The following is a 40,460-nucleotide window of genomic DNA, read 5'->3' on the forward strand; positions in this document are numbered from 1 at the left end:
GGCGAGCGTGCTGTGGGCCCTGCTGCGTGACGGACGGGTCTTCACCTCCGCCCCACCGGTCACCCAGACGGCTTGACTTCGTCATTGAGACTCCTAGGGTGGGGAACCGCTCTCCCCCCCTCGGGGACGCGGCCCGCCCGCCGCAGGTCACGGACTTGAGCGGGACCCGCGGCCCGGTCACCGACCTGCGGTCCGGTCAAAGCAGAAGCAGTACCGCCACACCCCACAGCACCGACAGGGCCACCAGCGGCGGCCCGACCGGCACGCCCTGCCGCCCCGTCGGCGCCTCCTCCAGCGGCCGCAGCTCCGGGCGGAGCAGCAGCGCCTGCAACTCCTCGACGGCGCGCCCCACATGCGGCTCGCGGCCCAGGCGGCGCTCCAGCCACGCCCAGCCGGTGGGGGAGAGCTCGACGGGGGAGTCCTTGGCCCGGCCGACGCGGATGCCGTCATCGGAGTGCCGCACGGACGTGATCACGTTCCACGGGACCCGCCGCACGCGCCACGCCCCGGTCACCCACAGCCCGTCACGGTCGGCGGTGATCCGCCAGGTGAGCGCCGTTGCCACGGCCGTCACCAGCCACGGCAGACCCACGGCCAGCCACAGCCAGGTCCATGACGGCCCCTCGTCGAGCATGACCCAGATGCCGCCGCCCTGCATCAGCAGCAGGCTGAGGCCCACCGCACGCGACAAGCCGTGCGCCGTCCACACTCGCGGGCCCGCCGTGGGCGTCATGCCGGCGGCGATCTCGTCGACGGACCGCCGCGGGTTCATCCGCTGACGGCGCCGCGTCCCGCGCTCCACCAACCGCGGGACGGCCGGCTTCACCGCGGTGACGCTGCACTCCACCGCCACCTCGGGGTCGTCCGCGTCGTCGCGCGCGACGAAGGCGACTTCGGCGCCGAGGTAGGGGACGCCGTACAGGACGGCCTCCCGCAGCGGCGGGGGAGGGTCCTCGCCCCGAAGAACCTCCGTGACCTTGCCGAGTTCGACGACGGCTGCGGGGCCGTCGTCCGCGTCAAGGCTGTCCTCGTCCCCGTCCCCGTCCTCGTCCTCGTCCTCGAAGGCGTACAGCGAGTGGAAGTGCAGGATCGGCCGGAGGCCCTCCGGGTCGTCGGCCGCGAACACCCAGGTGCGGACGTCGTCGTCGTGACCCTCGCGCACCAGCACGTGCAGCACCGGCAGCGGCCCGCGCCGCAGCCGCTGCGAACGGGTCCGCCCGTCCACGCCGTTCGCGAGGAACGCCAGCCCCGCGACGGAGCCGACCAGCACCAGCAGCTCCCAGCCGAAGGCGTCGTACGGCTCCGCGACCAGCGCCGCCCAGTCGCCGTCCACGACGATGTCGACCCGGCTGTCCACGGGGAAGTCCTCGGGGAAGGCCGTCTCGAAGCGGTAGGTACGCCCGTCGGCCTCCACCTTGAGGATGCCGATGCCGTCGTCGTCCTCTTTCAGGGCCGTGACCCGTCCGGACAGCTCTGTGGCGCCCGCGGCCCGCTCCTCGTACGCGTCGACGACCTGCTGGACCTGCCAGTAGCCGAACCCGGCGACGGCCAGCAGCAGCGCGGCCAGGCCGAAGGAGAGCCGGCCCCGGCGGAACGTCCGCGCGGCGGCGGGCAGCGGCTGTGCGACCGGCCCGGCCGCCTCCAGGGCCAGCGCCCGCTGCCGCACGGCGACGGCCAGCCGGTGGACGAGCCCGGCGGCGGTGAACCCGGCGGCCACGAGGAACGCGAGCGCGGACGGTTCGCTGAACGCCGCCGTGAAGCCGCCGTCCACGGCGAACCCCGCCAGCACGGCCCCGAGCCCCGCGAGCGCGAGCCGCGGCTGCCGCCACACCCAGTACAGGGTCAGCACCAGCACGACGGCCATCCCGAGGCCCAGCCAGTCGGTGCCGCACGGGTCGGCGGACGTACAGGGGACGACGGGAGCCGCCACCATGTCCCAGATCAGCGAGGCGACCAACGCCAGCAGCGCCCACAGAGGGTGTGCCCACCGGGCGGGCACGGCGGCGAGCCAGCGCCGGGCGTCGGGAGTCCGCCAGTCGGCGGTGCCGGGCGGTATGTGTTCGGCGGGCAACGGCACGGGAAGTCTGGTCACTTGCGCATTATGACTACGCGCGATGTCCGGACGATCAGGGCCTGTCCGGCGGCTCATGCGACCGTCTCGGGTTTGCGTCGTCGCCATGCGCATGGGGCGGGGAGATCTTGGTTGCACAGCCGAATTAAACGAGTTGTTCAAAATAATTGGTTGACATGCAACTGTTGGCGCCGCAGCTTTGTCCCATGCCGCCGACTCCCGAACAGCATCCCGCCCCCGACTCCAACTCCGCCCCCGACCCCTTCACGCCTCCGCGTCCGGAGCAGGCGCGGGCGCGGCGTGTCCACGCCTCCCTGTTCCGTATCGCCGAGCGGCACGCGGCCACCGACGAGCAGCGCCGCCGGCAGGTCCACCCCGCGGTCCTCGGCCCGCACGAGGCCGTCCGGCTGGTGGCGTTCCTGCTCAGCGGGGCCGCGCAGCGCGAGGGCGGCGAACCGGAGGTGGACCGGGACGACATCACCGCCGCGTTGAGTCTCGTCCCGCTGGTGCGCGGAGAGATGGACGAACTGGAGACCGGGCTCCTCCGGATGGCCCGCGGCCGCGGCATGACCTGGCAGGACATCGCCTTCGGCCTCGGCCTCGGCACCCCGCAGGCCGCCAGACAACGCTACGAACGCCTGTCCGACCGCACGGCGACCGTCGAGGAGGGCCCGGAGTAGGAGGGTCCGCCGTTCACCCCGGGGAGCCGGTCTCCCGGGTCCGCGGCCCGCACTTCGAGGAGTTCGATCGGGCGGTCGTCGTGGACTCAGCACCACTCCGATTCCGCGTGATCCCCGATGATCCCCACGTCGAGAACGCCCTTCTCCGGGCCCTCCACCGTGAGGTACGCGGTCGTCCCGTCCACCGCCTTGGTGAAACAGCCGGGCACGGGCTCACCGTCGGCCGTGGTGCGAGGTCGCCAACTGTCGGCCTGAGCGGCCTCCCGGTAGTGCCGCAAGGCCGTCTTCGGCGAACCGGCGTACTGGTGCTGCGTCCCCACGGTCACGAAGCGATCGTCGTCGTCGCACTCCTGGTAGCGGCTCGCCCGGTCGGCCCCTTCCGGCGCTGTACCCAGGACCGGCTCGCCGGCCATCGCTGCGGCGAGCCGGTCCTCTTCCTCACCACACCCGTAGGCGGTCAGGAAGTACACCGCAGGCAGCCCCACCAGCAGCAGTCCTGCAACGGCCACGACGGCAGTTGCAAGGGTTCCCGCCCCAATTCTCTTCATGACGACGGACGTTAGCGCATCCACCGCGAAGGCCTACCGCGCCATTCCCCCTGCCGTCGGGGGCTCCAGGCCGACCTGCCCGGAGCCCTCGACGGCAGTACGCGAAGGCCTTCAGGCGGCCGGGCGTGCTTCCCGCGGCCGCAGCGTGCGGGCTAGCCGGCCGAGCAGTACGGCGTTGAACAGTCCGGACAGGGCCGCACCGGCGGAGAAGAGCAACGGGCTCAGCCAGACGAGGGAGGAGGCCCACTCGGCGGGGGACGCCACCATGAGGGCGACGATGCTGAGCGGCGCCGTGGTCATGAGCGGCCAGATCCCGGCGAACCCCGGGTCCGGCAGCAGGTACGCGGCGACAAGGAAGAACCCCAGCGACGCCGCGACCACGGCGAGATACCCACGCGCGAGCCAGTTGTCCACCGCGGGCGCCAGCAGGGCCCGAGTCCTGTGTGAACGAGGGCTCGCGGGACGTGCCGTGTCCGTCGCTCCTCGTTCCGAGGAGCCCGGAACACGGGGGAGAGGCGCACGGGAGCCGGGCGAGACGGCATTCACGGATCTCGTGAGGAGGGCGCCGAGTACGGCGGCGTTCACGAAGGCGCACAGAAGGAGCCATGCGATCCAGAAACCGATGGCCGACACCTCGACCACCCCGCCACCGCCGGTGCCCGGACCGAAGGGCAGGACCATCGTCAGGAAGGAGAGAGGAGCCGTGAGCAGCAGAGGGCCCGGGGCGACGCCGCTCTCCGGGAAGAGGAACATGGCCACGACGGAGAGGGCGAAGACGGCCAGATAGCCCCTGGCGAGCCAGTTGCCCGTGGCGAGTGCGAGGAGCCGGTGCGGGAAGCTGCGCGGGCGGGAGTCGTTCGGCATCGCGGGTTCCTTGAGGTCGGTCCAAGAGTGTCGTTCTCAACGGTGGACCGGGAAGCCCGTGCGGGGATGAGTACACGTACTCATCCCCGCTGGGGAGTATCGGCGCCCCCTGACAGAGCGGCCTCTTCGTCCCGAAGTGACGTGTGGGCTGCTTGAATGCCCCCGTGACTGACTACGACGTGGTGCGCGTCTTCTGTGGCCCCCGGGGCGGGTACGGCAACGAACTCGGCGTCGTCCGTGAGGGTTCCTTCATGCCCGAGCGGAGCGAGCGGCAGCTGTTCGCGGAGAAGCTCGGCTTCAGCGAGACCGTGTTCGTCGACGACCCCGAGCGCGGGGTGATCGACATCTACACCCCCACCCTGCGCCTGCCCTTCGCCGGACACCCCTGCGTCGGCGCGGCCTGGCTGCTCGACGTCCCCGAGCTGGTCACGCCCGCCGGGACGGTGGGCGCCCGGCAGGACGGGGAGTTCTGCTGGATCGAGGCGCGCGCGGAGTGGGTGCCGCCGCGCACCCTGCGCCAGTACGCCACCGCCGCCGAGGTCGACGCCCTGGCCGTGCCGCCGAAGGGGGAGTGGGTCTACGCCTGGGCCTGGGAGGACGAGCCCGCCGGCCGGATCCGCGCCCGCGCCTTCCCCGGCCGCGACGACAACATCGACGAGGACGAGGCGACCGGCGCCGCCGCCCTGCTGCTCACCGACCAGTTGGGCCGCGCCCTCAATATCACCCAGGGCGCCGGCTCCCAGATCCTCACGGCTCCACAGCCGTACGGCTGGACCGAGATCGGCGGACGGGTGGTCCTGGAACGCTGACGTCAGCCCAGGTGCGTGAGGAAGGCACGCCAGGCGGCACGCCCGAACCCGATCACCGGCCCGGCCGGGTCCTTGCTGTCGCGGACAGGGGCGAGGGCGGGGACACCGTGGGCGAGTTCGAGGCAGTCACCCTGCCCACCGCTGTGGCTGCTCCTGCGCCATATCGCTGCGTCGGTGGCGAGCGTCGCGTGGTTCATGGCTTGTACTCCTTGGCGATGCGCTGGATCAGGGTGAGTGATTCCGACGGTGGCAATGCTGCCATTCTGGCGTCGTCGAACATCACTCGGTAACTGGCCACGGTCGCCTCCTGCTCCATCCAGATGTTGCCCGCCGGTGTCTCGGTGAGGACCAGATCGAGCGCGGCCATCTGAGGAAAGCTCAGCAGCACATAGGGGCCGAACATGCCTGCATGAGCACCACGCGAGTACGGGAGCACCTGGATGGTGATGTTGGGCTGCTGCGCCGTGGTCACCAAGTGTTCCAACTGCGTCCGCATCACGTCGGGGCCGCCGACCTCTTGGCGTAGAACGCCTTCTGCCAGCACTGCCCAGAAGTCGAAGCGGTTCTCGCCGCTGAGCCGTGCCTGCCGAGCGAGGCGTACCCGCACGAACTGATCGATGTCCTCAGGCGTCTGCCAGGCACGCGAAGCGACGGTCACCGCCCGCCCGTATGCCTCTGTCTGCAGTAGTCCGGGGATCAGTTGCGCTTGGTATGTACGAACACTTTCGCAGATGGCCTCCATCTCGATCTGATCGATGTAGGTGTCGCGTAGCACAGATGTGTACGGGTGCCACCAGCCTTCCCGGCGCCGCCGATTGGCCCTGCGAGCGAGGGCCGAGAGACGTTCCCGCGACTCGGGTTCGTCCACGCGGTACGCCTGCATGAGAGCGGTCAGGTCAGGCGCGCGAACGGGGACGTGACCGTTCTCGATGCGGCTGATCTTTCCCTTGGTGCAGTCGAGGGCTTCCGCCGCCTGCGCCATGGTGACGCCTGCGGCCTCGCGGAACTTCTTCAGCTCGTCACCGAGTTGGCGCCCCAACACAGTGGACGGTTTGACAGTAGGCATGGGCAACTCCCTATCAGAGGCTCACTCGGGAGGAGGGAAGCACAACTCGAAGGAGTGAAGCAGTCGACTTTGCGTCGTGCAATATTGCGCCAGTTCATATGCTGCGATTCGCTGCACGTCGAAACATCCCACGGTGGTTCTGGCGTGTCTCTGATCTCCTGCAACCGACCCCATGGGGGCGCCATGGCACACCGCTTCGGTACAGACGACATCACCTTCCGCCTCTCCCGCAGTCGCAGCAGCGTGCCCCGGGCGCGGGCGCTGCTGCATGCGGTGCTCGGGGGGTGGGGTGTCTCCCAAGAGGTGTTGGAAGACGCCGAGTTGGTGCTTTCCGAGCTGGTGACCAACGCGCTGCGCGTGCCGGTGCCGAGTGATCGGCAGATCGGGGTGCGGATCGCGCGCTCCGCTGCCGAGGGGTTACTGCGGCTGGAGGTGAGCGACGCCGGGGGCGGCCGGCCCGAGGTTCGGGAGCCCGGCGAGGACGAGACCGGCGGGCGGGGTCTGCTGCTCGTGGCGGCCCTCGCGCATCGCTGGGGTTGTGAGGAGCGCGCCGCCGGCATCGGGAAGACGGTGTTCGCGGAGCTGAAGGCCCCGGACATCGTGGCCGAGCCCCCGATGCGCGAGGTGGCGGCGGTGATGATCCGGACCGGGCAGACGGTGCGGGTGCGGGGCGAGTGGCGGACCGTGCTCGCCGTGCGGAGCGACCAGTACGCGGCCGGCGGTCCCGCCGTGGTGCTGGAACTGGACGACGGCCCGTCACTGCGGGTGCACGCGGCCGAACCGTTGACCCTACGGACGGGCGAGGGCTCCGGATAATGCGGCGCCATGCGCATGTGGCCGTGCGGAGAGGAGGTGGCAGGGTGATCACACGGATCGAGATCGACGGGTACAAGTCGTTCGACGACTTCGCCCTCGACCTGCCGCCGTTCACCGTCCTGGTGGGAGCCAACGCCTCGGGCAAGTCCAATCTGCTGGAGGCCGTGGACCTGCTGGGCCAGTTGATCCGGGAACCGACGAGTCAGACGATCGTCGACCACGCCCGCCGGGGAGGACCGAAAGAACTGTTCCGGCGTGGTCCGGACGGTGTCCCGGCCGGAGCCATGCGGATCGCGGCCCATGTGCTCGTGCACGGCTACGCCGGGTACTGCCACCTCAGGGTGGAAGCGCGGGTGACGTACGCGGACCCGCCGGATCCCCTGCGTGTCGACACCGAAGTCCTGAACGTCCACGATCACTACGCGGGTGACGCGGACTGGATCCCGCCCTCACCGAACCTGAGCCCTGGCGGAACCGGTCAGTTGCACTGCACGGAGGTTCCCGTGCAGGACGCCGCAGACCGCACAGAGCTGGCCGAGACCTCCGGGAACTGGCGGATCCTCGAACCCTCACCCAAGGCGATGCGCATCGTCTCCTCCACCTACGACACCGCGCCTCTCGCGGAGGACGGAAAGAATCTCGGTGCCGTTCTAGGGCGGATCGCCCGGGACCCCGAAGCCTGGTACGGCTTCCGTGCCGACGCCGTGGCGCTGCTCCCCGACCTCGTGGACATCACGGTGGCGGCCAACGCCGAGTGGGGCCAGTGGGACGTCTGGCTTCAGCACCGGCACGAGCACCGAGTGCCTCCTGGCGCGGCTTCGGCGGGCACCCTGCGCATTCTGGCTCTGCTCGCCGCCGCTCACGACCCCGCGTACGAAGGGCTCCTTCTGATCGAGGAACCCGAGAACGGTCTCCATCCCACCCGGGTTCCGCAACTGCTGTCCCGGCTGAAGGCCAGGACCAGCGATCCCTCGACGCTCACCTCCGGTGACGGAAGGCAGATCGTGATCACCACGTACTCACCGGTCGCGCTCGCCGCCGCTCTGGAGGACGCCCCGGACTCGGTGGTGTTCCTGGACACGGTCACCCGGTTCGGTGACGGACTCCCGCCGCGCCGGCTGACCAGGGCGCGGAAGGTGGCCGACAGCGGCGAGCGCGGGACGTTCGTCACTCCTCTCGAGGTACGGAAGTACCTCGACCCCACAGGGCGGTACGCGCGTGGGGCGTAGGTATCTCAGCCTTGCTCTCCTGACCGAGGGAGCGAGTGACCAGTGGTTCCTTGTTCCGCTCATCGACCGGCAGATCACCGAATTCGCCCTTGAAGCGCCCGTCGGCTTCGATTACTCGGGAGTGGACGTCGGAGAGTGTTTCACCGTGGCGCACCGAGACTTTGTGGTGCGTCAAGTGACCGACCTGCTCTGCTACTACGACATCGTGATGATTCACCACGACCACAATGAGCGGAGCAAGGTGGATGCCCTCCGTGACCGCTTCCCCGACGACGCGCACCGGATCGTGGCCCTGGTGCCCGTACGGGAGACCGAGGCGTGGATGCCGGCGGACCCCGCAGCGCTGAAAGAAGCGGCACCCATGCGTGACGCCGCGTGGGAGGTGTCGCCCGACGTGGAGAAGGCCGCCGACCCGAAGGCCGTGCTGAAGGTGGCTCTCGGCGGCCGACGCGACGCGGAGCGGGACTTCGGGCGGCTGGGGCAGACGGTCGCGCTCGATACCCTGTGCAAAGTTCCCGCGTACCGGACCTGGACCGCTGAGCTGCGCAGGGCCATGGAGCGATTGCGCTTCCTGTAACTCCAGCAGGGGTCATGCCGAAGGCGAAGGGAAGCGCGCCTGATGACCGGCCGCGCCGCCATATACAGGCGGCGCGGCCATCTCCGGTGGAGCAGTCGAGGCGCACGAGACATGCGCTCAGCCCATCTCCTCCAGGGTCCTGCCCTTGGTCTCCGGCACCCACTTGATGATGAACGGGACCGCCAGGGTGGCGAAGATCGCGTAGATCACGTATGCCCCGGACAGGTTCCACTCCGCCATGGTCGGGAACGTCGCGGTGACCAGCCAGTTGGCGATCCACTGCGCGCAGGCGGCGACGCCGAGCGCGGCCGCGCGGATACGGCTGGGGAACATCTCGCCGAGCAGCACCCAGACCGCCACGCCCAGCGACATGGCGAAGAAGAGGACGAAGGTGTGGGCGGCGATCAGCGCGACGGCGGCCTGGGTGTCGGGCAGCGAGATGTCGGCGCCCGTTCCGGTCTTGTGGGAGAAGGCCCAGGCGACGGCTGCGAGGGAGACCGCCATGCCGGCGGAACCGGTCACGGCCAGCGGCTTGCGGCCGACCCGGTCGATGAGCACCATCGCGATCACTGTGCCGACGATGTTGATGACCGACGTGGTGAACGAGTAGAAGAACGAGCTCGACGGGTCGATGCCCACCGACTGCCACAGCGAGGAGCTGTAGTAGAAGATCACGTTGATGCCGACGAACTGCTGGAAGACCGACAGTCCGATGCCGACCCAGACGATCGGCAGCAGGCCGAAGCGGCCGCGGAGGTCCCTGAACCGCGGTGCGTCGTCGCTGCGCATGGCCAGTTCGATCTCGGCCACCCGGGCATCGAGATCGCCCTGCTCCCCTTCGAGCCGGCGCAGCACGTCCTTGGCCTCGCCGGTCCTCCCGACCGAGATCAGGTAGCGCGGCGACTCCGGGATGCGCAGCGCCAGCACGCCGTAGACCACGGCGGGAACGGCCGCGATGCCGAGCATGACCTGCCACGCCTCCAGGCCGAGCAGGCTGCCGCGCTGATCCCCGTCCGCGAGGGTGAGCACCATCCAGTTGACCAGCTGGGAGACCGCGATGCCCAGCACGACGGCGGCCTGCTGGAAGGAGACGAGCCGGCCGCGGTACTCGGTGGGCGCGACCTCGGCGATGTACGTCGGGCCGATCACGGAGGCCATGCCGATGGCCGCGCCGCCCACGATGCGCCAGAAGGACAGGTCCCACGCAGTGAACGGAAGCATCGAGCCGATACTGCTGGCCAGGAAGAGCAGGGCGGCCAGCCGCATCACCCGGAGGCGGCCGACGCGGTCGGCGAGCCGTCCCGCGAGCATGGCGCCGCCGGCCGCGCCGAGCAGGGCGATGGCGATGACGGCGCCGAGCGTGGCGGCGCCGACGTCGAACCGTCCCCTGATGCCCTCGACGGCGCCGTTGATCACGGCGCTGTCGTAGCCGAAGAGGAAGCCGCCCATGGCGGCGGACGCCGCGATGAAGACGACGTGACGCAGCCGGTCCGGCCGGGCCGAGAGGCCTCCGGCGGCAGGCTGCTGTGCTGTGCTGGTCACCTGCGAACTCCTGTGATGTGTGTCGTTGCCGTCTGCCTCGGGCAGGGAGCAAGGACAGCGGGCGCCGAGGCAGGTGTACGCACACTGCGGAGGGCGGCGCCCGGTGAGGAAGAAGAGGGGGAGGGAGAGCCTGGTGCCCGGCTTTCGGGCAGGCTCTGCGGGACGCTGCCCGAGTCGGGGCGAGCAGGGCGAGCCGGTTCGGCGGGTTCCCGTTTCGGCTCGTGGGTAAGCCGGTCGGCTGGTCGACCGCGGGTGTGTGGTCGTGCCCGTGCCGTTCGGCGGGTGTGTGGTCGTGCCCGCGCCATTCGGGGGAGCGGGGTTGTCCGGTGGCTGCGTGAAGTTCTTCCACGCTGCCGTGAACGGACCGGCGCGGAGGTGGCACGCGGGCCGCGACGGCCGCCCCGGGGAGGGCACCCGGCCCCGGAGCCGTCCGGGTAAGGACTGCGCTGCAGGGCGCCGGGTGCCCTCCCCGTCCGTGTCACGCCGGAGCACGGCGGGTCATGCCGGGGCGCGGCGGCCGAGAGGTCTCGGCGCCGCCCGGTGCACGGGGGCGGGTCCGTCAGTCGTCGAGGCCCAGGCCGCGTCGGCCCGTCTCGTTCAGCCGGTCGACGTCGAAGCGGTCGGCCCAGGTGCGCTCGTAGTGCTCCTCGGGGAAGTCACTGGGGCTGGAGCCGGCCAGGAATGCCTCGCGGACCTTCGCCGAGTACTCCTCGTTGCGGGGGCACCAGGGAGCGGCGGGGATGTACATGACGTTGCCCCAGCCCTTCTGGTCGGTGATCGGCGCGACGCTGTGGATCATGTCGCAGTGCCACCAGACGGAGTCGCCCGCCCTGACGTCGGGGATGCCGGTGAGGGCTTCCATGAGGAGCGGGTGCCACTTCTCGTCGGCGGGGAAGACCTGATTGGTGGTCACGCCGCACATGTCGTCGTCCGCGACGTCCGAGAGCAGCGGCCGCAGCATGAGGTACGCCATGGCCTCGGGGATCGGGACGGTGTGCAGGACGCCCTGGTCGTGGTTCATGTCCGACAGGGCGGTCCAGCCCTGGAAGGTGCGGAACGCCGAGCACATGGTGGAGCCGGGGTACTGGGGTCCGGCCGTGCGGTGCGCGGCGTCCCAGGGGTCGTACTCCTCGACGCTGCCGTCGAACAGGTGGCGGAACGCCTGTTGGTAGGCCTGCGTCAGCCACAGGTCGAGGGTGCCGGGGTCGAGGTGGGTGCCGAGCCCGCCCGAGTCGGCGCCCGGGGGACGGCGGCGGATGCGGTCGGGGTACAGCGCGTCGCGGTCCGGGTCGAACCACTGCACGCCCTCGGACTCGTGCTTCCACAGGGAGTTCAGGAAGGACTGGACGTCGGCCATCCGGTCGCTCTGGCGGGCCTCCATCTGGGCCTGCGACCAGTAGATGGGGTAGATCTCCGGCTTGGAGCCGACGCTGCCGAAGAAGTCGTCGCCGGGGCCCCGGTAGTTCTCGAAGAACTCGTTGCGCTCCACGTAGTCCACGATCGAGGCGTCCCAGGCGAGGGCCTGGTCGCGTTCGAAGTGGCCGCGGACGATGAGGCAGCCGCGGCGGCGGAGCTTGTCGAGCTGTTCCGGGGTGACGGTGCCGTTCGCGATGTCCGCGTAGTCGATGACCGGCCACACGCTCTCGCCGCGCTCCTTGTCCGCCTGGATCTCGGCCAGGCGGGCGCGGACGCGTTCCTCGACGACGGCGAAGACCTCCTCGACGGTGCGTCCGGAGGACTCGATACGGGCGCGCAGCGCGGGCTTGATCTCGCGGATGGCGGCGGCGAGGTCGTCGGGGACGGTCTCCCAGTGCGGCAGGGCGGGGAGAGCGGGGAGGGCGGCCTGCTGGGTACCGGTTGCGAGCGTCATTGCTCGGGCTCCTTTGGTCAGGACTCCTTACTAGATAGTCAACGTAGCCGCGCGCCCACATTTGGGCAAGAGTCCTGACTAAAATCCTCGGCATGTCACTGGCCAAGCCGTCACTCGAAATGCTGCGCACGCTGACCGACGAGAACGTGCTGCGCGCACTGATGGAGGAAGGGCGCCTGACCCGCGCGGAGATCGCCGCCCGGACCGGGATCTCCAAACCGACGGTCTCCGACAGCGTGCGGCGGCTGAGCGAGGCGGGCCTGCTCGCCGACACGGGCGAACGCACCACCGGCCGCGGCCGGGTCGGCACCTACTACTCGCTGGCCGCGGACACCGGGGCGGCGCTGGTGGCGGGCATCAGCCCCGACGGCGTCGTCGCGGAGACGGTCGACGCCTTCGGCGCCGTCACCGCCCGTGCCGAAGTCGGCCTGGGCCGCGCCCCGGGCCCGGGGGGGGCCCCCCCCGCCCCGGCCCGCCCCGGGGGGCGGCGGCCGCCCCCCCGGGGGCGGCGGCCCGGGGGGGGGCCGGGGGGGCCGGGCCCGCCCCGGGGGCGCCCCCCCCCACCCCCGCCGGCGGCGGCGCGGAGCCGGCCCCCGCCTGCGGCGCCGCCCCCGCCCCCCCCCCGGGGGGCGGGGCCCCCCCCCCGGGCCCGCCCCCCCCCCCCCGGGGGGGGCCCCCCGGGGGCCCCCGCGTCCGGCCCCGGGTGCACGGCCGACTGCGTACGGCCGTGATCAGCGCGGCCGATCCGGTCGACCGCGCCACCGGACGCCTGGTGCATCTGCCGGACGCCCCTTTCCTGGTCGGGGACCTGGACCCGGCCGCGGTGCTGGCCGGCCCGGTGGAAGGGGCGGTGCTGGTCGACAACGACATCAACTGGGCCGCCCGCGCCGAGCGCGCCACCGGATGTGCCCTCGGCGTCGACGACTTCGTCTATGTCCATCTCGGCGAGGGACTGGGATGCGCGGTGGTCACCGATACGGAAGTCCGCCGCGGACACCATGGGCTGGCCGGCGAGATCGCCCACCTCTACACCGCGGGGCCCCGGGGCAGGGCGATGCCCTTCATCGAGGTCTTCGCCGAACTCGGCCTGCGCCGGGCCGAGTCCACCGCCATCGACGTCGACGCCCTGCGCGCGGCCGCCCTCGGCGACAGCGCGACGGCGCGGCGGACCCGCGGCACGCTGGCCCGCGCGGTGGGTGGAGTGCTGGCGGCGGCGGTCGCCCTGGCGGACCCCCGACTGATCGTCCTCGGCGGCCTCTGGGGCGCCGAGCCGGGCATCGCCGAGGTCATCCGCGAGCACTTCGCGGAGCTGCCCCGCAGCGTGCCGGTCGCGGCGGCCCAGGTCACCGAACCCGAACTCGCCGGGGCCCGCGCCCGCGCCGTGGAGGAACTGCGAACCACCATCATCACCACACCACGTCCGGAATCATCCGACTGACCCGAAATATTCGGACAGGTGGCGCCCATACGCGACGCCGGTAGGGGGCAGAGTCGTGGGTTTCTTCAAACGCGCCGGCTGTCGTCTGCTTTCCTCCGGTGGACGGCCGGGGCCCTGCCGAGGCCGTCGTTCGCGTCGCGGGGCAGGCCGATGGCGAGGAGCGCGACGTCGTCGTCGAGGTGCCCTGCGGTGTACCGGTACAGGTCGGCGAGCAGGGCGTCCAGCATGTGGTCCGGGTCCGGTGGGAGGGGTCGGGACAGCTGCGGGACGGGATCGTAGAAGACCCCGCGGTGGTCGCGGGCCTCGACGACGCCATCGGTGAACAGCACCAGGACCGCCCCCTCGGGCAGGACGTACTGGTCGACATGGATGTCCGGGAGGACGTTCGGGATGCCGAGGTCGGCCAGACCCAGCGGCAGTGAAGGCATGCCCGGCTCCAGCGGGCGGGTCCGGCCGCGGTGGACCAGCAACGGCGCCGGGTGTCCCCGATTGGCCATGCGCAGGGTGGAGCCGTCGGCGGACAACTCGGCGATGACGGCGGTGGCGAACATCTCGAGTCCTGTCCCGCCCTCGGCGGCGTTGGCCTCCTGTAGCCGATCCTCCAGCCAGCAGACCACGCCGTGCAGGTCCGGAGCGCGAAGGGCGGCCTCGTGGAAGGTGCCCAGCAGCGCGTTGACGGTTTGGACCGCGCCCAGGCCTTTGCCCCGGACATCGGCGATCATCAGCCGGATGCCATGGGGAGTCGGGTGGATCGCGTACAGGTCGCCCCCGATGGCGGCTTCCCGCGCGGCGGCCTCGTACCGGACGGCCACGGCCAGCGGCCCGATCCGTCCGGGCGGGGAGGGAAGCACCGCGCGCTGGACGGCCTCGGCGACCTCGCGGGCGTTCTTCAGCTGCCGCCGCTCACGGGCCAGCAGCCGGTTGACGACCGCGGCCAGGAGGGTCAGGGTGACGAAGGTGGAGAGCGGGACGACATCGTCGACGCCGAACGGCAGCCTGCCTCTCACCAGCGGCAGGAGTAGCGCGGCAAGGAACGCCGCCCCGCCGGTGGCGATCGTCCCGGCCAGGGAGAACCAGGGCGCGACCAGCACGGGGGCGGCCGCCAGCAGGGGGAACACCCTCATACCTCGTGGGCTGAGGAGGTCGAGGACGAACACGCCGAGGATCAGCGCGGCGGGCAGCCATCGAAGCCACTGCCTTTCGCGGGGCGGTAACGCCCGGGTGGGGCCCATTCTCCTGCGCTCCGGGGGTGTTCCTGGACAGAATCCGGGTTTCAGTCTCTGCCGCATCCCCGACCACGGCGACCGGAGCACCACGTGCGATGTGTCGGTGGAGTGGTCGGCAGTCGCTGGTGGCTGCTTTCCGCCGTTTTTTCGCTGGTCCCGGTAGGCGCGAGTGACTGTCCGTTGGTGACATGAGGGGGGCATGGGCCCCGGGGCTCACTGTCACGGCGCCGTATGTCCCGAAGCGGTTCACTGACGCGAGGTCGAGACATCACGGCCGTGCCCGGCGCGCCCGGTGGTGAACGCCTCCCGGCCGGCGCGGGAGGTGGACTTCGGGCGGCGAGATCGGCGCAGGAGCACCGCGCGTCGCTCTTCGGGCATCGGACCGGGCCGACCGGCCGAGCAACCCGCCGAGCGCTCACGGGCCGGGGTGCGTAACGGCGGCGGTCACCTACCGGCCGACAGTGCGAGCCCCCGGGCCTCGCAGGCCCGGGGCCGGAGGGGCGGGGGGCCGGGAGCGGTCGGAGGTCGTCAGTCGGCATCCTCCCGCTCGGAGGGCCGCCCGGTACTGCGATCCACCGACCCCCACCACTGTGATCGCAGCACTGACCCCGGAGGGAATGTCACGCCGACAGCGGGAACTCCTCGCCCAGGGCGCGGAAGACGTCGGTGTTCAGGGCGAAGGCCCGCTTGCACTCGGTGATGACGCGCTGCTTCTCCAGGTCGTCCGCCTGGATGTCGTCGAGCAGTTCGCGGTACTCGCGCTTGAAGGCGGCCGGGTTGGATATCCCCTCGAAGACGTAGAAGCGAACGCCGTCGCCCTTCTTCGGGAAGCCCCAGGTGCGCTCCGCCTTGTCGCGGATGATCTGGCCGCCGGAGAGGTCACCGAGGTAGCGGGTGTAGTGGTGGGCGATGTAGCCCGCGGGCCATGCGCTCGCGCAGTGCGCGACCCGCTCCGCGTACGCCTGTGTGGCGGGCAGTGCCGTCAGCGTCGCGCGCCACTCGAGGCCCCGCAGATGGGCCAGGTCCTGCTCCAGGGAGGGCAGGCGCAGCAGCTCCGGGAGGATGAAGGGGCCGGCCACCGGGTCCGATGCCAGCCGCGCCGCACTGGACTCCAGCGCCTCGTACACGAACCACAGCTGCTCGGTGTAGCGCGCGTACGCGTCCATGCCCAGGTGTCCGCCGAGCAGGTCACTCATGAACGTCGAGGTCTCCGCCTCCACGTGCTGCTCGTGGGAGGCGGTGCGGATGAGGGTCGAGAAGGAGTCCATGAGTCCAGATCTTCTATGGTTAGGCTTACCTAAGTCAAGAGGTTGCCGACAGTTCGTCGGTAACTCTTTACCCCGTTGCGGGACGACGAAAGCCCGCCCTCCGAAGAGGGCGGGCTTCGAGGTCAGGAGCCTGGGCCCTGGTTCCGGTCTCGGTTCCGGTTACGGCAGGGTCAGGATGTCCGCGCCGGTGTCCGTCACCACCAGGGTGTGCTCGAACTGGGCCGTCCGCCTGCGGTCCTTCGTCACGACCGTCCAGCCGTCGTCCCACATGTCGTACTCGTGCGTGCCCAGGGTCAGCATCGGCTCGATCGTGAACGTCATGCCCGGCTGGATGACCGTCGTCGCGTGCGGGCTGTCGTAGTGCGGGACGATCAGCCCGGAGTGGAACGAGGTGTTGATGCCGTGACCGGTGAAGTCCCGGACCACGCCGTAGCCGAAGCGCTTGGCGTACGACTCGATGACCCGGCCGATGATGTTGATCTGCCGGCCCGGCTTGACGGCCTTGATCGCCCGGTTCAGCGACTCCCGGGTCCGCTCCACCAGCAGCCGGCTCTCCTCGTCCACGTCACCCACCAGGTACGTGGCGTTGTTGTCGCCGTGCACCCCGCCGATGTACGCCGTCACGTCCAGGTTGACGATGTCGCCGTCGCGCAGCACCGTCGAGTCCGGGATGCCGTGGCAGATCACCTCGTTGACCGAGGCGCACAGCGACTTGGGGAAACCGCGGTAACCGAGCGTCGACGGGTACGCGCCGTGGTCGCACATGTACGCGTGCGCCACCCGGTCCAGCTCGTCGGTGGTCACGCCGGGCGCGATGAGCTTGGCGGCCTCCGCCATCGCGCGCGCCGCGATCCGCCCTGCGGTCCGCATCGCCTCCACGGTCTCGGGGGTCTGCACCTCCGGCCCGGTGTACGGCGTGGGAGCGGGTTTCCCGACATACTCGGGGCGGCGGATGTTTCCGGGCACGGGGCGGGTGGGAGAGAGCTCCCCTGGGATGAGCAGCGACTGGCCAGACATGGCGGCGAGTCTAATTCAGAGCCCGCGGGGCACCGTCTTCCGTGGCGAAAGGAGCCGGTCATGCCCCTGTTCAAGAAGCGGACGGTCGGAAAGCCGGGCGAGTGGTACTACTGCCTGGAACACCAGAAGGTCGAGGAGGGCCCGGACTGTCCCAACAAGGACCGCTTCGGGCCCTACGCGAGCCGCATCGAGGCCGAGCACGCCATGGCGACGGCACGTGAGCGCAACCTCCAGTGGGAGAACGACCCCAAGTGGCACGACGCCCCCGACGGCGAAGGTGACAGCGGCCGGGGCGGCGAGGGCTGAGCCCAGGTGCCGGGCGGGCCCGCTCCGGCTACCAGCGGGCCGGGGGCGGGGCCGTCAGGAGGTCGGCCAGGCGGGACATGCGGTCCCGGAAACGGCGGTGGCCCCGCGGTGACGGCAGGGCGTTCTCGCCGGCCGCCGCGCCGACCAGGTGCTGCACGGTGTCCAGGTCCAGCTCGGCGCCCGCCGGGACGGCCAGCGTCTCGTGGGCCAGGGCGGGCAACTGGCCGTCGCCGGGGCCGAGGGCCAGCAGGGTCGCGCCGGCCCGGCGGGCGTCGGACACCCGCTCCAGCAGTGGGGCCGTGGGCTCCCCGGGCGCCACCACCAGCAGCGTCTCGCCCCGCCGCGCCGCCTCCAGCCGGCCCAGCCCCACCGCCAGATGCGCGGGATCCGAGGGGTGCGCGTCGTGCCGTACGAGTGTCGGAGCCAGTTCCGGCGTGCCCGACCAGGCCGCCTCGTCCACCAGATGTGCCGCCAGGTGCCACGGCTCGTACTCCCGCGTGCCCACGAGCAGCAGCCCGCCCCCGTGCGACACCACCGACCCCCGCAGGGCCCCCGCGAACCGCCGGGTGGCCCCCAGCCACTCGGTCCCGGCGAGCACGTCCCGCAGCAGCGCTACCCGTACGGCGTCCATGAGGCCGCACCCTGCCCCAACCGGGACCCGGAGGCCGGGTGTTCGCCCCTGATTCACCCGACCGGGGGACGTGGGGCGGCGCAGTGACGGCGCTCACGTGGGCCCGCGTGAACCGCAAACGGTCATCCTGCGCCCGTAGAGTCGGGCCCATGACCTCCAGTACCCCCAGCGACAGCGCACAGCAGCCCGAGAAAACCTCCGCGCAGGCCGCCGAGGCCCCCGCCAAGGCGCCCGCCAAGGGCCCCTGGGACCTGCCCGACGTCTCCGGGCTCGTCGTCGGCGTGCTCGGCGGAACCGGGCCGCAGGGCAAGGGCCTCGCCTTCCGGCTCGCCAAGGCCGGCCAGAAGGTGATCATCGGTTCACGCGCCGCCGAACGCGCGCAGGCCGCCGCCGAGGAACTCGGCCACGGCGTCGAGGGCGCCGACAACGCCGAGACCGCCCGCCGCAGCGACATCGTGATCGTCGCCGTGCCCTGGGACGGCCACGGCAAGACGCTCGAGAGCCTGCGCGAGGAACTGGCCGGCAAGCTCGTCGTCGACTGCGTCAACCCGCTCGGCTTCGACAAGCAGGGCGCCTACGCGCTCAAGCCCGAGGAGGGCAGCGCCGCCCAGCAGGCCGCCGCCCTCCTCCCGGACTCCCGGGTCACCGCCGCCTTCCACCACCTGTCCGCGGTCCTGCTCCAGGACCCGGAGATCGACGAGATCGACACCGACGTGATGGTGCTCGGCGAGGTCCGCGCCGACGTGGAGATCGTGCAGGCCCTCGCCGGACGCATCCCCGGCATGCGCGGCATCTTCGCCGGGCGGCTGCGCAACGCCCACCAGGTGGAGTCCCTGGTCGCCAACCTGATCTCCGTCAACCGCCGCTACAAGGCACACGCCGGGCTCCGTGTGACGGACGTATGACCTCATGGGGGACACTGGTCGGCGAAGCAGTGTCCCCCGACAGGAGCCCAGCGCCATGCCCCGACTCGCTCTCTACGCCATCACCGTCTGCCTCCTCGCCCTCGCCGCGGCCGTCGTGTCCTTCGTCCAGGGCAGCTGGCTGGGCGTCGTCTGGATCCTGCTCGCGGGGCTGTCGTCCAACATGACCTGGTACTACGTGCGGCGGGGGAAGCTGGAGCGGGAGGCCGCCGAGGCGGCGCAGGGCACGGAGGCGGCGCAGGGCGACCGGTCCGTCACGGGCTGACCGGTCACGGGCCGACCGGTCACGCGCCGCGGCCGCTCGCCGGCCGGCTCCCTCACGCGGCGACCGAGCAGAACTCGCTCTCCCCCTGCCAGAAGCGGAACAGATCCAGGCCGCAGTACGTCTCCATCTCGTGGATGCCCAGGGCCGACAGGATCGAGTCGATCACTTCGAAGAACACGCCGTTCACCGCCGGCACCCACAGCAGCGCGAACACGAACAGCAGGCCGAACGGTGCGAACGGTTCCACCTGGCGCCGCAGGCTCCGCGACAGCCAGGGCTCGAGCACGCCGTAGCCGTCCAGGCCCGGCACCGGCAGGGAGTTCAGGATCGCGGCCGTCACCTGGAGCAGCGCCAGGAACGCCAGCGCGAACCGGAAGTCGGCCGGTACGCCGTCCAGCGCTCCCAGCCAGAACGGCGCCGTGCACACGAGCGCGAACAGGACGTTCGTCAGCGGGCCCGCCGCCGAGATCAGGCTGTGCCGCCAGCGCCCCCGGATCCGGTGCCGCTCGATGAACACCGCCCCGCCCGGCAGACCGATCCCACCCATGATCACGAACAGCACGGGGAGCACGATGCTGAGCAGGGCGTGGGTGTACTTCGCGGGATTCAGCGTGAGGTAGCCCTTCGCGCCGATCGAGATGTCGCCGCTGTGCAACGCGGTGCGGGCGTGCGCGTACTCGTGCAGGCACAGCGAGACGATCCAGGCGGCCGTCACGAACAGGAACACGGCGACGCCCGGTTGGTTCGCGAACCCGGTCCAGGTGGCCCATCCCGTGACCGCCGTGACGGCCAGGATGCCCAGGAACACCGGGCTGATCCTCCGGTCGCTGTGGCGGGTGGTGGCGGTGGTCATGAGGCTCCCTGGGCTGACTGTCGGACCACGGCCCGTCGGCACAAGGCCGTCGGGCGGACGGCGGGACGCGCGGTACGCGCGGGATGCCGCGCGCGGACTGCCCGACGGTACCGGGCGCACCCGGAAAACGTCTCGCGTCGGCCACCGGTTCCGGAGAGGGTGGGGACCTGAACGGGGCCGGCAGGGGAAGGACGTGAGGACGACCCGCCCACCCGCCCCCACCCTGTGACCGCCCCCGGCCCACCAGAGACAATGGACCCCGTGCGCTATCGCATCCTCGGTACCACCCAGGCACTCCGCCCCGACGGCACCGCTGTCCCGGTCGGCGGGGCACGGCTGCGTGCGCTGCTGACCGTGCTCGCGCTGCGGGCCGGCCGTACGGTGCCGGTACGTCTGCTCGTCGACGAGGTGTGGGACGGCGAACCGCCGGCCGACGCGACGGGGGCGCTGCAGGCGCTGGTGGGGCGGCTGCGCCGGGCGCTCGGCGCGGACGCGGTGGCCTCCGACGACGGTGGTTACCGCCTCACCGCCACGGCCGACGACATCGACCTGCACCGGTTCGAGCGGCTGGCCGGCGAGGGCCTGCGCGCGCTGTCCGACGGGAATCCGGCCAAGGCGGGCCTCGTCCTGGACGACGCCCTCGCCCTGTGGCGGGGCCCCGCCCTCGCCGATCTGCCCTATCGCACCGCCGAGGCGGCCCGGGCCGACGCCCGGCACCTGGACGCCCTGCGGGCCCGGCACGGCGCCGCCCTCGCCCTCGGCGAGGTCGAGCGGTCGCTGCCCGAGCTGACCGCCCTGTGCGACAGCCATCCGCTCGACGAACCCCTCCAGGTACTGCGGCTGCGCGCCCTGCGGGACGCCGGCCGCACCGCCGAGGCGCTGGCCGCCTACGAGGACGTACGCCGGCTGCTCGCCGACCGTCTCGGCTCCGACCCCGGCGCCGAACTGCGCTCCTTGTATGCGGAGTTGCTGGTACCCGAAGCGGCATCGCCGTCACGGTCCGGGAAGGCGGGGGTGCCCGGAGCGCGGAAGCCCACCGGCACCCCGCCCTCACCCCCGTCCTTGCCTTCGTCCCCGTCCCCGCCCGGCGGTCTGCGGGCCCGGCTGACCTCTTTCGTCGGCCGGGAGGCCGACCTCGAGGCCATCCGGGGCGACCTCGCCTCGGCCCGCCTGGTCACCCTGATCGGCCCCGGCGGCGCCGGGAAGACCCGGCTGTCCCAGGAGGCCGCCGAAGCCCTCCTGCGGGCGTCCGCCGCGCACCACGGCGACGGCGACGGCGACGGGGCGGCCCGGGACGGAGTCCGGGTCGCCGAACTCGCCCCGGTCGACGACCCCGCCGGTGTCCCCGAAGCGGTGGTCACCGCCGTCGGCGCCCGCGAGACCGTGTTGTACGGCGCCGGGGCCGAGGGCATGCGGGCCGCCACCGAACGCGGTGACGACCCCGTGGACCGTCTCGCCGAACACTGCGGGCGGCGGCGCATGCTGCTCGTCCTGGACAACTGTGAGCACGTCGTGGACGCCGCCGCCCGGCTGGTCGAGACGCTTCTCGAACGCTGCCCCGACCTCACCGTGCTCGCCACCAGCCGTGAACCCCTCGGTGTTCCGGGGGAGGTGCTGCGCCCGGTGGAACCGCTGCCGGAACCGGTCGCGCTGCGGCTGCTCGCCGACCGCGGGGCCGCCGCCCGCCCCGGCTTCCGCGTCGACGACGACCCGGAGGCGTGCGCGGAGATCTGCCGCCGGCTCGACGGGCTGCCCCTCGCCATCGAACTCGCCGCTGCCCGGTTGCGAATGCTGACTCCGCGTCAGATCGCCGACCGGCTCGACGACCGCTTCCGGCTGCTCACCTCCGGCAGCCGCACCGTCCGGCCCCGCCAGCAGACCCTGCGGGCCGTCGTCGACTGGTCCTGGGACCTGCTCGACGACGATGAACGGGACGTCCTGGGGCGGCTGTCCGTCTTCGCGGGCGGTTGCGGCCTCGCCGCCGCCGAGGCCGTGTGCGGGCCCGCCGTCCTGGACGCCCTCGGCTCACTCGTGGACAAATCCCTTGTGGTGGCAGCCCCTTCGGGTGACCGCGCCGGCGGCGACGAGATGCGCTACCGGCTGCTGGAGACGGTCGCCGAGTACGCCTCCGAACGGCTCGACGAGGCCGGACAGCGGACCGGCGCCGAACGCGCCCACCTCACCTACTACCGCGAACTCGCTCGCATCGCCGACCCGTTGCTGCGCGGCCCGGACCAACTGGCCGCCATCGAAAGGCTGGAGCGCGAGTACGAGAACCTGCGCACCGCGCTGCGCCACGCCATCGCCGCCCGCGACGAGCAGGAGGCGCTCTGCCTGACACTGTCGCTGAGCTGGTACTGGCAGATGCGCGACCAGCGGATCGAGGCCCGGAACTGGTGCCGTGAGGTGATGGCGCTGGGCCCGGACCCCTTCACCGAACCGGTACGCCCCGTCCCCTCCTTGTGGCAGCGCTGCATCGACGCCCCGCCGCCGATGAGCGACGAGATGCTCGCCGAAGCCCGACGCGGGGTGCACCTGTCCCACATGGCGTGCATGGACACGGAGCTGGAGGACTGGATGACCCCGCAGGCGCAGCACAGACTGCGGGTCATCGCCGCGACCTACGAGCCCGGTCAGCCGCAGACCTGCCGCCCGCCCGGCACGTTCTGGGCGTTCGCCCTGATGCTGACCGGCGAGATGAACACCCTGCGCGCGGTCGTCGACAACGCTGTCCGCACCTGTCGGCAGACACCCGGATTCGACTGGGAACTGGCCTCCAACCTGCAGATGAGAGCCAACTTCCGTGCCAACCGCAGCGACTGGGCGGGCGACGCGCTGCGCGACGCGGAAGAGGCCCTGGAGATCTACCGGCGTCTCGGCGACGCCTGGGGCGCCGCCGAGGCCCTGGCCGCGCGCGCCGAGGCACGCGAGCGCCGCGGTGAGTGCGCGCTCGCCGCCGCCGACTACGAGGCGGCGATCGAGCACGCCGAACGCCTCGGCGCCCGCGCCCAGACGGCCGTGCTCACCGCCCGGCTGGGCGGCGTACTACTGGAGGCCGGCGAGGAGGAGCGCGGCGAGCGGCTGCTGCGCGAGGTCATCGACCAGGGCGGCGGCAGGCACGAGCCTGCCCTGCCCGCCGCCCGGCTCTTCCTGTCCGGCTGGCTCGGTCTGACCGGGCGCACCGCCGAGGCCCGGGACCAACTGCGCGTGCTTCGCGAGGAGTTCCTCATCGCGCACTACGTCGTCTTCGACGCGTTCATCCTCGGTGCCGAGGGCTGGCTCGACGTCGTCGACGGCCAGGACGAACGGGCGCTGGTCGCGATCCGCGCGGCGCTCGAGCAGTCCGGCAATCCGCTGGCCCTGGCCATGGCCGCCCACATGCGTGCCGCGCATCTGACCCTGGGCGCCACGGTCCTGGCCACGGTGGACGGCGGGCGGCGCGCCCGCGACGCGGCCCGCTGTCTCGGCGCCGCCGACGCCTCGCTGCCACCCCGTCATGTCGCCGGGCGCATGGAGCGCGAGGTGCGCGACCTGGCCGAGCGGCGGACCCGGGACGCCCTCGGCGACACGGCGTACGAGACCGCGTACGCGGAGGGCGGCCACCTCTCCCCGGAGGAGGCCGCCACCCTGGTCTGACCCGTCACGCGGGGACGGGGGGACCCCACACGCGGGGACGGGGGGACCCCACACGCGGGGACGCGGGATCAGCTCTTCGTGCGGAACTTGTGGATGGCGACCGGAGCCATCACCGCCGTGATCCCCACCGACCAGGCCACCGTCAGCCACAGGTCGTCCGCGACCGGGCCGCCCACCATCAGGCCGCGCGCGGCGTCGGCCAGCGAGGACAGCGGGTTGACATCGGTGAAGGTCTGCAGCCAGCCCGGCATCGACTGGGTCGGCGCGAAGATCGACGAACCGAACTGCAGCGGCATCAGCACCAGGAAGCCCATCGCCTGCACCGACTGCGCGTTCTTCATCGCCACGCCCAATGTGATGAAGATCCACATGAGGGCCGAGCCGAACAGCACGGCCAGTCCCACGGCGGCGAACAGCCCCGGCCAGTTGGTGATGTCGAAGCCGACCAGGACACCGACGACCATGAGGATCGCGGTGGCGATCAGCATGCGCAGCACCTCGACCGCGATCTTGGCGAACAGCACCGAGCCCCGGCCGATGGGCAGCGACCGGAAGCGGTCCATGACACCCGTGTTGAAGTCCTGGTTGAAGCCGGTACCCACCCCCATGGCCATGTTCATGCCCATCATGGCCATCAGGCCGGGCACGATGTACTGCACGTACGCCTCCTGCCCGCCGCCCAGCGACTGCCCGATCGAGCCGCCGAAGACGTACACGAACAGCAGGGTGAACACGATCGGGAACAGCACGGCGTCGAACATCGACTCCGGGTCCTGCCGGATCCACAGCAGATTGCGGCGGACCAGGGCGCTGGTGTGACGCAGATGGGAACGCAGCGGAATGCGGCCGTCCGCGGCGCTCGCGCGGGAGGCCACGGCCGGCCCGCCCGCTTCGCCTGCCCTGCCCGCCCCGGTCGCCTCGGCCGCAGCGGGGTCGGCCGTCGCGGTCGTCGTAGGTGTCGTAGGTGTCGTGGGCGTCGTGGTCTTCGCGGAAGTCGCGGAGCTCATGCGGCGGCCTCCTCGTGGGTCTCGGCGGGCATGGTGTCCTGCGGGGCGCCGGCGCGATGGCCGGTGAGCGACAGGAACACCTCGTCCAGGCTGGGAAGTTCGGTACTGATGGAGGCGAGGGTCAGGCCCCGCGCGGTGACGGCGCCGACCACCGCGGTCAGCTGCTCGTCGCTGAGGATCGGAACCAGGACGGCGCCCCGCTCGGTGTCCACGGTGGTGGTGGCGAGCCCGGTGATGCCCAGCTCGTCGAGCGTGGAGGCGAGCGGGCGCAGCTGGAGCGGATCGGCCGGGCGGATCCGCAGGGTGCGGCCGCCGACCTTGGCCTTCAACTCCTCGATGCCGCCGTTCGCGATGACCTTGCCCCGGTCCACGACGGTCAGCTCGGAGGCGAGCTGCTCGGCCTCCTCCATGTACTGGGTGGTCAGCAGCACGGTCACCCCGTCCCCGACCAGCCGCTTGACCTCGACCCACACCTCGTTGCGGGTGCGCGGGTCCAGTCCCGTGGTCGGCTCGTCGAGGAACAGCACCGCGGGCCGGCCGATCATCGACGCGGCCAGGTCCAGCCGGCGCCGCATACCGCCGGAGTACGTGGCCGCCGGACGCCGGGCCGCCTCGGTGAGCGAGAACCGCTCCAGCAGCTCGTCGGCGCGGCCACGGGCCTCCTTGCGGGACAGGTCGAGCAGCCTGCCTATCAGGTACAGGTTCTCCCAGCCGGCGAGCTTCTCGTCCACGGAGGCGTACTGCCCGGTCAGCCCGATCACCCTGCGCAGCTGCCGGGGCTGGCGGAGCACGTCGTACCCGGCGACGGTGGCCTCGCCCGCGGTCGGGGCGAGCAGAGTGGAGAGAATGCGGACGAGGGTGGTCTTGCCGGCGCCGTTCGGCCCGAGAACCCCCATCACGGTGCCTTCGCGCACCTCCAGATCGACACCGTCCAGTGCCCTGGTCTCGCCGTAGTGCTTGACCAGCCCCCGTACGGTGACGGCGCTGCCCGCGCCACCGGAGTCGTTGTCGTTTCGCTTCATGCCCCGACCTTCGCACCCCCCACCGACAAACCCCCGACAGCCGTCCGACAGACGGCTGTCGGGAGGCTGCCGAGGGTTTGCCGCAGGGGCGCTGTTCCGACGTGGTCGGCACTATCAGCCCGTCCGGCGTTTGAGGACGAGGCCGTCCAGGCCGACGGGGGTCTGGGGACGCCGGCCCTCGCGGGGGGACGGCCCGCCGATGGGGGAAGTCGGCGGGCCGTCCGTGTGCGGCGTTGGCTCAGCGGCAGCGCTATCGCGCTGCTCCAGCGACTGCGATCGCTCAGTGGACGGAGTGCTCCTCCTGCGGGAACGTTCCGCCCACGACGTCCTCGGCGAACGCCTTCGCCGCGCCGCCCATGACCTCACGCAGGTTCGCGTACTGCTTCACGAACTTCGGTACCCGGCCGCCGGTCAGCCCGAGCATGTCGGTCCACACCAGCACCTGCGCGTCCGTCTGAGGCCCCGCGCCGATCCCGACGGTGGGGATGTGCAGCGTCCGGGTCACCTCGGCGGCCAGCTCGGCCGGCACCAGTTCCAGGACGACGGCGAAGGCGCCCGCGTCCTGCACGGCCTTGGCGTCCCGCAGCAGCTGCTGCGCGGCCTCCTCACCGCGCCCCTGGACGCGGTAGCCCATGGCGTTCACGGACTGCGGGGTGAGTCCGATGTGCGCCATCACCGGGATGCCGGACTCGACCAGCAGCTCGATCTGCCGGTGCGAGCGCTCGCCGCCCTCCAGCTTGACGGCGCCGACCCCGGCCTCCTTGACCAGCCGGGTCGCCGAGCGCAGCGCCTGCACCGGCCCCTCCTGGTACGAGCCGAAGGGCAGGTCGGCGACGATCAGGGCGCGGCCGGTGCCGCGGACCACGGCCGCGGACAGCATGCTCATCTCGTCGAGGGTGACGGGGACGGTCGTCTCGTACCCGAGGTGGCAGTTGCCCGCGGAGTCGCCGACGAGCATGACCGGGATGCCGGCCTCGTCGAAGACGGACGCGGTCATCGCGTCGTAGGCGGTGAGCATGGGCCACTTCTCGCCGCGTTCCTTGGCGAGGGTGATGTCGCGGACGGTGATACGGCGTGTGCCCTTGCCCCCGTACAGCGCTTTGCTGCCGTCGGAGGGGACGGACTTGCCCGTCGGGGCAGCCGAAAGCTGCGTCATGGCAACGGCTCCTAACACATCATCTCGAGGCGCCCTGACGGCGTCCCCGGATCGCCTCCATGGTGGCACCTCGCGGGAGTCGGTGCCAGAGGATGGTCTCCACCGAAAGGCGGCGCAATACCCCGGCAAGGTCTCGGCAAAGGAATTCCGATACGAGACGGTGCCGTTTCGAAACGGTTCTACGGTGGCCGTATGACTTCCCCCGCCGCCGCCCCCGACCGCCGCATACCGGAACACGTGCACCGGCGCCGCTGGGTGATCCTCGGTGTGCTGATCCTGAGCCTGCTGATCGTCGTCCTGGACAACTCGATCCTGAACGTCGCCATCAAGACGATCTCCACGCCCGCCCCCACCGGCCTGGGTGCCACACAGAGCGAGCTGGAGTGGGCGATCAACGCCTACACGCTCGTCTTCGCGGGCCTGCTGTTCACGGCGGGCCTGCTGGGCGACCGGCTCGGCCGTAAGAAAGTGCTGCTCGGGGGCCTCGCGGTGTTCGGCATGGGCTCGGCGCTCGCCGCGTTCTCCGGCTCCCCGGCGGAGCTGATCGGCTTCCGCGCGGTGATGGGTCTGGGTGCCGCCTTCGTCATGCCGGCGACTCTGGCCGTGCTGATGAACGTCTTCGAACGGGACGAGCAGCCGAAGGCCATCGGCATCTGGGCGGGTGGTGTGGGCCTCGCCATCGCCATCGGCCCGGTCACCGGCGGAGTGCTCCTGGACCACTTCTGGTGGGGCTCGGTCTTCCTCATCAACGTGCCGATCGTGCTGATCGCCCTCGCCCTGATGCTGTCGCTGGTGCCGGACTCCCGCGACCCGGACCCCGGCCGGATCGACCCCGTCGGCGTCTTCCTGTCCGTGGCCGGCCTGGTGCTGCTGGTCTACGGCATCATCAAGGGCGGCCAGCTCGCCGACTTCACCGACGCCACGGCGCTGTCGGCCATCGGCGCCGGGCTCGCCGTCCTCGTCGCGTTCGTGGTGCTCGAGAAGCGCAGCACCCATCCGTCGATCGACATGGCGTACTTCAGCAACAAGGTCTTCTCGGCCTCGATCACCGCGATCGCGCTGGTCTTCTTCGCACTGTTGGGCGTGATGTTCTTCGCCGTCTTCTACACCCAGAGCGTGCGCGGGTACTCGCCGCTGGAAACCGGTCTGCTGCTGCTGCCGCTGGCCGCCGCGCAAATGATCTTCGCGCCGCGGGCCCGGCTGCTGGTGGACCGTTTCGGCAACAGGGCGACCACCACCGGCGGCATGCTGCTGCTCGCGGCGACGCTGGCCGCGTTCGCCGTCCTGGACGCGGACACGCCGATCTGGATCCTCGAGGTGATCTTCTTCCTGATGGGTACCGCGATGGCGAACGTCATGACGCCGGTCAGCGTCGTGATCATGCAGGCGCTGCCGCGGGAGAAGGCGGGTTCGGCCTCCGCGCTCAGCAACACCTTCCGTCAGGTCGGTGGCGCCTTCGGCGTCGCCATCCTCGGCTCGGTGCTGTCCACCGCGTACCGCACGCACATCGAGGACAAGCTCGTCCTGCTGCCGCCGGGCGTACGGCACGCCGCCGGCGAGTCCATCGAGGCCACCCTGGGCGCCGCGGCCCGGCTCGGGCCACGCGGTGACGCCCTGGTCGGTCCGGCCAACGACGCCTTCCTGCACGCCATGCACATCACGGCACTGTGCAGCGCGGGCGTCGCGGTGCTCGGCGCGATCGTCGTCGCCCTGTTCCTGCCCGGCCGGAGCCCGGAGCCCGGAGGGGACGGAAGGGACGAGGAATTGGTGCCGACGGGAGCGACGGGAGCGGCGGACGCGACGGGGACGAAGGACGTGACGAAGAGGCGGGACTGAGGAGAGGGAGGCGGACGCGGGAATCGGGCAGGGGAGAATCGGCCCAGCCCACGGAAAGGACACAGCGACGTGAGCCTCGCCGACCCCGGCACCACCGGCACCACCGACCCCGGCCCAAGTTCCGGCTCCGGCCCAAGTTCCGGGCCCGTCCCCCGGCCGGGCGGCCCCGCGCGCGGCCGCCCCCGCAGCGAGGCCGTCGAACGGGCCATCATCGAGGGTGCGATGAAGCTCCTGGAGGACGGTGTGCCCCTCGCGGAGCTGTCCATCGAGCGGATCGCCCGCACCGCCGGCGTCGGCAAGGCCACCATCTACCGCCGCTGGAGCGGCAAGGAGGAACTCTTCGTCGACGTCCTGCGCGCCGCCGAACCCGGCGACCCCGAACTCCCCGGTACCTCCATGCGCGACGACCTCGTCGCCCTGCTGGAGTCCCTGCGCCGGCGCGGCCTCGCCAGCAGGGCCTCGGTGATCCTGCACAACGTCCACGCCCAGATGAAGAGCAGCCCGAAGATCTGGGCCGCGTACCACAACACCGTCGTCCTGCCGCGCCGCAGACTCGGCCTGGAGGTGCTGCGCCGCGGCAGGGAGAACGGCGAACTCCGCGCCGACGTCGACCTCGAGCTGCTGAACGACATCGTCGTCGGCCCCCTGCTCGTCCGCACGCTCCTGCGCCCCGACGCCGATCTGCCGGACGGACTCGCCGAACAGGTCGTCGACACCCTGCTCCAGGGCCTGCGCCCCGCCCCGTGACTCCCGGGTCCCGTGACTCCCGGCCGCCACATTGTGCGCGTTTCGTCACAGAGCGCGCTTTCCCCGATCCCGCCTGGAACTCCCGGAGCGGTTCCGTTCGTCCTCGCCTCCGTACGGCCGTCGACGGACGGCGGGAAGGGCGCCGATCATCCCCTATGGTCTACGCACGCGGGGGCGACGGTGTGCACGGCAAGGTGTGAGGCAACGGTATGGCGCAGCAGGCGTACATGACGGAGAAGGACGACGGCGGCTCAGGGCCCGAGCAACGCCGGACAGCCGGGATCCGGCGCCTGTGGGACCGCCTGACCAGAGGCTGGCGCGGGGACCGCCGTATCTGGCGCCGGGGCGTGATCCTGGCCGTGTGCGCGGTGCTGATCGCCCTGGTCATGGGCGCCCACGCCCGGATCCCCAACGTGGTCGGCAACCTGGGCAGTCTGCTCGAGACGTTCCTGCCGTGGCTGGGGCTGGCCGTCCCGGTGCTGCTGGTGTCGGCTCTCATCCGCAGGTCGGCCACCGCGCTGATCGCGCTGCTGCTGCCCATGGTCGTCTGGCTGAACCTCTTCGGCGGCCTGCTCATCGACCGGACCGGCTCCGGCGGCGACCTCATGGTGGCCACGCACAACGTCAACGCCCAGAACCCCGACCCGTCCGGCACCGCCCGCGGCGTCGCGGCCTCGGGGGCGGACGTCCTGGCCCTGGAGGAGCTGAAGGCGTCGGCGGTCCCGACGTACCGGGAGGCGCTGGCGTCGACGTACAAGCACCACGCGGTGGTCGGCACCGTCGGACTGTGGAGCAAGTACCCGCTGAGCGACGTGGCGGCCGTCGACATACGCCTCGGCTGGAAGCGCGCGATGCGGGCCACGGTGGCGACGCCCGAGGCGCAGGTCGCCGTGTACGTCGCCCATCTCCCCTCCGTACGGGTGAAGATGGAGGCCGGCTTCACCGCCCGTCAGCGGGACAAGAGCGCCGACGCCCTGGGCGCGGCCATCACAAGGGAGCCCCTGGAGAACGTCGTTCTGCTCGGCGACCTGAACGGCACGATGAACGACCGCGCCCTGAACGCCGTCACCTCCCAGATGCGGTCGGCCCAGGGCGCGGCGGGCGACGGCTTCGGCTTCAGCTGGCCGGCGGCGTTCCCGATGGCGCGGATCGACCAGATCATGGTCAAGGGCGCGGAACCGGAGAGCTCGTGGTCGCTCCCCGCGACGGCGAGCGACCATCTCCCCATCGCGGCCCGGGTGAAGCTCGCGACGCCGGGCGACTGAGACGCCGGGCGACTGAGACGTGAGGGCGGCCCCGGGAACGGAATCCCGGGGCCGCCCCGGCCCTCCTCGCCCGACGGAAGGCCCTACTCCCGCCAGCCGCTCGTGATCGGCAGCCGGCGGTCCTTGCCGAAGCCCTTCGGGGAGATCTTCGTACCCGGCGGGTACTGCCGCCGCTTGTACTCGGCCCGGTCGACCATCCGCAGCGTCTTCTTCACCAGGTCCGCGTCGAACCCGGCGGCGACGATCTCGTCCGCGCCCCGGTCCCGGTCCACGTACAGCTCGAGGATCGCGTCGAGGACGGGGTAGTCCGGCAGCGAGTCCGTGTCGACCTGGCCCGGCCTCAGTTCCGCGCTCGGCGGCTTCGTGATCGAGTTCTCGGGGATGGGCGGGGTCTCGCCGCGCGCCGCCGCGGAGCGGTTGCGCCATTCCGCCAGCCGGAACACCGACGTCTTGTAGACGTCCTTGATGGGCCCGTACGCCCCCACCGAGTCCCCGTACAGCGTCGAGTAACCGACCGCCAGCTCCGACTTGTTGCCCGGCGCCAGGACGATGTGTCCCTCCTGGTTGGAGATCGCCATGAGCATCGTCCCGCGCAGCCGGGACTGCAGGTTCTCCTCCGCCAGCCCGGACAGCCCCAGCGCCCCCATGTAGGCGTCGAACATCGGCTCGATGGAGACGGTCCGGAAGTTCAGCCCGGTCCGCCGTGCCAGCTCCGCCGCGTCGCCCCTGGAGTGGTCCGAGGAGTACTTCGACGGCATGGCCACGCAGTGGACGTTCTCCGCGCCCACCGCGTCGCAGGCGATCGCGGCGACGAGCGCCGAGTCGATCCCGCCGGACAGACCGAGCAGCACCGACTCGAACCCGTTCTTCCCGATGTACGCCCGCAGCCCCACGACCAGCGCCGAGTACACCTCCTCGTCGTCGTCGAGGGGCTGCACGCGGGTCCCGGGCCGCTCCGGCGGGTACGCGGGCAGCGGTGCCTCGGAGAGGACGACGCGGTCGATCCGCAGCCCGTCGTCGACCACCTCGCCGGCCGGGGGAGCGTCCGCGGCGGCCGCCGGGAGATCGAGGTCGAGCACCACGCACTCCTCGGTGAACTGCGGCGCGCGCGCCACGACGTCACCGTCACGGTCGACGACGATGGAGTCCCCGTCGAAGACCAGTTCGTCCTGACCGCCGGTCATCGCGAGGTACGCGGTCGTGCAGCCGGCCTCCCGGGCGCGCCTGCGGACCAGTTCGAGCCGGGTGTCGTCCTTCTCCCGCTCGTACGGCGAGGCGTTGACGGAGAGCAGCAGCCCGGCCCTCGCCGACCGCGCGGCCGGGACCCGGCCGCCGTCCTGCCACAGGTCCTCGCAGATGGCGAGGGCGACGTCCACGCCGTGCAGCCGCAGGACGGGCAGCGTCTCGCCGGGCACGAAGTACCGGAACTCGTCGAAGACGCCGTAGTTCGGCAGATGGTGCTTGGCGAAGCCCAGCACGACCTCGCCGCCGTACAGCACGGCCGCGGCATTGCGCGGGGCGCCCGCGGGCTGGCCGTACTTCGGCTGTTCGGTGGCGCTGCGGTCGAGATAGCCGACGAGCACGGGCAGTTCCCCGAAGCCCTCCTCGGCGAGCCGCGCGGCGAGGGAGCGCAGGGCCTTGCGGGAGGCCTCCACGAAGGACGACCTCAGCGCGAGGTCCTCGACGGGGTACCCGGTCAGCGCCATCTCCGGGAACGCCACGAGGTGGGCTCCCTGCTCGGCACAGTGCCGGGTCCGGCGGACGATCGTGTCGGCGTTGCCGGCGAGGTCGCCGACCCGCGAGTCGATCTGATTCAGAGCGAGACGAAGTTGAGGCACGCGGCCCAGTGTAATCGTCAATTCGACGCTATGGGGGCGGCGGGCGTGGTGGACCCCGGAGCATCGCGGGCCGGGAAATTTGAATGCGGGATGCGTATTACCTACGCTGCCCGGTATGAGGCTGCTGCGCTCCACCGACCTGGCCCTGCGGGTCCTGATGCGCCTGGCCGTGGCCGAAGAGAAGACCAACCCGACGACGCGCGATGTCGCCGAGGCCATGGACGTGCCGTACACCCATGCCGCGAAGGTCGTCGCCGAACTCCAGCACATGGAACTGCTCACGGCCCGCCGCGGCCGCGGCGGCGGCCTCACCCTCACGGAGCGGGGCCGTACGGCCTCGGTGGGCGCCCTGGTGCGCGCCTTCGAGGGCGAGGGCGACGTCGTCGACTGCGAGGGCGCGTCCGCGTCCGGAACGGGCACGCCCTGCCCGCTCCGCTCCGCCTGCCGGCTGCGCGGCGCACTGCGGCGGGCCCAGGAGGCGTTCTTCACCTCACTGGACCCGCTCACCGTGGCGGACATCAGCGCGGGCCCGACGGGCCCGCTGCTGCTGGAGATCGCCCGCACACCGCGGCTTTAGCCGCAGCCGCAGCCGCAGCCGCAGCCGCAGCCGCAGCCGTGGCGGGGTGCGGCCGTGCGAGCCGCGGCCGTGCGGGGCGCGCTCAGTCCTGCTTGGCCAGCCAGAGGTCCGGGCCGAACACCTCGTAGTGGATGTCGGCCGGCGCGACGCCCTTGCCGATCAGCTGCTCCCGCACCGTCCGCATGAACGGCAGTGGACCGCACAGGTACGCGCGCGTGCCCGACGCGACCGGTACGCCGGTGAGGTCGACGTAGCCGGTGGACGCGCCGGCCGGGGCGTCCCGCTCGTAGAAGAGGTGCACCGCCGCGTCCGGCAGCTTCGCCGCGTACGTCTCGTGGTCCCCGCGCAGGGCGTGGTCGGCGGGGGAGCGGTCGCCGTGCACGACGGTGACGGGGGCGGCGTAGCCGTGGTCGGCGAGGTGGGCCAGCATCGCGGTCATCGGGGTCACGCCGATGCCCGCGGAGGCGAGCAGCAGGGGGGCGGCGGGTTCGGTGGCGAGGACGAGGTCGCCGTATGCCTCGGACAGCTCCAGGACGTCGCCGGCCCGCACACGGGCGTACAGGTGGCCGGAGACCTCGCCCTCGGGCGTTCCGGCGTCGTCGTGCACGCGCTTGACGCTGAACTGCCGCTCGTCGGGGCCGGGCGCGCCGGAGAGGCTGTACTGGCGGATCTGCCGGGCGCCGTCGTCCAGGGCGACGCGGACGGAGACGTACTGGCCCGGGTGGAAGTCCCGCACCGGGCCCCCGTCGGCGGGGCGCAGCCGGAAGGAGACGACGTCGGCGGTCTCGGTGACCCGCTCGACGACCTCCCACTCCCGCCAGCCGGGCCCGCCCTGCTCCTCGTAGAGCCGCTTCTCGATGGCGATGAGGGCGTTCGCCATCAGCCAGTAGACCTCCTCCCAGGCGGCCGCGACCTCGGGTGTGACGGCCTCGCCCAGGACCTCCACGATCGCGGCGAACAGGTGCTCGTGGACGATCGCGTACTGGTCCGGGGCGATGCCGAGCGAGGCGTGCTTGTGGGCGATGCGCCCCAGCATCGCGTCGGGCCGGGTGTCGGGGTGCGCCAGCAGGTGCGTGGCGAAGGCCGCGATGGACCCGGCGAGGGCCTCGCGCTGGGTGCCGGCGGCCTGGTTGCCGCGGTTGAACAGGTCGCGCAGCAGTTCGGGGCGGGCCTCGAACATCCCGGCGTAGAACCGCTCGGTTATCTCACCGAGGGCCCCGCCGACGGCGGGAAGTGTGGCGCGGACGGTGGCGGCGGACTGCTCGGACAGCATCAGGTCTCCTCGTTCTCGACTGCCTTCTCGACTGTCTGTGCCACCTATTAAAACTTGCATCTGAAATACCAATTAAAGGGGGGGGTGGGTGTCGGGCCGCCAGGGGGGCCGTGTACAAGAGGAATCCGGAGGAGGGCCCGCTCCTGCCGTTACGCACGCCGGTCCGTGAGGGCAGGATGGACAGTGGGCCGGACAGGCCGCAGGGTGATACGCAAGGTGATGTGCAGGGCCATGCGTCCGGCACGGACGAGGCATTGAGCCGTGTACGTACGCGCGGCCGGGACCCGTGGAACGATCAAGGTCGGCAACACGGGCGAAACCCGGATGTGGTGGGATGACCCGAGTGCCCGATCGCCGCCCGAGGAGGGCCACCCGGCGCGGGAGAGACTGGCGGCCTGACCGGCAAGGATGGGGAAACGGAAGATGGACAAGCAGCAGGAGTTCGTGCTCCGGACGTTGGAGGAACGCGACATCCGGTTCGTGCGGCTGTGGTTCACGGACGTGCTGGGCTTCCTGAAGTCCGTGGCCGTGGCCCCGGCCGAACTGGAGCAGGCGTTCGACGAGGGCATCGGCTTCGACGGTTCCGCCATCGAGGGCTTCGCCCGGGTGTACGAGTCCGACATGATCGCCAAGCCGGACCCGTCGACCTTCCAGGTCCTGCCGTGGCGCGCCGAGGCCCCCGGCACGGCCCGGATGTTCTGCGACATCCTGATGCCGGACGGCTCACCGTCCTTCGCCGACCCGCGCTACGTCCTCAAGCGTGCGCTGGCCCGCGCCTCCGACCAGGGTTTCACCTTCTACACCCACCCGGAGATCGAGTTCTTCCTGCTGAAGGACAAGCCGGTCGACGGCAGCCGCCCGACCCCGGCGGACAACTCCGGCTACTTCGACCACACCCCGCACAACGTGGGCATGGACTTCCGCCGGCAGGCGATCACCATGCTGGAGTCGATGGGCATCTCGGTGGAGTTCTCCCACCACGAGGGCGCCCCCGGCCAGCAGGAGATCGACCTGCGCTACGCGGACGCGCTGTCCACGGCCGACAACATCATGACGTTCCGCCTGGTCATGAAGCAGGTGGCGCTGGAGCAGGGCGTGCAGGCCACGTTCATGCCGAAGCCGTTCTCGGAGTACCCGGGCAGCGGCATGCACACCCACCTGTCCCTCTTCGAGGGCGACCGCAACGCGTTCTACGAGTCGGGCGCCGAGTACCAGCTCTCCAAGGTCGGCCGCTCTTTCATCGCGGGCCTGCTGCGGCACGCGGCGGAGGTCTCCGCGGTCACCAACCAGTGGGTCAACTCCTACAAGCGCATCTGGGGCGGCTCCGAGCGCACCGCGGGCGCGGGCGGCGAGGCCCCCTCCTACATCTGCTGGGGCCACAACAACCGCTCGGCCCTGGTGCGCGTCCCCATGTACAAGCCCGGCAAGACCGGCTCCGCCCGCGTCGAGGTCCGCTCGATCGACTCCGGCGCCAACCCGTACCTGACCTACGCGCTCCTCCTGGCCGCCGGCCTGAAGGGCGTCGAGGAGGGCTACGAACTCCCGCCCGGCGCCGAGGACGACGTCTGGGCCCTCTCCGACGCCGAACGCCGCGCCCTCGGCATCCAACCCCTCCCGCAGAACCTCGGCGAGTCCCTCGCCCTGATGGAACGCAGCGACCTGGTCGCCGAGACCCTGGGCGAACACGTCTTCGACTTCTTCCTGCGCAACAAGCGCCAGGAATGGGAGGCGTACCGCTCCGAGGTCACCGTCTTCGAACTGAAGAACCTGCTGCCGGTGCTGTAGTAGCAGGTCGGAGCGGGTTTCCCGCTGCAACGGCGCACGGGGCCGACGGTCATGGACCGTCGGCCCCGTGGCGTCTCCCCCCGCCGGGCCGTCTCCGGGCCGTCCGACCCCGGAACGAGGCCCTCGTGCAGGCCGTCCACGGCAGTGCGGGCCCGCGCGTCGCTGCTCGGCGTGAGGTGCGTGCAGCCCCGGAGCGTGCACCCCGGATCGTTGTGCCCGAGGTGGTGACTCGGTGCTTTGACGTTCTCACCGGTGTGGGGTGCAGGAGGTCTCCGCGGCCCCGGCACCGCGGGGCCGGAGACGGGTGCCGTACGGAAAAGCGTGAGCAGTCGGCGGACATGTGTCACTTAAGCGCTCGAATGAGCGGCATCAGGACAGTGGTGGCCAAAGTGCTCACGCTTTTGGGGCGGTGTGTCGCCCCCCGGGGCGTGGGCGAGTGCTCCGGGAGGGGGTGACACGCCGTGAGGCCGCACTCCCCCGGAGCGGTCACGGAGGACCGCCCGCGCGAGTAGCCGGCCGCCCCGGGCGAGGCACGCCCGGTACACCGCCCTGCCGGGTCGCTCGGTCTCCCTCCCGCCGAGCGGCACGACCGGCTCCGACCCGCGACGCCACCTTCGGATTCCCTGCACCGCAGAGCGGGACGCCATCAGGGATCGTGGCGGGCCGGCCCCCGTCGGCCGTGCGGGGCCCGGGCCCCGCACGGCCGTGTGCCGGAGGGTCAGAAGGGGCGGTCGCCCGCGATGGCGACGCGTTCGGCGACCCGGCGGTGGGTGCCGTAGTCGTTGACCGCGTAGTGCTGGGTGGCCCGGTTGTCCCAGAACGCCACGTCACCGGGCTGCCAGCGGAAACGGACCTGGTACTCGGGGATGTGCGCCTGCTGGAAGAGGTAACGCAGCAGCCGGTCGCTCTCCTCACGGGACATGCCGGTGATCCGGGTGGTGAAGGAGGCGTTCACGAACAGCATGCGCCGCCCGGTGTCGGGGTGTCTGCGCACGACGGGGTGTTCCACGGGCGGGAAGTGCTCCTGGTGCGGCGCGAGCCGTTCGGGCCCGTAGAAGCGCGCGAAACCGGGGATGAAGTCGTGCACGGCGCGGGCACCGTCGATGCGGTCCTTCACGTCCTGCGGGAGGTTGTCGTAGGCGGCGGCCATGTCGGCCCACAGGGTGTCGCCGCCGGCCGGCGGCACCTCGCGCAACTGGAGGACGGCACCGAGCGCCGGCCGTTCGCGGAAGGTGACGTCGGCGTGCCAGATGTTCTCGAACGTCGGAGTGGACCCGCTGCCCTTGTCGAAGCGGACGACGTCCTCGCTGGAACCGGCGGCGAGCAGCGGGTTGGTCTCCAGTTCGCCCCAGTGGCGTGCGAAGGCGCGCTGCCGGTCGGGGGCGAGGTGCTGGGCCCGGAAGAACAGCACCTTCCACTCCAGCAGGGCCCGGTGGAGTTCGGCGCGCAGTTCGGGGCCGAGCGGGAGGGACAGGTCGACTCCGCTGATCTCGGCGCCGATCGTGCGCGCCTGCGGCTCGACCTCGAACAGCTCGTAGGGCCGTTCCTCCCACCCCTCGGGCACACGGTGCAGGATGCGCCGTCCTTCGTAGACGCCGTCTCCGGGGATACGTGCCTCACGCAGGGTGACGGCCGGCGCGGTGTCAGTGACGGTCATGGGGCGTCCTTCCTCTACAAACGGGGGTCGAACGGGTCGCGGATGCGGACGGGCCGGCCGTGTCGGGGCACGGACCGTCCCGGCGTCGTGGACGCCGAGGAGCGCACCCGCCGTACGCGGGTGCGCGGGAGTGGGGTGGGTGTGCGGGAGTGCCGGGACGGCCCGGGAAAGGGGCTGTGCGGGGTCGTCGGCAGGGAAGACGGGGGGGGCACGGGCGGGGCGAAGTGCCGGGCCGGGGCCAGAGGGTGCGGCCGGCTATCGGCCGGAGCGCTCGCAGCCGGTTCGATCCGGGACGCGCGGCGCCCCTGACATCCTGACGAACCAGTACGTGGTCATGGTGACGATTGTGTGATCTTGCCCGAGTTCTGTCAATGGGGCCTCGCTCTGCCGCCGCCCGTCTCACGCGTCCTCGCGGATCTCCCGCACCTGACCGGGGCTCCCCGCCGCGGTCACGCCGAGGTCCGGACGGACGGTCGAGGCCCACCTCCTTGCGAGCGGGGCCGGTTCGACTGTGTCCTTTCGGAGGACGGCCGGTGCCCGCCGGCGAGTGGCGCATCGAGACGGTCACCGCCGAGATCAAGGGCGAGGGCCTGAAGCACCTGGTCAAGGTCACCCTCGACACGGGCGGCGAGAAGGGCACCGAGACCGCCCAGGTCACCGCGACCGACGGCCGTCCCTTCTGGGGCCCCGAACTCGGTGAATGGATCGACGCCACCGACCTGAAGTCGGGCCAGTGGCTTCGCACCAGCGCCGGCACCCACGTCCAGATCAGCGCGGTCGAACGCCGGACCAGCCCCGGGGCAACGGTCCACAACCTCACCGTCGGCGATGCCCATACGTACTATGTGCCGGCGAGGGCCGCCCCGGTCCTCGTACACAACTGCGGCACCGTCCGCACCGAAATCATCGAGGAAACACAATCGGTCGCTGAGGCCAACGTTGACATCGTGGCGCACGAGCGGAAGTCCAGCATCGTCAGTCAGTACTCGATCACCATGGAGGACGCCATGGCTACGGGTATGGCCTTCCTGGGTGAAGGAGCGACCGACGTCAGTCGCGGAAGGGGCGTAGGGAAAAGCGCTGACGGGCGCCGAGGATTCCGCATCGATCCGCAATCACTCGCCGGCGGTCACTGGCTTCACATCCCGCACGTGCACCTCGAAATGTTCGACGAGACCGGGAAAAAGTATCTGGCGAATAATCATATCCCTCTCGTTCGGGTGTCAGAATAGTCGGATGCTGAAAATTGAACTGGAGAAACAAGGGCGCATCCTCGCGGGGTTTTATGAGGGTTACTTTGTGAAACTTCACGATGACTCCAATGTCACCGGCGGGTACTATACTTTCATCGTCGACGACCTGACTGCTCCGACCGACGGGGGTGACTACTGGGTGGAAAACCGGGAGGAACTCGAAGCCTTCGTGGAGTCGTCCCAGTGGGAGATCGAGTGGCTGGAGTGATGGGTGCCTGTGGAGTACCGCGGATTACCTGCGAGCTACGGGAATCCGGTCCTGCGGTGAACCGTAAAAGGTTGCGAGGCTGACGTGGGCGGCCGGGACCTCCGGCCGTCACCTGGGCAAGGGGAAGTGGACGCCGGTACAGGATGCACGGGCGCCGAAGGCCCCTGATCCACTGGAACGGGATGTCACCGCCCCACGGCCGGATGTGCACTGGTGCGGTGACATCACCCATGTGCCGGTCGGCGAGGACCGGATGTATTTGGCGAAGGTCATCGACATCCACTCGCGGCGGGTGGTGGGCTACTCCATGGCCGAGCGCATGCGCGCCGACCTGGTCATCGATGCCCTGGAAGCGGCCGTGGCCACCCGGGGAGGCTCCGTCGAGGGCGTAATTTTCCGCTCAGACCGTGTTTGAGATCTCGCGTTGTGGTCGGGTAGCCGGGGAGTAGCGATGGTCTCCGGCTACCCGACCACACGCATTCACGAGAGAATCGTCTGGTGACTGTATCTATCGACCGTGGTCGGTCCCTTGAGGAGATTGAACGTGATCGCTGGCAGGCGCCCTCGCCCGACGCCACCTATCTCATTGCGACGGCGCATGCTCTGTGGAGTCGGCCGGTCGGGACTCTGACCGTTGAGGACCTGCGCCTGCTGATCGGGCAGGACATTGGGCTGCCGGTGCTTCTTCCGCTCGCGGTGGAGGTGCTTCGTGACAACCCGCTGGCTGAAGGCGACATGTACGAGGGCGACCTGCTGCGCGCGGTCCTGACCAGGAACCCAGCTGTCTGGAGCACCTATCCGGAGCTTGCAGGGCAACTGACCTTCATTGTCGGCGGCCTCTCCGGCCTCTCGGCAGATCTGCGGAGCAAGGTCGAGCGGTTCGTAGGCGCCGTCCAGAATTCCTGACGCGTTGCAACTGCCTGTCATCTACTACGGGCCTGTCCGCCGAAGGCGCCGTGGTCCTGGCCGTTTGGCCGGGCAACCTCGGGTGAGGCGACGAACCATGGTGCCGATCATCGCCCACCGGATCATGGTCTCTGAGCGGGCCGGGCTGGTCTCGTAGTCCCGCGCGAGGCGGCGGTGGGCGGTGAGCCAGGAGAAGGTGCGCTCCATCGCCCAGTCACACTGCACATATGGATGGTCTGGACAGTGAGCGGGCGCCGATAATCGGTCGTGAGGGCCTGCTGCGGCTGGCCGCGGT

35 protein-coding genes and 3 pseudogenes are annotated in these 40,460 nt (G+C 71.2%); 19 read left to right on the plus strand and 19 right to left on the minus strand.

What is annotated here, in order from left to right; all coding sequences use genetic code 11:
* Window positions 1-196: 196 nt before the first annotated feature.
* Window positions 197-2,149, minus strand: a complete 1,953-nt coding sequence (locus ACFYQA_RS33625; protein ID WP_388926198.1) for a hypothetical protein — start codon at window positions 2,147-2,149, stop codon at window positions 197-199.
* Window positions 2,150-2,277: 128 nt separating this feature from the next.
* On the opposite strand from ACFYQA_RS33625, the gene ACFYQA_RS33630 reads away from it, so the two are divergent.
* Window positions 2,278-2,751, plus strand: a complete 474-nt coding sequence (locus ACFYQA_RS33630; RefSeq protein WP_388926107.1) for a DNA-binding protein — start codon at window positions 2,278-2,280, stop codon at window positions 2,749-2,751.
* An 86-nt stretch (window positions 2,752-2,837) separates the two neighbouring features.
* On the opposite strand, the gene ACFYQA_RS33635 is transcribed toward ACFYQA_RS33630, so the two are convergent.
* Complete coding sequence (locus ACFYQA_RS33635; RefSeq protein ID WP_360031579.1) at window positions 2,838-3,260, minus strand: hypothetical protein; 423 nt, start codon at window positions 3,258-3,260, stop codon at window positions 2,838-2,840.
* A 150-nt stretch (window positions 3,261-3,410) separates the two neighbouring features.
* A complete protein-coding gene (locus ACFYQA_RS33640) occupies window positions 3,411-4,163 on the minus strand; it encodes an SCO4225 family membrane protein (protein ID WP_360031578.1) in 753 nt (250 codons plus the stop codon).
* Between the two features lie 164 nt (window positions 4,164-4,327).
* On the opposite strand from ACFYQA_RS33640, the gene ACFYQA_RS33645 reads away from it, so the two are divergent.
* Window positions 4,328-4,972 (plus strand): PhzF family phenazine biosynthesis protein, encoded by a 645-nt coding sequence (locus ACFYQA_RS33645; protein ID WP_388926111.1) that lies wholly within the window; start codon window positions 4,328-4,330, stop codon window positions 4,970-4,972.
* Between the two features lie 2 nt (window positions 4,973-4,974).
* Here ACFYQA_RS33645 and ACFYQA_RS33650 read toward each other — a convergent pair whose 3' ends face one another.
* Both ACFYQA_RS33650 and ACFYQA_RS33655 read right to left on the minus strand, forming a co-directional pair.
* Window positions 4,975-5,169 (minus strand): DUF397 domain-containing protein, encoded by a 195-nt coding sequence (locus ACFYQA_RS33650; RefSeq protein WP_388926114.1) that lies wholly within the window; start codon window positions 5,167-5,169, stop codon window positions 4,975-4,977.
* Window positions 5,166-6,038 carry a helix-turn-helix domain-containing protein gene (locus ACFYQA_RS33655; RefSeq protein ID WP_388216084.1) on the minus strand — a complete coding sequence of 291 codons (873 nt, stop codon included), beginning with the start codon at window positions 6,036-6,038 and terminating at the stop codon, window positions 5,166-5,168. The genes ACFYQA_RS33650 and ACFYQA_RS33655 overlap by 4 nt, the downstream gene beginning before the upstream one ends.
* Window positions 6,039-6,221: 183 nt before the next feature.
* Here ACFYQA_RS33655 and ACFYQA_RS33660 point away from each other — a divergent pair, with 183 nt between their 5' ends.
* Genes ACFYQA_RS33660 through ACFYQA_RS33670 form a run of 3 tightly spaced genes read left to right on the plus strand, consistent with a single transcriptional unit; the run spans window position 6,222 to window position 8,660 of the window.
* Window positions 6,222-6,854 carry an ATP-binding protein gene (locus ACFYQA_RS33660; protein WP_388926116.1) on the plus strand — a complete coding sequence of 211 codons (633 nt, stop codon included), beginning with the start codon at window positions 6,222-6,224 and terminating at the stop codon, window positions 6,852-6,854.
* A gap of 44 nt (window positions 6,855-6,898) precedes the next feature.
* A complete protein-coding gene (locus tag ACFYQA_RS33665) occupies window positions 6,899-8,083 on the plus strand; it encodes an AAA family ATPase (RefSeq protein WP_388926119.1) in 1,185 nt (394 codons plus the stop codon).
* Complete coding sequence (locus ACFYQA_RS33670; protein ID WP_388926122.1) at window positions 8,073-8,660, plus strand: hypothetical protein; 588 nt, start codon at window positions 8,073-8,075, stop codon at window positions 8,658-8,660. The genes ACFYQA_RS33665 and ACFYQA_RS33670 overlap by 11 nt, the downstream gene beginning before the upstream one ends.
* A 117-nt stretch (window positions 8,661-8,777) precedes the next feature.
* On the opposite strand, the gene ACFYQA_RS33675 is transcribed toward ACFYQA_RS33670, so the two are convergent.
* Together ACFYQA_RS33675 and ACFYQA_RS33680 are read right to left on the minus strand one after the other, a co-directional pair.
* Window positions 8,778-10,202 (minus strand): sugar porter family MFS transporter, encoded by a 1,425-nt coding sequence (locus ACFYQA_RS33675; RefSeq protein ID WP_388926125.1) that lies wholly within the window; start codon window positions 10,200-10,202, stop codon window positions 8,778-8,780.
* Between the two features lie 559 nt (window positions 10,203-10,761).
* Window positions 10,762-12,072, minus strand: a complete 1,311-nt coding sequence (locus ACFYQA_RS33680) for a DUF1479 domain-containing protein (RefSeq protein WP_388926128.1) — start codon at window positions 12,070-12,072, stop codon at window positions 10,762-10,764.
* Window positions 12,073-12,164: 92 nt separating this feature from the next.
* On the opposite strand from ACFYQA_RS33680, the pseudogene ACFYQA_RS33685 reads away from it, so the two are divergent.
* A pseudogene (locus tag ACFYQA_RS33685) lies at window positions 12,165-13,510 on the plus strand (ROK family protein).
* A 65-nt stretch (window positions 13,511-13,575) separates the two neighbouring features.
* Here the strand turns inward: ACFYQA_RS33685 and ACFYQA_RS33690 are convergent.
* The 3 genes from ACFYQA_RS33690 to map all read right to left on the minus strand — a co-directional run bounded on the left by ACFYQA_RS33690 (window position 13,576) and on the right by map (window position 17,021).
* Window positions 13,576-14,742 (minus strand): PP2C family protein-serine/threonine phosphatase, encoded by a 1,167-nt coding sequence (locus tag ACFYQA_RS33690; RefSeq protein ID WP_388926131.1) that lies wholly within the window; start codon window positions 14,740-14,742, stop codon window positions 13,576-13,578.
* A 614-nt stretch (window positions 14,743-15,356) separates the two neighbouring features.
* Window positions 15,357-16,004, minus strand: coding sequence for a heme oxygenase (biliverdin-producing) (locus tag ACFYQA_RS33695; RefSeq protein WP_388926134.1), 648 nt, complete (start codon window positions 16,002-16,004; stop codon window positions 15,357-15,359).
* A gap of 159 nt (window positions 16,005-16,163) precedes the next feature.
* The gene (map, locus tag ACFYQA_RS33700; protein ID WP_388926137.1) at window positions 16,164-17,021 is read right to left on the minus strand and encodes a type I methionyl aminopeptidase; all 858 of its coding nucleotides are present in this window, start codon (window positions 17,019-17,021) and stop codon (window positions 16,164-16,166) included.
* Between the two features lie 60 nt (window positions 17,022-17,081).
* On the opposite strand from map, the gene ACFYQA_RS33705 reads away from it, so the two are divergent.
* On the plus strand, window positions 17,082-17,327 hold the full coding sequence (locus ACFYQA_RS33705; RefSeq protein WP_388926140.1) for a hypothetical protein: 246 nt from the start codon (window positions 17,082-17,084) through the stop codon (window positions 17,325-17,327).
* A gap of 28 nt (window positions 17,328-17,355) precedes the next feature.
* Here ACFYQA_RS33705 and ACFYQA_RS33710 read toward each other — a convergent pair whose 3' ends face one another.
* Window positions 17,356-17,958: a hypothetical protein gene (locus ACFYQA_RS33710; protein WP_388926143.1), complete on the minus strand. Its 603-nt coding sequence runs from the start codon at window positions 17,956-17,958 to the stop codon at window positions 17,356-17,358.
* 149 nt (window positions 17,959-18,107) lie between these two features.
* Here ACFYQA_RS33710 and npdG point away from each other — a divergent pair, with 149 nt between their 5' ends.
* Both npdG and ACFYQA_RS33720 read left to right on the plus strand, forming a co-directional pair.
* The gene (gene npdG, locus ACFYQA_RS33715; protein WP_388926146.1) at window positions 18,108-18,863 is read left to right on the plus strand and encodes an NADPH-dependent F420 reductase; all 756 of its coding nucleotides are present in this window, start codon (window positions 18,108-18,110) and stop codon (window positions 18,861-18,863) included.
* A gap of 4 nt (window positions 18,864-18,867) precedes the next feature.
* A complete protein-coding gene (locus tag ACFYQA_RS33720) occupies window positions 18,868-19,146 on the plus strand; it encodes a hypothetical protein (RefSeq protein ID WP_388926149.1) in 279 nt (92 codons plus the stop codon).
* Window positions 19,147-19,198: 52 nt separating this feature from the next.
* Here the strand turns inward: ACFYQA_RS33720 and ACFYQA_RS33725 are convergent, their stop codons facing one another.
* A complete protein-coding gene (locus ACFYQA_RS33725; protein WP_388926152.1) occupies window positions 19,199-19,999 on the minus strand; it encodes a site-2 protease family protein in 801 nt (266 codons plus the stop codon).
* A 252-nt stretch (window positions 20,000-20,251) separates the two neighbouring features.
* Here ACFYQA_RS33725 and ACFYQA_RS33730 point away from each other — a divergent pair, with 252 nt between their 5' ends.
* Window positions 20,252-23,635, plus strand: a complete 3,384-nt coding sequence (locus tag ACFYQA_RS33730) for a BTAD domain-containing putative transcriptional regulator (protein ID WP_388926155.1) — start codon at window positions 20,252-20,254, stop codon at window positions 23,633-23,635.
* A gap of 68 nt (window positions 23,636-23,703) precedes the next feature.
* On the opposite strand, the gene ACFYQA_RS33735 is transcribed toward ACFYQA_RS33730, so the two are convergent.
* From ACFYQA_RS33735 to panB, 3 genes are all read right to left on the minus strand, one after another.
* Window positions 23,704-24,642 (minus strand): ABC transporter permease, encoded by a 939-nt coding sequence (locus ACFYQA_RS33735; protein WP_388926157.1) that lies wholly within the window; start codon window positions 24,640-24,642, stop codon window positions 23,704-23,706.
* The gene (locus ACFYQA_RS33740; RefSeq protein ID WP_388926160.1) at window positions 24,639-25,664 is read right to left on the minus strand and encodes an ATP-binding cassette domain-containing protein; all 1,026 of its coding nucleotides are present in this window, start codon (window positions 25,662-25,664) and stop codon (window positions 24,639-24,641) included. Before ACFYQA_RS33740 ends, ACFYQA_RS33735 begins: the two co-directional genes overlap by 4 nt.
* Before the next feature lie 280 nt (window positions 25,665-25,944).
* The gene (gene panB / locus ACFYQA_RS33745; RefSeq protein ID WP_388926163.1) at window positions 25,945-26,820 is read right to left on the minus strand and encodes a 3-methyl-2-oxobutanoate hydroxymethyltransferase; all 876 of its coding nucleotides are present in this window, start codon (window positions 26,818-26,820) and stop codon (window positions 25,945-25,947) included.
* A 192-nt stretch (window positions 26,821-27,012) separates the two neighbouring features.
* Here panB and ACFYQA_RS33750 point away from each other — a divergent pair, with 192 nt between their 5' ends.
* The 3 genes from ACFYQA_RS33750 (at window position 27,013) to ACFYQA_RS33760 (ending at window position 30,668) form a co-directional block, all read left to right on the plus strand.
* Window positions 27,013-28,656, plus strand: a complete 1,644-nt coding sequence (locus ACFYQA_RS33750) for an MFS transporter (protein ID WP_388926166.1) — start codon at window positions 27,013-27,015, stop codon at window positions 28,654-28,656.
* Between the two features lie 69 nt (window positions 28,657-28,725).
* A complete protein-coding gene (locus ACFYQA_RS33755; RefSeq protein ID WP_388926169.1) occupies window positions 28,726-29,403 on the plus strand; it encodes a TetR/AcrR family transcriptional regulator in 678 nt (225 codons plus the stop codon).
* 209 nt (window positions 29,404-29,612) lie between these two features.
* A complete protein-coding gene (locus ACFYQA_RS33760; RefSeq protein ID WP_388926172.1) occupies window positions 29,613-30,668 on the plus strand; it encodes an endonuclease/exonuclease/phosphatase family protein in 1,056 nt (351 codons plus the stop codon).
* Between the two features lie 83 nt (window positions 30,669-30,751).
* On the opposite strand, the gene ACFYQA_RS33765 is transcribed toward ACFYQA_RS33760, so the two are convergent.
* Window positions 30,752-32,506, minus strand: a complete 1,755-nt coding sequence (locus tag ACFYQA_RS33765) for an NAD+ synthase (protein ID WP_388926175.1) — start codon at window positions 32,504-32,506, stop codon at window positions 30,752-30,754.
* Window positions 32,507-32,621: 115 nt separating this feature from the next.
* On the opposite strand from ACFYQA_RS33765, the gene ACFYQA_RS33770 reads away from it, so the two are divergent.
* Window positions 32,622-33,083: an RrF2 family transcriptional regulator gene (locus ACFYQA_RS33770; protein WP_388926178.1), complete on the plus strand. Its 462-nt coding sequence runs from the start codon at window positions 32,622-32,624 to the stop codon at window positions 33,081-33,083.
* An 82-nt stretch (window positions 33,084-33,165) separates the two neighbouring features.
* Here the strand turns inward: ACFYQA_RS33770 and ACFYQA_RS33775 are convergent, their stop codons facing one another.
* Window positions 33,166-34,356, minus strand: a complete 1,191-nt coding sequence (locus ACFYQA_RS33775) for a globin domain-containing protein (RefSeq protein ID WP_388926181.1) — start codon at window positions 34,354-34,356, stop codon at window positions 33,166-33,168.
* A gap of 423 nt (window positions 34,357-34,779) precedes the next feature.
* Between ACFYQA_RS33775 and ACFYQA_RS33780 the strand changes: the two genes are divergently transcribed.
* Window positions 34,780-36,141, plus strand: a complete 1,362-nt coding sequence (locus ACFYQA_RS33780; protein WP_388926184.1) for a glutamine synthetase family protein — start codon at window positions 34,780-34,782, stop codon at window positions 36,139-36,141.
* Window positions 36,142-36,859: 718 nt separating this feature from the next.
* Here ACFYQA_RS33780 and ACFYQA_RS33785 read toward each other — a convergent pair.
* The gene (locus ACFYQA_RS33785) at window positions 36,860-37,798 is read right to left on the minus strand and encodes a TauD/TfdA dioxygenase family protein (protein ID WP_388926187.1); all 939 of its coding nucleotides are present in this window, start codon (window positions 37,796-37,798) and stop codon (window positions 36,860-36,862) included.
* Between the two features lie 542 nt (window positions 37,799-38,340).
* Between ACFYQA_RS33785 and ACFYQA_RS33790 the strand changes: the two are divergent.
* From ACFYQA_RS33790 to ACFYQA_RS33805, 4 genes and pseudogenes are all read left to right on the plus strand, one after another.
* Window positions 38,341-38,685: pseudogene (locus tag ACFYQA_RS33790) on the plus strand (polymorphic toxin-type HINT domain-containing protein); the annotation flags it as partial.
* 349 nt (window positions 38,686-39,034) lie between these two features.
* Complete coding sequence (locus ACFYQA_RS33795) at window positions 39,035-39,259, plus strand: hypothetical protein (RefSeq protein ID WP_388926189.1); 225 nt, start codon at window positions 39,035-39,037, stop codon at window positions 39,257-39,259.
* A 205-nt stretch (window positions 39,260-39,464) separates the two neighbouring features.
* Window positions 39,465-39,674 (plus strand): DDE-type integrase/transposase/recombinase, encoded by a 210-nt coding sequence (locus ACFYQA_RS33800; RefSeq protein WP_388926192.1) that lies wholly within the window; start codon window positions 39,465-39,467, stop codon window positions 39,672-39,674.
* A gap of 83 nt (window positions 39,675-39,757) precedes the next feature.
* Window positions 39,758-40,165: a contact-dependent growth inhibition system immunity protein gene (locus ACFYQA_RS33805; RefSeq protein ID WP_388926195.1), complete on the plus strand. Its 408-nt coding sequence runs from the start codon at window positions 39,758-39,760 to the stop codon at window positions 40,163-40,165.
* A gap of 24 nt (window positions 40,166-40,189) precedes the next feature.
* Here ACFYQA_RS33805 and ACFYQA_RS33810 read toward each other — a convergent pair.
* Window positions 40,190-40,378, minus strand: a pseudogene (locus tag ACFYQA_RS33810) (hypothetical protein); the annotation flags it as partial.
* Window positions 40,379-40,460: the final 82 nt, after the last annotated feature.

Source organism: Streptomyces sp. NPDC005774 (genome assembly GCF_042871645.1).
In the GTDB taxonomy this organism is placed as follows: domain Bacteria; phylum Actinomycetota; class Actinomycetes; order Streptomycetales; family Streptomycetaceae; genus Streptomyces; species Streptomyces pratens.

What these genes read in the sequence shown, in the direction of transcription:
- ACFYQA_RS33625 (WP_388926198.1), bottom strand. Translation starts at nt 2,149, where the DNA reads ATGAGCCGCCGGACAGGCCCTGATCGTCCGGACATCGCGCGTAGTCAT.
- ACFYQA_RS33630 (WP_388926107.1), top strand. Translation starts at nt 2,278, where the DNA reads ATGCCGCCGACTCCCGAACAGCATCCCGCCCCCGACTCCAACTCCGCC.
- ACFYQA_RS33640 (WP_360031578.1), bottom strand. Translation starts at nt 4,163, where the DNA reads ATGCCGAACGACTCCCGCCCGCGCAGCTTCCCGCACCGGCTCCTCGCA.
- ACFYQA_RS33650 (WP_388926114.1), bottom strand. Translation starts at nt 5,169, where the DNA reads ATGAACCACGCGACGCTCGCCACCGACGCAGCGATATGGCGCAGGAGC.
- ACFYQA_RS33655 (WP_388216084.1), bottom strand. Translation starts at nt 6,038, where the DNA reads ATGCCTACTGTCAAACCGTCCACTGTGTTGGGGCGCCAACTCGGTGAC.
- ACFYQA_RS33660 (WP_388926116.1), top strand. Translation starts at nt 6,222, where the DNA reads ATGGCACACCGCTTCGGTACAGACGACATCACCTTCCGCCTCTCCCGC.
- ACFYQA_RS33680 (WP_388926128.1), bottom strand. Translation starts at nt 12,072, where the DNA reads ATGACGCTCGCAACCGGTACCCAGCAGGCCGCCCTCCCCGCTCTCCCC.
- ACFYQA_RS33690 (WP_388926131.1), bottom strand. Translation starts at nt 14,742, where the DNA reads ATGGGCCCCACCCGGGCGTTACCGCCCCGCGAAAGGCAGTGGCTTCGA.
- ACFYQA_RS33695 (WP_388926134.1), bottom strand. Translation starts at nt 16,004, where the DNA reads ATGGACTCCTTCTCGACCCTCATCCGCACCGCCTCCCACGAGCAGCAC.
- map (WP_388926137.1), bottom strand. Translation starts at nt 17,021, where the DNA reads ATGTCTGGCCAGTCGCTGCTCATCCCAGGGGAGCTCTCTCCCACCCGC.
- ACFYQA_RS33705 (WP_388926140.1), top strand. Translation starts at nt 17,082, where the DNA reads ATGCCCCTGTTCAAGAAGCGGACGGTCGGAAAGCCGGGCGAGTGGTAC.
- ACFYQA_RS33710 (WP_388926143.1), bottom strand. Translation starts at nt 17,958, where the DNA reads ATGGACGCCGTACGGGTAGCGCTGCTGCGGGACGTGCTCGCCGGGACC.
- npdG (WP_388926146.1), top strand. Translation starts at nt 18,108, where the DNA reads ATGACCTCCAGTACCCCCAGCGACAGCGCACAGCAGCCCGAGAAAACC.
- ACFYQA_RS33720 (WP_388926149.1), top strand. Translation starts at nt 18,868, where the DNA reads ATGGGGGACACTGGTCGGCGAAGCAGTGTCCCCCGACAGGAGCCCAGC.
- ACFYQA_RS33725 (WP_388926152.1), bottom strand. Translation starts at nt 19,999, where the DNA reads ATGACCACCGCCACCACCCGCCACAGCGACCGGAGGATCAGCCCGGTG.
- ACFYQA_RS33730 (WP_388926155.1), top strand. Translation starts at nt 20,252, where the DNA reads ATGGACCCCGTGCGCTATCGCATCCTCGGTACCACCCAGGCACTCCGC.
- ACFYQA_RS33735 (WP_388926157.1), bottom strand. Translation starts at nt 24,642, where the DNA reads ATGAGCTCCGCGACTTCCGCGAAGACCACGACGCCCACGACACCTACG.
- ACFYQA_RS33740 (WP_388926160.1), bottom strand. Translation starts at nt 25,664, where the DNA reads ATGAAGCGAAACGACAACGACTCCGGTGGCGCGGGCAGCGCCGTCACC.
- panB (WP_388926163.1), bottom strand. Translation starts at nt 26,820, where the DNA reads ATGACGCAGCTTTCGGCTGCCCCGACGGGCAAGTCCGTCCCCTCCGAC.
- ACFYQA_RS33750 (WP_388926166.1), top strand. Translation starts at nt 27,013, where the DNA reads ATGACTTCCCCCGCCGCCGCCCCCGACCGCCGCATACCGGAACACGTG.
- ACFYQA_RS33760 (WP_388926172.1), top strand. Translation starts at nt 29,613, where the DNA reads ATGGCGCAGCAGGCGTACATGACGGAGAAGGACGACGGCGGCTCAGGG.
- ACFYQA_RS33770 (WP_388926178.1), top strand. Translation starts at nt 32,622, where the DNA reads ATGAGGCTGCTGCGCTCCACCGACCTGGCCCTGCGGGTCCTGATGCGC.
- ACFYQA_RS33775 (WP_388926181.1), bottom strand. Translation starts at nt 34,356, where the DNA reads ATGCTGTCCGAGCAGTCCGCCGCCACCGTCCGCGCCACACTTCCCGCC.
- ACFYQA_RS33780 (WP_388926184.1), top strand. Translation starts at nt 34,780, where the DNA reads ATGGACAAGCAGCAGGAGTTCGTGCTCCGGACGTTGGAGGAACGCGAC.
- ACFYQA_RS33785 (WP_388926187.1), bottom strand. Translation starts at nt 37,798, where the DNA reads ATGACCGTCACTGACACCGCGCCGGCCGTCACCCTGCGTGAGGCACGT.
- ACFYQA_RS33795 (WP_388926189.1), top strand. Translation starts at nt 39,035, where the DNA reads ATGCTGAAAATTGAACTGGAGAAACAAGGGCGCATCCTCGCGGGGTTT.